Raw genomic sequence first — 57,023 nt, 5'->3', positions numbered from 1 at the left:
TAATGGGCATCTCGCTCGATATCGAGTTCGGTAAATCGTTCCCACTCGGCATTGCTGGCGGCTGCCAACATTGCTTCCGTGATATGGGCAAGCTTCATTACCGGAGAGCTCAATCCCACGTCCTCATCCATTCCGATCCCACTCCTTCATCAGAGTGATGCGCAGCATACGCTTGTCTTGATATCAGCCAACGGCAGAAACCGGAGCGCCCGAGTATTCCCGTTTATCCAGCTCAACCCATGCAGGCAGGAGGGTGTCAAGCAAGCTACGAACCTCCGCCAGGATGTCCTGGTCATTGCTTTTCCCTGCCAGAGCCAAGCGAGCCTTCATATAAAGATATAAATCATTCAAGTTTCGCGCAGCATCGCCCCCCTCTTCCAGATTTGTCATTTCGCGTAAACCATCAAGAATATCGATGGCTTTGGAAATAAGACGGGCTTTTGAAGCATAGTCCTGCATGTTGATGGCATTGCCAGCCTGAGCTATGGCGTTTGCTGCCCCTTTATACAAAAGGACAACAATACCGACGGGGCTTGCTCCGTAGACTGCGGCAACCAACGCATCTTTCTCATAAGCCTGGTTAAGCTGCCTGAGCGCATGTTTGTTAAGCATCTCTATCCATACCCTCAAGGTGATTATGATGACGAAAGCAGGTTTGCCAGGCTGCTGGTCGCAGACTGCATCTTGGCCAAAATCGCATTCAGATTTGTATATTGCTGGGTATACTGCGTTTTCAACCGATCGAGCTTCGATTGGAGACCTGTCTGGTAATTCGTCTCGTAATCTATGCGACTGTTGATCGAACTCTTGCTGGACTCAATGATGCCATCGGGCCCCAGTAATTGATTGATCACCGTATTGAAGCGATCGGCAAAACCGTCATTATTGCTATTGCCGAACAGATTTTTGACAGCAGCCGGATCCGCCGACAGGGCCGTATTGAACGCTGTCTTGTCCAATTTCAGCGTGCCGTCCTTCTGGATCGAGATTCCTGCCTGAGCCAGATAGGCATAAGAATTATAGGGGTTCGCCCCAGACACAGGCGTAGCAAGTATGGAGGTCATCTGCGACTCGATCGCCAGAACCGAAGCGTTTCCCTTCATGCTATCGGTCCGCGCCGACTCTGCGGCTGAATGTACCTGATTGTAGGCATCGACAAACGCTTGCAAGGCCGTAGTGATGCCATCTGAATCTTGCACCACGTTGATACTGGCCTCTCCAGTCTTGCTCAGATCGAGAGTCAGCCCAGCAATCGCATCGGTCAAGTGATTGCTGGCTGCAGACACGCTGACACCATTGATAGTCAACGCTGCATTCTGAGCTGCGTGGGACTCGCTGATCGCACTAGCGGTACCCGTACTCTGGGTCAAGCCCCCCAATGACGCCGGCGAACTGGCATCAGCTGGCTCGGCCCCTCCGGCCGAAATCAAAAAGGCATTATCGCTCCCACTGTTGGTCGACGTAATAACCAACTTGTAGTTGCCGTTGTTATTGACGATATTGGCCGTCACGCCGACGCCGGCCTGGTTGATCCGGTCCCGCATGCTGTTCAACGTGACGGAATCTCCGGGATTGTCCCTCAGACTGATTGGGGTGGTGGCTTTTCCCCCAACGGTAAAGGTCAGGCTGTCCGGAGCGGAAGCAATAGCCGCAGTGGGGTCGGTGATGGCAGTACCATCGGCATACTTATCGAACACCAACTGGCGAGGCTGCGCCAAGCTCGTGATATTCAGGGCATAGCTGCCCGCTACAGTGGCCGCAGAGGTCGCAACGCTGGCGATTGTCGAGTCACTTGAACTGGCCTTGTAAGACTGCAAAAACGAGCCCGAAGCCAAAGAGCGAATAGCTGTCTGTAAACTGGACAAGCCGGAACTGATCTTACCCACAGCACTGAGCTGCGTATTGAACTTTGAGACACGGCTCTGGCTCGCCGTCATCGGCTGCTGCTCGATCGTCATGAGTTGACTGACGATGCTCTGGACATCGAGAGCACCAACCGACGTCGTAATGGAAGCCATGATTCTTACCTTTCAAAGCCGTTAAGAACGGTAACGCACCCCCGCGCCGCCTTCATTGTCATCGCAATCGAGCAGGACAAGTACCAGGCATTATACTCAGCCCTATGCCTTATCCTTGATCAGCAAGCCTTTGAAGTCTTCAATAGCCTTTGAAATACTGATGGCCTCTTCGGAAGGAATCTGGCGAATGACTTTCTGGGTTTCCTTGTCCACCACCTTGACCACTGAAATATCGGTATCTTTGTCGACGGAAAACTCCAGTTCGCTATCGTAATGCTGGACAGCTTCATTCAGCTTGCGTAGTGCCGGCTGTAAGTCGGAGAGGGATACCGGCTTCTTGGTAGCGTCACGGCTATTCGACGTTTCCTTTTCTTTGTCTACGGCACTGACCGCCTGGCTCGAAACAGGCGAAACCGCCACCCCAGCCGTCTCGCCGGAAGAGGCCTGGGGAGGTGGCGCAACCGCCCGCGCCGAACTCCCATCGGAGCGAGAAAGAGGACTTACCAATGGTGTGGAAATTTGCATCTCTTCACCTCCTTTCAAGGAACAAGAAATGGCCTGGTGGTGGAACCGAGGCCATCTCTTAACTCATCTGCGGCGAGTTGCCTTACTGGAGCAGCGACAGAGCGGACTGCGTCGTCGAGTTGGCCGTCTTCAGGATGGAGGTACCGGCCTGCTGCAGAATCTGGTTCTTGGTCAAGTTGGCCGTTTCCGCGGCAAAGTCGACGTCGACGATACGGCTGTTGGCACTGGACAAGTTCTCAACGTAGTTGGACAGGTTGGCGACCACTGCATCGAAACGGTTCTGTACGGCACCGAAGTCCGAACGGCTGGACGACACGGAAGAAAGGTCGGCATCCAGGCCAGAGAGGGCGGCGGAAGCCGCACCCTGGGTGGTCACGTCGATCGTAACCGTAGCACTCAGCGCCGTATTATAGCTGTGCAACGACGTCAGGTCGGAAGCGCTGATCGTCAGCTGGTTGTCAGCCGAACCCGAGGAGCCGACCTGGAAGGTCAATGCGCTACCGCCCGACAGCAGGGAAGTGCCATTGAACTGGGTGGTCTGGGTGATGCGGGAAATTTCCTGGGTCAGCTGGTCCACTTCCTTCTGCAGCTGCGAACGGTTGGTGTCGCTGACCGAACCGTTGGAGGCCTGCACGGCGATTTCACGGATACGCTGCAGGTTGTTGGTGATCTGACCGAGAGCACCTTCCGCCGTCTGCCCCACCGACACGCCGTCGTTGGCGTTACGGATGGCCTGGTTGTTACCACGAATCGCCGAGGTCAGGGTCTGGGAGATCGCCAGACCGGCAGCATCGTCCTTGGCGCTGTTCACGCGCAGGCCGGAAGACAGGCGTTGCAGCGACTGGTTCAGCGAGCTGGTCGAGTTGTTCAGGTTGCGTTGGGCGTTCAACGAGGCGATGTTGGTATTTACGGTCAGGGCCATGACAATTCTCCTTGGGTCGGTTGGCTCGGCAGTGCATCCGGCTTGTTCAAGTTATCGACCCGCCTCTCATAAACTTTAGCGTCTTTTTGCATTTTTCCTGCATATGACTAGCACAAGGCCCGTTGCCAATCGTGCAGATGCTCTTCCAGCATATAATGCTGTCGCACCCAGTCGCGCAACTGGTCCCCTGCGCGGTAGGCAGCCGGCAAATCGTGCACCCGCTGACGGATCGCCTCGACCCATCCGGAAACCTCATTGGCGACCCGGCATACCGGGGCCCCGCCAGTCTGATAGGGGTAGATATCGGTGCACACCACCGGCCAGCCCAGCACCCCATACTCCAGCAAGCGGAGGTTACTCTTGGCCTCGTTGAACGGGCTCACTTCCAGCGGAGCGATGGCCAGGTCCAGGTTCAGGCTGGCCATCTTTTCTGGATACAGGTCGAAAGCGACAAAGGGATGTACCTCTGCCACGTACGGACGCAGTTCCGCCAGGCACATGCCCATGAACACCCAGTCCACTTCATCGGCAGTCTGCTTGACTACCTCGACGATCAGCTCGAGATCACCACGATGCTGAGCTGCCCCCACCCAGCCGACGCGGGGCTTCTTGCCCGTGCCACGGAGAGACGACAATCCGTCCCAACGGCTCTTCTGCAAGCGATTGGGGATAACGACGATATCGTCGATCATGCCACGGCAGTGTTCCGCCAGCGGGTCAGTCGACACAATCAGGGTGTCACTCAAGGCCAGGGCCTTGCGCAACCGAGAGCGGGCATCCGGAAATACCTTCTTCCAATGGCGCGAAAACGAGCTTTTCTCAGGAATGGCACCGACCAGGTCGTCCATGCCGAAGACAATGCGCATCTCGGGCAGGAACTGGCGATAGTTCTTCATCGCCTCGACCAGGCCGTCGCCGATGGCGGTATGGAGCAGCAGGGTATCGGGGGCCTGGCGGGCCATTTCCACCACTGACAGCACATGCAGGCCGCTGCTGCCGCTCGGCTGCAGGATGTCGCCATCCAGACGGCCCGCCGCCTGCAACGCGTTGAGCGGCATGCAGACACGGTATTCGCCGCTGCCGCCGCTGACGGGCAGACCGAGCACTCGCCGGCGGCCAGGGATGGCGGGGTCCCAAGATGCGGCACGGCTGGTTTCCAGCATCATCTTGCGGCTGTTCAGGGCCAAGTGGCGGTTGTAGGCAGGATCGCGCGCCAGTTGCGGCAGCCAGCGCGCCATCATGGTGTTCAGTTCGTCGTACTCGCGTACCGCCGCTTCCAGCGCCACGCGAGGGTCGGACGTGCGGCGCCCGATGCTGCGGGCGTGATGGTGCACCATCACGGCAAAGGGGTTGTAGACATTGCGCAGGCCAGCGGCCTGGAGCTTGAGACAGAGGTCGACATCATTGAACAGCACGGTGAGTGCGGTATCGTCCATGCCGCCCACCGCCAGGTAGTGTTCCTTGGCCACCATCAGGCAGGCTGCCGTCACCGCCGAGTAGTTCTGGCCGGTGAGCAGCCGGTTCATGTAGCCCGGGGAGAAGATGTCTTCGCCCTCGAACACGTGATCGGCGACCGAACGCAGACCGCCGGGCAGGCCGAGCACGATGCCGGCATGCTGGATCAGGCCGACCTCCGGATAGGTCAGGCGGGCGCCGACCGCCCCCACGCCCGGTTGCTGCGCCCAGGCCAGCAAGCGCTCCAGCCAGGTGTCCAACACCACTTCGGTGTCGTTGTTGAGCAGCAGCACATAGCTGCCGCGGGCTTCCGCCACGCCCAGGTTGCACTGGGCGGAGAAGTTGAACGGCGCGTCGTAGGCCACGATGCGCACCCGATCCGGCCAACGTGAGCAAATGTCCCGATAGTACTCCCGGGTTTCCGGCTCTTCCGAACGGTTGTCGACGATGATCAGCTCGAAATTCTGGTAGCGGCTCCCCTCGAACAGGCTTTCGACGCACGGTTCCAGCACCTCGAGCTTGTCGCGGTTGGGCACGATCACGGACACCAGCGGTTCGCCCTGCACACGCAGGTTGAAGTGGAACGTTCCCTCCAGATAGCCGTCGCCCAATTCCACATCCAGTCCCAGGCGCCGGGCATGGTTCTCCAGCGCGACGCGTTGCGCCGGCAGAGTCAGGGGATGCGGCTTGACCGGAGGCAACGACAGCAGCATGTCGTCGACATGGCCGATGGACTGTGGTCCATGCTGCTCGAACAGCCACAGCAACAGGTCGAACCAGTAGGCCCCCGGGTAGGCTTCAAAACCGCCGCGCTCCAGCAATGCCGATGTCGCCACCGCCACGGCGTCGCCGATGTAATCCATCGAGCGCAGATATTCCGGCGCAAAGTCGGGACGGAAGCGGGGTTTGAAACGCTCGCCCATAGGGGAAACGATATCGCTGTCGCAGTACAAGGCCGCCCATTCCGGATGCATGTGGATGGCCTCGCCGAAACGCACCAGGGCCTGCGGGACCAGGCGGAAGCCCACTGGCAACCACATCAGCCAATCGGCGGGCACTTCCGCCGCCACGCTGTTCACGGCCCGTGCCAAAAGATCCGGATCGTCCAGCGTATCGAGCTGCAGCCAGCCCAGCTGTTCGTGCTCCTGGAAGGCCGGATCCGGCGCCTCCCAGTCCGCGAGCACGATCAGTCGCCAGTGGGGGTAGAGCTGCTGCTGCAAGGCGTCAACCGTGTCGGCCAGGCGGTTCTGCTCCTGCCGGCTCACGACCGTGACCAGATTGAACACCGGCCGTGACGACCAAGCCAGGACCATGCGTTCGGCCAACTGTTCGGCGTGCACCTCGCGGAAATGGTGGTTTTGCAGCCATGTGCGGTACTGGCGCAATACCGCCAGATCGCCGCCGCCGACGCTGTCCAGAGGCGGCGTCCCCAACGACGGCGGCAGCACGATGCGCAACGCCTCCGGCAGCACCAGGTTCCAGGCCTGGACGAAACGGTCTATCTGCCCTTCCAGCAGGCGCCCGCGCAGCAGGTAATCGCGTGCGCGGGTTGCCAGTGCGCGCCGCTTGGCGGCATTTTCCACCAAGTCCGCCAGGGCCTCGTACCAGGCATCCTCGTCATCCGGCGGCAGCACCACGCCCAGATCGAGCTCCTTGATGTGGTGGTAGGCCGGCACATCGCTCAGGACGGACACCGCCCCCACGGAGGAGTATTCCAGCCACTTGATGTCGGACTTGCCCGCGTTGAACTCGGACTCTTCCAGCGCGGCGATGCCGATGTCGATCTTCAGGCTGCCCAGTTTCGGCAGATAGCCCTGGTATTCCACGCCCCCGTTCACGAAACGGACGTCGGGCACGCCTTCCATCTGCGGCGGTATGCTGCCCCAGAACACGAAGGACACCTTGCCGTCGTAATCGCGCGCAAGCCGCGCCAGGGCGCTGCCGATACGGGCAAGGTCGTGACGGTGGGTTGCGGTGCCGGCGAAACCGATGGTCACCGTGGCCGCCTGGTCGTCCAGCTGCGGCTCCACCAGACGCGCTGCGCTCAGGTAATTGGGCAAGACCGCGACGTTCGGATTGTAGGCCCTGACGATCTCGGCCAGTACCGGCGTACTCGCAGTCACCAGATGGAAGCGCGGCAGCATGTTCTTGATACGCGAGAAGCTGGGCTTGAACTCGGCGTATTGCGGGTGGCTCATAGGCAGCGACGGCAGCCAATCGTCCAGTTCGTACACCAGAGGCTTGCCGGATTGCAGCAGCCGTTGCACCAGTTCGTCGGTGGACGGATGCAGCGCCGAGCGCTGCACGATGAACATGTCCATGGCGTCGATGAAGTCCTGGTCGCTGGCGAACGGGAATTGCCCATCCACCATGACACTGGCCGTGTACCGCCAGTAGTGGACCTCGATCGCATCGGCCAGCACGGCCAGCGGGTCGCCCAGACGCAGTCGGAAGCACGCGCTGTCGGGAGGGTCCTGGCTCAGCACGCCGATGCGCGGCTTGCGCTTCTCCACCTGGTTGGCGGACGCCATGCTCTGGCTAGGCGTGTTCCCCGCCTCCCGCACGTGCCCCTGCGTGGTCTCGATAAACGCCACCAGTTCCTCGCCGAACTGGGCCTGCGTCGCCTTGTATTGTTCCTGCACGCGACGAACGGTCGCCTTGGCTCGGGCGATCTCTTCCTCTCCTGCGCCCCATGCCACGCCGTCAGAGCCCAGGTAATTGTGCATGGGTTTTTCCAGCATGATCGGGTTGGGCAGATAGACGACCGGGCAGCCACATAGCAAGGCTTCGAAGCAGGCGGTGGAGTGCTCGTAGGTGAACAGCAATTCGGCGCCGCGATAGAGCGCGGCCAGCTCCGCCGGCGAACGGTTGGGAACACGGAACGAAATCTCGGTGGCCTCCGCCGTCAACGGCCACGGTTCGCCCCCCTTGTTCAGATAGCGGTTCAGCCAGACCAGATGGCCATGCCGCTCCCCATCATCCACTCCGTCGGCATGGTAGACGCGCGTGTCGACCAGCGGCACTTGCAGCAAGCCGGCCTGCCAACCCTCCGGCAGGACGTCGTAGCCGTGCACATAGAGCAGATCGTCGGCGGACCAGCCCAGGTCGCCCAGCGAGGTATTGGTAAGCGCGCCGGGCACGTTGAGCAGGTAGCGCACCACATGCCTGGCCCGCATCGGGTTGCCTTGAATGATTTCGGGGTAGATCACGATGGGTTCGCGGCCAGCACCGAGATGGGCCTGATAGATCTCGGGCGTCAGCTCGGGGGTAAGTAGCGTCGCCGAGGTATCGCCTTGCATGACGTAGGCTTCCTGTCCGCGCAGGTTCAGCTCATGGCACAGGTAGTGGAGCGCCCTCACCCCCCCGGAAGTCTCGCGATATGGCGGGGCATAAACGTAGTAGGGAGCGGATTGGCTCGGAGAGGAAGCGCTGGCTTGAGACATGATGGCCCGGTCAGGTAAGTTCAGTAAGGGGATGGCGATGCCGCATCAGCCGTGAAGAAGGCGCCGATTTCCTGGCACACGCGGCGTACTTGTTCCACGGTCATTTCGGAGTACAGGGGCAAGCGCACCAGGCAGTGGGACACGCGCTCGGTCACCGGCAGGCCGCCCGCCGTCCGCCCGAAGCGCATGCCCGCAGGCGAATCATGCAGCGGCACGTAGTGGAATACCGCCGAAATGCCCTGGCTGCGCAGATGATCGATCAGGCCGTCGCGCTTCTCTTCGCTCCGGCAGACCAGATAGAAGATATGGCCGTTCTCGGGGTGCTCCCCCGGATTGATCGGCAGCGCGAAATGCTCTTCCCGCACCAGCGGCGTCAGCAGGTCCATGTACCGGTCATACAGCGAGCGCCGATGCGCGTTGATGCGCCTGGCCTGCTCCAGCTGAGCGTAGAGAAAGGCAGCCGTCAGCTCGCTGGGCAGGAAGGAGGAGCCGATGTCGACCCAGGTGTATTTGTCGACCTCGCCACGGAAGAAGGCCTTGCGGTTGGTGCCCTTCTGCCAGATGACCTCGGCGCGGTCGATCAGCTCGGGATCGTTGATCAGCAGGGCCCCGCCCTCGCCGCTGATGATGTTCTTGGTTTCGTGAAAACTCAGGCACCCCAGGTCGCCGATCGTCCCCAGCGCCTGGCCGTCGGATTGGGCCAGGATGGCTTGCGCCGCATCCTCGATCAGCCGCAAACCGTGCTTGCGGCACAGCGCCTTGAGCGCCTCCATGGCGCAGGGCTGGCCGGCGTAGTGCACCGCCACGATCGCCTTGGTCTTCTCGGTGATGGCGGCCTCGACCAGCCTCTCGTCGAGGTTGAGCGTGTCGGGGCGGATGTCGACGAAGACCGGCACGCCACCGCGCAGGACGAAGGCGTTGGCCGTCGACACGAAGGTGAACGAGGGCATGATCACCTCGTCACCGGGGCCGATACCGGCCAGGATCGCCGCCATCTCCAGGGCGCCTGTGCACGAGTGGGTCAGCAGGACCTTGCGTGCCTTGAGGTGCTCTTCCAGCCATTGCTGGCACTTGCGGGTATAGGCGCCGTCGCCGGCGATCGAACTGCTCATCACCGCCTGGGCGATGTAGAACAACTCCTTGCCGACGATGAACGGTTTGCCGAAGGGGATGCGGGAAAGATTCACGTCGCGACTTTCTGGAACAGGCCGAACAGTTTGTAGCCCAGCATCCGGGTGTGCAATTGCTCGACTTGAAGGTCTCGGGGTTCGGCCAAGGTCTGTCCCGTCAGTTGCTCCCAGGCCGCCGCGACCTGCTCGTCCGGGTATGCCAGCACCCGGTCGAGCTCGCTGATGTAGGTTTCGAACCAGCGCATTTCGAAGCCGGCGCGCACCAGCAGGGCCGGCAAGGTCGCCGGCTCGAAATAGCTCCAGTGACCGTGGCAGATATTGTTGTTATGCACGCCCTCGATGGTCAGCAGGAGGCTGCTGAAATTGGGCACCTGCACCACCAGCCAGCCCCCCGGTTTGAGGTCCTGGCTGACGCGATCGAGGAAGGCCAGCGGATCGGCGACATGCTCCAGCACGTCCAGCAGCGCGATTACATCGAACGGCCCCCACTCTTCAGGCAGGGCGCACGGGTATTCGCCGCAGACGGCGGAGAGCCCGGCCGACCGGCAGGCTTGCACAGCGGCTGGATTGATATCCATGCCGAAGGACTGCCACCCCGCCTCTTCCGCCGCGCGCAGCAAGGCGCCTGACGAGGAGCCGATATCCAGCAGACGACCAGGTCCCGCCAACTCACTCAGCCGGCCGGCCACATAGGCCGCCTTGTCGCGCTCGAGCGCGGCATAGAACGGGTCGTGTTTGAGCTCGAGATTGGCCTGGCTCGCCGAACTGTCCTGATAGCGCTGCCGTTCGAAGTCGCGATCGATGACCTCCCGGCTGTACACCAGCCGGCATTCGGGGCAGCGCACCAGTTGCATGCCGTGAGCCCGCAGCAGCACAGCTGCCCGCTCGTGCGCTGTGCCGCACTGCGGGCAATCACGCCGGAAACTGGCGCCGGGGAGAAAGTCACCCCGCTCATCGAGCAGGCGGCCGAAAGTTTCAGCCTCGGCCCGTCGCAGCGCCTGGTTCGCGCCGGCGAGGGAGGCACGCACGCCAGGCCGCAATGCCGCGTCGAAGGTATTTTTATCCAGCATCAAACCATGCCTCATTCGAAAGGGGCTCGCCTCTCATGCGGAGCGATATCCCCCACTCCAGGCTCACACCGGAGCTTGTTGCGCCTCGATCCGGCGGGCGATTTCCTCGACGGTCAGCGTGCCGAGCGACTCCACCGGCAGGGAGGCAAAGCTGCTGAAGCGCTCGTCGCACGCCAGCAGAAAGCCGACCACGCTGAACGAGTCGATCTGTTCGAACAGGGGCTTGTCGGCTTCGATATCGCCGACGCCTTCGGACTGCAGGTAATCGAGAATCCAGGCTTTGATGGTTTCCATATTCCCTCGACAAAGCGCCCTCATGGCAGGCGCACAGATTTGATACCCATGCTGACGTAGCGGCCGCCATCGGGCAGCGTATCGTGCACCACGCAGCCGATGCCGACCGAGCAGTGCTTGCCGACCACGCTCCCCGGCAGGATCACGCACTGCGCACCGAAGATCGTGAAATCGCCGATTACGACGTCGCCACAAACCTTGTCGCGCGGGCCGTCCGTCCTCTGCTGATAGTCGTCGCTCTTGGTAAAGACACTGACATGGGTGGAGAAGCCCACCCCGTCCCCCAGCCGTATCGTCCCGCCGGTGCCGCCCAGAAAGCAGAACGGCGATACGTGCACCTGCCGGCCGATTTCGATATGGCCCGTCAGGATGGCGAAATCGTCGATACGCGCGCCATCCCCGATCACGCCGGAGATATCGTAAAACGTGGCGCGGCGCGAAACACGCACCCCTTCACCGACGTGGCTGAAGCCCAGCGCCAGCACTTCTTCGCGGCTCAACGGTTCCATGGAGCTCCCGGTCAGATGAACAGGTCGAAGTCCGGTACGGTGTCGACCACCTCGCCCGCCGCCATGCGCTCCAGCAGCAGATTGGACTCGTGACGGATGCAGTGGAAGGTACAGTGCTTGGCCGGATCGACTCGGGTCATCACCTGGGCCCGGCGATCGCCCTTCCACAGCTCCTCCAGCGAGGTCTTGGCGACGTCGCCGATGCGCATGTTGAGGTTGCCGCGGTGGTACGGGCACACGTAGGCGCCGCTCGGCGTGATCACCGTGCGCAGCTCGGCGGTCAGGCAGCGGTTGTAGGGCTTGATCTGGGTGCCCACGCCTTTCAGCGCCTCTTCCAGGGTGAACGGCGCGATGATCTTGAAGTTGTCGTCGGCCAGCTCGTGAATGGCCTTCAGGTTGCGGTTGACCATCTCGACCACCGACAGGTCCTGCTGCTGCAGGAAGTGCATCATGTCGAAGGCCGGCTTGACCTCGAAATAGTCGCAGCCGATGTCCTTGGCCAGGCGGGCGGCTTTTTCGATATCCACGGCGTTGCTGCGCAGCAGGCTGCCGTCGCTATTGAACTTCGACAGCAGCAGGAAGGAATAGCCCAAGAGACCGGTCTTGCGTTCGGCCATCTGCCGCATATTGTCGATCACCAGGTTGAACTGAGACTTGCCACTGGCGTGCGGGCGGAAGTCGGCGAACACTTCTTCACTGCCTGCATCCACCGATACCCGCAGCCAGCTGGTCATGGTGATGCACTCGTCCATGTAGCGATGCATCAGCGTGCCGTTGGTAGTGACCCCGACCTTGACCCCGGACTGGTACAACGAGCTCACCAGCGCCCCGAACTTGGGGTGCGCCATCGGCTCGCCGCCGCCGATCAGCACTACAGCACGCACCCCGCTCTCCGCAAACTCTTCGGCCAGGCGCAGCAGACGCTCGTTGTCTATCCCCCCCTGGTTGAGCAGGTTGGCGCTGATGCAGTCATGGCACGCCAGGTTACAGGCGGTCGTTGGATCCAGTTCAACCACGAAAGGAGCGTTGTTGCTCTTGTTCCAGAGAAACCGGTTGATGAAATCCTGCACGGACTCCTGCTTCAGTTTTTCAACCAGAGAAAGCGGGCGGGAAATCTGGCCCATATGCACACTCCTAAGTGTTTGCCCGCACTGTCGTGGCGAGACCGGCCCGACAGGTGGAATTGCTCACGACCGAGGCCGTTCAATCAAAAAATGAGGACCGACTTGGGCAGGGAATACGTGTCCAGCGCCTTGACCCCGCCTTCCCGCCCGATACCCGAGGCGGCAAAACCGCCTACCGGCAGCTCCGGCAGCCAGAACTCGGGGTCCGCGTTGACCCAGATACGGCCGATCCGAACCTGCCTGATGGCGGCAAGGGCGGCCGACGTGGCGGCCGTCCACACATACACCGCCAAGCCATACTGGTTATCGGCCAGAATCGCCGGAAATTTATCGGCTTCGACGCGCATCACGGTGACGACCGGTCCAAAAATTTCCTGCTGCCGCAGCGGAGAGTGCAAGGGTACCCGGTCCAGCACCACCGGCCCCAGGAAGTTGCCCGGCCCGTCCAGCAGCGATCCCGGCAAGGGCACGAAGCCGGCCGGCCGCGCCTGTTCGATCAAGTCCAGCAGGCGCTGCTTGTGCGCGGCGGAAATCATGGGCTGGATCGTCGCGGCCGTCCCCGCCTCTCCTACCGGGAAACGTTCGCGCAGCGCCTGTTCCAGGTGCACCGCCCACTCGTCCGCAACACTCGGGTCCACCAGCACGTGCGTGCCGGCGATGCAGGCCTGTCCGCCGTTGCGAAAACCGCCGGCCACCACCGCCCGCGCCGCCCGCGGCAGGTCGGCGTCGGGGTAGATCAGCACGTGGTTGTTGCCGCCCAGCTCGGCCGACACCCGTTTGCCGGTGGCCGTGGCGGCCGACTCGATGGCCCGCCCCGCCGCCGTGGAGCCGACGAAGGCGATCATGTCGACGTCCGGATTGGCCACCAGCGCCCGGCCGACGGCATCGCCCTGGCCGAACAGCACCTGCACCACCCCAGGCGGGAACAAGGGGTTGTTCGCCATCGCCTCGACCAGCAACGCCAGGCTGCCGGCTGCCAGTTCGCTCGGCTTGAGCACCACGCAGCAGCCGGCCGCCAAGGCGAAGGGCATACGCTCCGCAGCCGTGATCAGCGGGTAATTCCACGGCACGATCAGCCCCACCACGCCCATCGGCTCGCGCAGGGTCAGGGCCAGCCCTTGGGTCGTGGCCGTGCTCAGGCACTCGCTGTGTTCGGTCCGGGCCAGCGCCGCCGCGTACTCCCACAGGCCCGCCGCACCGGCCACCTCGCCGCGCGCCACATCCAGGGGCTTGCCGGTATCGCGCGCTTCAGCGGCAGCAAACTCCTCAAGCCGGTCCCGCAGCAACGCCGCCACGCTGAGTAGCGCCGTCGCGCGCTCCATCGACGGCACGGCCCGCCATTGATTAAAAAAGGCATCACGCGCCCGCCGGCAAACCTGGGCGACCTGCTCCGGCGTGGCGCAGGGATACGATGCCGCCGGCAGTCCGGTGCGGGGGTCATGCGTGGTCAGCAATGCGCTCACTGGGCTACCTCGTAGCTGATGAGCCGCTTGATCGGCTTGCCCGACGAGGTGCGCGGCACCTCGCTCACGGCATGAATCTGGTCCGGCCGTTGCGACTGCGGCAACGATGCATTGAACAGGCGGCTCAGCTCGTCCTTGATCGCCTGCGCATTGCCACCGGCCGGTGGCACGAAGAACACGTCGTAGGTTTCGCCCCAGAACAGGTCGGGCTTGCCAACCGCATAGCACTCTTCGCACAGTTGGGTGGCGTGGACCATGTCCTCGATCTCGGCGAGGTTGATCATCTCGCCCCCCTTCTTGATGGAGTCCTTCTTGCGACCGGAAATATAAAGTTCGCCATCACTGACATGGCCCAGGTCGCCCGTCCGGAACGGTTGCCGGCGGTCGAAATAGTTGATGCCACCGCCTTCCGCGAGGTAGCCCAGGGCCATATATGGCGATTGCACCAGCAACTCGCCATCGGCCTGATCGTCGATCTGCACGCCCACGTCCGCCATGACCTTCCCGACCGAGAACGGGCCACTATCGGCGTCGCCGATGGTGAACGACCCGCCCAGCTCGGTGATGCCGAAGCACGGCAGCAAAGGCGCGCCCAGCACGCGCAGGAATTCTTCCTTGATGGCCGGATACAGGATCGAACTGGTGGAAATGATGCGCGCGCGCTGGAGGGGCTCGAGATCCGCCGAGAAAAACCGGTACGTCTTGGCGAGCGTGGCCGCCATAGTCGGCGACAGGTAGAGAGAATCCGGCCGGAATCGTGCCAGGTCGGCCCAGAAATCGCCCAGGTTTTTGGCCGCAAAGCGTTTCCCCACCGCAATGACACCGCCTGAGAGCAAGGGGCAAGCAAACAGGTTGAACAAGCCCGCGTTATAGAACATCGGCCAATTGTGCAGGGTCACCTGTCCGGGCTGCAGGCCGACCGCGCCGGCAAACACCTTGGCGGCGGCGAAGAAATTTTCCAGAGACTGAACGATGCCTTTCGGCGCCCCGGTCGTGCCGGAGGAAAAGACCACCAGGAACGGATCGGACATCCCGCCTTGGTGAACGCAGTCGGGAATGGAGGTGTCGAGCGCATAGGCGAGCTGGTCGTACGAGGTGATCACCATGGAGGCATTGGCGACACGCTTGGCCTTGTCCAACTGGGCCACGCTCACCGCCGGATCGACCGGGCAGGCCGTCATCCCGCCCAAGGCGAGGGCCAGGATCAGTTCGAGATATTCGGGGCGATTCTCCAGCCCGATGATGACCCGGTCGCCATGGCGCGCACCTTGGCGGACCAGATGGTTCAGCAGGCGGACGGCCCGCTCGAAAAACTCGCGGTAATGGATGGTTTTATCGCCATCGAGCAACAGGAACGGTGAATCCTCGCCATGCAGGAAAAGATTCGCAAAAAATTCATACCGTGTCGAAGGCATAGTGTTTTCTCCATGATGAGCCAGGGATGACGGGAGCCTGCACGCCACCGTGTCAGCACCTCTCCGGGCGATGGCACATCAGGGCTGGCGGGTATCGACGGCTATCGCCGCCCTCCGCCGCCAACCTCCCGATGAGGCTCCTGCCCCGCCCTCTCTTGAGCGGGGTACTAGCCACACCCTGTGCTTGCGCCGGCTAGCCGGTGCACCCCAGCAGCGTTTCCAACAAAACATCGATGCGGCTCTTGCACTGCTGCAGCACGCCGGGATCGAACACGATCTCATCGGCACCAGGCTGGAGCCCGGCCGCCTTGTTGACCACCATGCACACATGGGCGTAGGGAATGCCCATTTCCTTGGCCAGCGCCGCCTCCGGCATACCCGTCATGCCGACCATGGTGGCGCCGTCGCGCTCAAGGCGGCGGATCTCGGCCGGCGACTCCAGACGGGGGCCCTGGGCGACGGCATAGACGCCACCGTCCACGATCGGCACCCCTGCACCCAGGGCCGCGGCCAGCAGGCGGGCGCGCAAATGAGGGCAGTAGGGACGGGTGAAATCGACGTGCACCACCGGCTTGTCCGGCCCTTCGAAGAAGGTGTGCTTGCGTCCCCAGGTGTAATCGATGATGTCGTCCGGCACCACCAGCATGCCGGTTTCCAGGTTGACGGCGATGCCGCCCACCGAACCGATCGAGACGATGCCCCTGACACCCTGGTTGTGCAGGGCCCAGATATTGGCACGGGAATTGATCTCGTGGGGAGCGATGGAGTGGCCAAAACCGTGGCGCGCCAGGAAGACGACGTTTTCCTGTCCGATGCGGCCGAAGGTGAGTGCGCAAGAGGGGTCGCCAAAGGGTGTGCGCACCACTTGGCGATGGGTAATTTCGAGAATGGGCAGCGTGGCAAGCCCGCTGCCGCCGATGATGGCTAGCATGGCGGTTCCCCTTGGCAAGAGCGTGGCTGGCGAGCGCCGGCCACGCAAGGCTTATTGTGCCGCCATTATGGCTTAATAATGACGGCGGGAAAATGCGCCGGGGCTTACAGCTTGCTTATTTCAGCGCGTGGATGGCCGGCAGGTTGCGCCAGATGCCGCGCACGTCCATGCCGTAGCCGAACACGTAGCGGTCTGGTACGTCGAGGCCGACGAAATCGGCTGCGATCGGCTTTTCCTTGCTGATTAATTTGTTGGCGAATACCGCACTGTAGAAGCTCTTCGCGCCCATCTCCATCACCTTGTCGCGGATCGCCGCCATGGTCTGGCCTTCATCGAGGATGTCGTCGAGCACTAGCACCACGCGGTCGCGCACGTCTTCCTTCGGCGCCTGACGCCACACCAGTTCGCCGCCCTGGGTCTTGTCGCCGTAGCGCGAGACGTGCACGTAGTCGAAGTCGAGCGGGAAGATCAGGCGCGGCAGCAACTGGCCGGTGAACACCACGGCGCCCCCCATCACGGAGAGGATGAGCGGGTAGCTGTCGCCCAGTTTGGCGGTGATGTCGAGCGCCATGCGGTCGACGGCGGCGTCGACCTCTTCGGCGGTAAACAGGATGTCCGAGCTGTTCAGGATGCCACGGGCTTCGGCGACGTTGGGCATGGTTGTCTCCATTCAAAAGAAGAAGCCCCCGAACGGGGGCTGCGCTGGTTCCGTCGGGCGGAGCGCTCAGCGCGCGTTGAAGGTAGCGAGATAGTCCGCGAATTCACGGCCGACCTCGTGGTGTTTCAGACCGTAATTGATGGTGGCCTTGAGGTAACCCAGCTTGGAGCCGCAATCGTAGCGTACGCCGTTGAACGGCAGCGCCAGCACGGTTTCGTCCTTGAGCAGTTCGGCGATACCGTCGGTGAGTTGGATTTCGCCGCCGGCACCGGCCTGGGTCTTGGCCAGTTTGTCGAAGATGCGCGGGGTCAGGATGTAGCGTCCCACTACGGCGAGGTTGGACGGCGCCACGTCCGGATGCGGCTTCTCGACGATGCTGCTGATGCGTTGCAAGCCAGTGGCATCGCGCTGCACTTCGACGATGCCGTAGGAGCCGGTTTCTTCCGGCGCGACGGTTTCCACCCCCAGCACCGAGCACTGCTGCTCGTCGAAGGTCTCGACCATCTGCGCCATGGCGCCGGGCTCGCCGTCGATCAGGTCGTCGGCCAGGATCACCGCGAACGGCTCGTCGCCGACCACCGGCCGGGCGCACAGCACGGCGTGGCCGAGGCCGAGCGCCTCGGTCTGACGGATGTAGATGCAGGTGACCGACGGCGGCAGGATGCCCTGCACTAGGTCCAGCAGCTTCTGCTTGTTCTTGTATTCCAGCTCGGTTTCGAGCTCGTAGGCCTTGTCGAAATGGTCTTCGATGGAGCGCTTGTTACGCCCGGTGATGAAAATCAGCTCGGTGATGCCGGCAGCGATGGCCTCCTCGACCGCGTACTGGATCAGCGGCTTGTCGACCACCGGCAGCATTTCCTTGGGACTCGCCTTGGTGGCGGGCAGGAAGCGGGTGCCCATGCCGGCGACCGGGAACACGGCTTTGGTAATTTTCTTCATCTCTACGGCTCTCTGATGGAATCGGGGGGATTTTACCCCGTGGCGGCGTGCTTTGCCGAGCCGAGCGCGGCCAATTCTTGACCTGCACGCGCAATGACCTCACTCCAATCGCCAGGATGGCGCTGGCGCAGGATGCGCATGGAGGGATACCAGGGGCTGGATTCGCCACCGGCCATGAAGAAGGGCGCACTTTCGGCTCGCATCAGCACCCACACCGGCTTTCCCATGGCGCCGGCCAGATGCACCACCGAGGTGTCGACGCTGAGCACCAGGTCGAGCTGGTCGATAACCTCGGCGGTATCGGCAAAGTCGGTGATGGGCAGAGCCCGCACCCGCCCCTCCACCTCTGCGGGAAGTTCGCCCAGCTGCAGCGAGATGAAGTCGACACCCGGCATATCGAACAGGCGAGAGAACTGTTCGAGCGGCACCGATTTATTCTGCCGGCCGTGGTCGGCGATGCCGACGCCCCAGCTGCCGGTCTCCCACACCACGCCGACGCGCAGGCGCCCCGGCTCGGCAACGGGAAGACCCGTCTGCCGGGCCGGCAGCGCCTGCAGATAAGTCGCCGTGGGCAGCGTCTCCAGCTCGATGCCCAGCACGCCCGGCAGCGACATGAGCGGAACCTGCACATCGTGCGGGGGGGCGGCCGCGTCGAGGTCGATCAGCTCGACCCGGTCGAATTGCCCGAACAGCCGCAAGAAAGTGCGCGGAACCGCCAGCACCAGGCGAGCGTCGGGTTGCTGCTGACGCAGCACGGGCAGAAAGCGCGCCATCTGTAGGGTGTCACCCAGCCCTTGCTCGGCCCATAGCAGCAGCGTCCGTCCGCCCAGCGGCTCGCCTTGCCAGCGACGTTCGCGGTAGCGCGGCACCAATACCGACGACCAGCGCGCCTCGTACAAGGGCCAGGCGTCGAGGTAGCGTCCCTGCAACAGCAGGGCGATTGACAGGTTGAAACGCAAGTCGGCGTCGTCCGGCGCCAATTCCAGCCCGGCACGGTAGGCCGCCTCCGCGTCGTCCAGTCGCAGGGCGCAGCTGAGAGCGTTGGCCAGGTTGTTGTAGCGGCCAGGCGATGGCCCGCCCAGCTCGATCGCCCGTCGCTGGCAGGCGGCTGATTCGTCATAACGCAGGGCATATTGCAGCACCACGCCGAGGTTGCTCCAGGCATCGACATGATCGGGCTGTGCCGCCAGCAGCTCGCGCAGCAGGCTTTCGGCCAACGTCAGTTCGCCCAGCTCCTTGAGCAGCACCGCCAGATTACATTTGACGCTGCCCGAGGCCGGGTTGAGCGCGGCGGCACGCAGGTAATCGTCCAGCGCCAGGTGATAGCGCTTGAGCTTCACCCTGGCGTTGCCGCGGTTGGCCAGCGCCTGCCAGTCATCGGCATCGAGAGCAAGACAGCGGTCGAAGGCGGCAATGGCCTCCTCGAACTGCCCCGCCGCCGCCAGCCGGTTCCCCCTCTCGAACGCTTCCGCCACCGTCTCCGCCATGATGTTCTCCGTTTTCGGACTCACTCCGCCCGCTCCAGCAGCGCTAGCAGGCCGGCCTCGTCGAGCACCGGCACGCCGAGCTCCTCGGCCTTGGCGAGCTTGCTGCCCGCCGCCTCACCAGCCACCACGTAGTGGGTTTTCTTCGACACGCTGCCGGCCACCTTGCCGCCGGCCGCCTCGATCAGCTCCTTGGCCTGGTCGCGCGACAGCGTGGGCAGCGTGCCGGTCAGCACCAGGGTCTTGCCCTCCAGCACCAGGTTGGCCGAAGACGGCTGCGTGGGCAGGTCGGCCAGGATAGCGTCCACCAGCGAGGCGAGTTGGCTCAGCTCGGCACGCCGGCCCGGCTCGTCGAGCCAATCGGCCAGGGCGTTGAAGACGTCGGCTGGCAGATCGAGCTGCATCAGCTCGCGCCGCTCGCTGGCCGCCAGGGCGGCGAGGCCGGCGATCTGGCCGGCCAGCTGCTGGCTGCGCAGTTCGGTCAGGCGCGGGATGCCGAGCCGCGCCAGCAACGCCGCCGGCTGCAGTCGTTCGGCCAACTTGGGCGACGGCGCGTGCTCGTCGCCAGGTTCGACATGGCGCAGCAGGGCCTCGAGCACCGTCTCGTTGTTGTCCTCGGCGAAGAAGTCGGCGATGGCCTCGGCCACCACGCCGCCGATGTCGGGCAGCGCGGCCAAGAGCGGTGCCGGGGCCCGGCGAATCAGTGCGAGACGCCCGAGCCAGTCGGCCAGGGTCTTGGCGGTGGATTCGCCGACGTGGCGGATGCCGAGCGCGAACAGCAGCCGCGCCAGCGTCGGACGGCGGCTGGCGGCGATGGCGGCGAGCAGGTTCTCGGCCCACTTGGTGGCGATCTGGCCCTTCTGCACCGTTTCCGGCACCACCCCGTCGCGCTCGTCGGCGCGACGCTTCATTTCCAAGAGATCGGCAAGCTGAAGGGTGTAGAGGTCGGCGACGCTGTTGACGTAACCGAACTCGACCAGGTTGTCGATGTAGCGCTCGCCCAGGCCGTCGATGTCCATCATGCGGCGCCCGGCGAAATGCTGGATCGCCTGGCTGCGCTGGGCGCGGCAGATCAGGCCACCGGAGCAGCGCGCAATCGCCTCGCCCTCCTCGCGCACCACGTGGCTGCCGCATACGGGGCAGGTGGTCGGCAGACGGTAGGCCGGATATTGCGGCTCGTCGCCGCTGCTGAACAGGTCGCCGCCGGCCACCGGACGCATCGGCCGGCGCTCCAGCACCACGGCAACCACCTCGGGGATGACGTCGCCGGCTCGGCGCACGATCACGGTATCGCCGACGCGCACGTCCTTGCGCCGCACCTCGTCCTCGTTGTGCAGCGTGGCGTTGGTGACGGTGACGCCGCCGACGAAGACGGGCTTGAGACGCGCCACCGGCGTGATGGCGCCGGTGCGGCCGACCTGCTCCTCGATCGCCTCGACCAGGGTCAGCGCCTCCTCGGCAGGGAATTTGTGGGCGATGGCCCAGCGCGGCGCGCGCGAGACAAAGCCGAGCGCCTCCTGCTGGGCACGGTCGTTGACCTTGTACACCACGCCGTCGATGTCGTACGGCAGGCTGGCACGCTGGCGCAGGATGGCCTCGTAGTAGGCGGCGAGCCCTGCCACGCCACGCACCACCGGGCGCAGGTCGGCCGGCACCAGCGGGATGCCGAGCCGGTGCAGCCAGTCGAGCTCGGCCTGGTGCGAGGTCGGCCAGTCGGCGCCCTCGACCTGGGCGATGGCGTAGGCGAAGAACGACAGCCGGCGCCGCGCGGTGATGCGCGAATCGAGCTGGCGCAGGCTGCCGGCGGCGGCGTTGCGCGGGTTAGCGAAAGTCTTGTCGCCGCGCGCGGCCTGCTCGGCGTTGAGCTGCTCGAAATCACGCTTGAGCATCAGCACCTCGCCGCGCACTTCCAGCAGCGCCGGCGGGTGTTCGATGGCCAGACGCAGCGGGATGGCCCGCACGGTGCGCAGGTTCTCGGTGACGTTCTCGCCGGAGAAACCATCGCCACGGGTGGCACCCTGCACCAGCACGCCGTCGCGGTAGACCAGGCTGACCGCCAGTCCGTCGAACTTGGGCTGCACCGCGTACTCGACCTCCGCCGCCCCCAGCGCCTTGCGCACGCGCTCGTCGAACTGGATCAGCTCGGCGTGGCGCTGCTCGGAGTCGGCGGCATCGAGGTCGGAGAAGGCGTTGTTCAGCGACAGCATCGGCACGGCATGGGTCACGCTGGAAAACTCGGCCAGCGGCGCGCCGCCGACACGCAGGGTCGGCGAGTCGGCGCGGTGCAGCTCGGGATGAGCCGCCTCCAGCGCCTCCAGCTCGCGGTACAGGCGGTCGTACTCGGCGTCCGGCACCGTCGGCGCATCCCGTTCGTAGTATTCGCGGCTGTAGCGGTTCAAGAGCGGCACCAGTTCGGCGATGCGCTGCACCGCCTGTTCGCGCTCGTTCGATTGCGACATTGTCAAACCCATAGCAAAAAAGCCGGCATCAGAGCCGGCCGGTCATTCCTGAAGATCCTGGTTCAAGCAAACAGGCGCAGTGCAGCCACGCTGCCCGGCGCGATGCCACGATCGTCCATGCTGCCGTAGATATGCTGCAGCTGGTCGCGGATGCGGGTCAGCCCAACGTCGGACAGTACGCGATGGTTGTCGTCGACCAGCTGCGCGTCAAACTCGTGCGCCAGCTGCTGGGCGAACTCCAGCGCGCGGTCGAACACTTCGACGCCCCCGGCCACGCGCGGCACGTCGAACAGCAGCGTCAGTGCGGCGAAGGAGTGGTCGAGCAGGTTGTGGTAGCTGAACGGCGTCTGGTCGGCAGCGGCCAGCGAGTAGAGCGAGTTGCCGGAATCGGCCAGGTAGTGGAACGCGCCGTCCGGCTCCAGCTGCAGTCCGCCGGCTTCGCTGAAGCTGCGCAGCCGTGCGCCGTCGATCGGCTGGCGCGGCACGATGTTGATGCCGATCAGCATGTCGACCTCGGAGCAGAAACGGTCCAGTTCGCGTGCCGCCACCAGTTTCTGCTGTCGCTGCGGGAAGCTGACCGCGGCGTTGTGCTCGTCGGCGAAACGCGACACCTGCTGGCAGAAGCTCGCCAGCTCCTGTTCGGTCACGGCGCCGCCGCGATCGACCAGCTGCAGGCCGATATTGAGTTGCTTGTAACGGGTGCCGGGCAGAATCTCGGCCGGCTTCCACAGGCCTTTTTCGGTGCGGCCGATGATCTGCACACGCTTGGCGACGTTGAAGCGCGGCATCGCGGCCAGTTCATGCGACTGGTGGAACACCACTTCGGCGATGAAGTCGAGCGAGGGGTCGAGCATCGCCACCACCAGGGCCTGGTGGTCGGCCGAGTCGAAGGCGAAATCGGTCTCCTCTTCCAGGTCGATATCGTCGTCCAGCCGTGGCAGTTCGGGGATGTCGTGGGGGTCGAGCGGAGGCAGTTCCGGTTCGAAGCCCGGTGCTTCCGGCTCGTTGTCGGCGCCAGCCGCGTCGACCAGCACCGGCTCCAGCCGGGTCGCCTTGACGCCGTCGCGCACGTTGTTCTTGGGGACGTTCAACAGCACGTCGTCATGATGACGCGCAAAGGCCTGGCGCGTTTTCTTGCGAAAGCGCCACTCCTGCAACACGTTGAATCCGTAGACGAGGCCGACCACGGCCGCGCCCAACGCCAGTAAACCTATCTGCAATTCGCTCATTAGCCCGTCCGCGTTAAGGCGAATAATCCCGAAGCATTATATCGGAAGGGGATGCTTGACACAGCTATCACGTTGTCAATCGTTTCACCCGAACCTTACCACTTCACGCCTCGTCCCTTCCATAGCAAAACCGCCAAATCGATAGCGATTTGTCATCCGTCCCGGCCCTTTTCGCCTCTGGCGGCGCGTATTTGTCATGTTCATGGCGAACCATTCACGCCAACGTCGTGTCCCAGCAGCCTGCTGGCACCGGGGAAAGCGTGGCACTTGCCATTTAGTACTAGTTAGAACTAAACTAATACGAACCAAAACAGGACTGCCCGTGGATACCGTTTACAAGACCGACGTTCTCCCCGTCATTCGGGAGCTGGTGCGCGCTTTCCAGGCGTTCGAACAGTACTCGGCACGTCACGTGCGCGAACTCGGCCTGACCCCGCCGCAGTTCGACGTGATCGCCACGCTCGGCAACACGCCGGGCATGAGCTGCAAGGAGCTCTCGGAAAAAACCCTGATCACCAAGGGCACCCTGACCGGCGTGATCGACCGACTCGCCGAAAAAGGCGTGGTGACGCGCCAGGAGCGGCCCGAGGATCGCCGCAGCGTGTTCCTATCCCTGACCAGTGCCGGGGAGGAATTGTTCCGCCAGGTGTTTCCGGCACACTGCGACTACATGCACCAGGCCTTCAGCCAGTGCAGCCGCGACCAGCTCCAGCTCTGGTCGAACCAGCTGGCGGGGTTGAAGACGGTACTCAACCAGGCTTTGGAGAAACAAGAAAATGAATCGACCTGAACGTTACGCCACCCCGTCCATCCTGCTGCACTGGCTGGTGGCGCTGCTGATCGTGGTGGGGTTCGGCCTGGGCCTGACCCTGTCCGGCATGCCGCTGTCGCCGACCAAGTTCAAGCTGATCGGCTGGCACAAGTGGCTGGGCATCAGCGTGCTGGCGCTGCTGGCATTGCGTCTCGCAGGGCGACTGCTGTGGCCGGCACCGGCGCTGCCCGGGACGATGTCGCCGCTGGCGCAACTGGCCGCCAAGGGCGGGCATCTGGCGCTGTACGCGCTGATGCTGGCGGTGCCGCTGACCGGCTGGTTGATGAGCTCGGCCTACGGCATCCCGGTGGTCTATCTTGGCCTGCTCCCGCTGCCCGACCTGATCGCGGCCAACGAGACCTTGGCCCATCAGCTCAAGGAAGTGCATGAACTGCTCAACTGGACGCTGGCCTTGGCCGTGGCCGGCCACGTGCTGGTGGCGTTCAAGCACCACTTCATCGACCGCGACGGCCTGCTGTTCCGCATGAGCCTGAAACAGCCGCGCGCCTGACCTTCACAACTTTGCTACCGAGACCCGACATGAGAGTGCTGATTTCCGCCGCCCTGCTGCTGGCGACCCCGCTGGCCTTCGCCGCGCCGGCCGACCTGACCCAAAGCCGCATCGGCTTCGCCATGAAACAACTGGGCACGCCGGTCGACGGCGGTTTCAAGAGCTTTTCGGCCAACGTCGAGCTGAACCCGGCCAAGCCGGAGGCCGGCAAGGCCGACATCACCATCCAGACCGGCAGCATCAGCCTGCCGACGCGCGACGCGGAAGCCGAGGCCAAGAAGAAGGAGTGGTTCAACGCCGGCCAGTTCCCGACCGCGCGCTTCGTGTCGAGCAGCATCAAGAGCGCCGGCCCCAACCGCTACCAGGTGACCGGCAAACTCACGCTCAAGGGCATCACCCGCGACGTCAGCGCGCCGTTCACGCTGAAACAGCAAGGCGCCCTGAGCGTGGTGGAAGGCGTGATGCCGGTGTCCCGTCTGGCCTTCAAGATCGGTGAAGGCGACTGGACCGATACCGGCACCGTTGCCGACGAAGTGCAGATCAAATTCCGCGTGGCTTTCCCGGCCGCGACCAAGTAGGACCTGTTCACGATCCGTCGCGAGCGGCCCTCAGCGGGGTGAAGAGCAGCACAGAAATCGGAATGGACACGCCGTCCATGAGGATTTCTGATCGCTGAGCGAATCAATAGATTCGCACGCAGTGCACATGAACCCCGATCAGGGATCGCGCAGCAGGATCGTGAGCAGGTTCCAAGCAACCAGCAGGAGAAAGTAAGACATGATGAAGCAGACCCTGATCGCCGCCGCCCTGGCCGGCCTGAGCACCGCCGCCCTCGCCGCCCCGGTGACCTACAACGTCGACCCGACCCATACCTTCGCCCAGTACGAAGTGAACCACCTGGGCTTCTCGGTCCAGTCCGGCACCTTCACCAAGACCAGCGGCAAGGTCGAGCTCGACAGCGCCGCCAAGAAAGGCGCGGTCGACATCACCATCGACACCGACTCGCTGCAGACCTTCCTGCCGGACCGCGACAAGCACCTGAAGAGCAAGGACTTCTTCAACGTGGCGCAGTACCCGACCATCACCTTCAAGTCCAAGAACCTGGAGTTCGCCGGCGACAAGCTGACCGCACTGAAGGGCGACCTGACCATCCTCGGTGTGACCAAGCCGGTCACGCTGAAAGTCACCCAGTTCGGCGGCAAGCCGAACCCGATGACCGGCAAGCAGACCTACGGTGCCAACGCCGAGACCGTGATCAAGCGCAGCGACTTCGGCATGAAGACCTTCCTGCCGGCCATCGCCGACGACGTGGTGCTGAAAGTGGCGATCGAAGCCGTCAAGGCCGAGTAAGCCCCGCGCTCCGTAGCAATGACGACAGCCCGCCTGATTGGCGGGCTGTTTGTTTTTCTCAGGCGGTCTCGCGCATCTGTAGCGCCTCGACGATGTCCACCGCCACGATGCGGCTGACGCCCTGTTCCTGCATGGTGACGCCGACCAGCTGCTCGGCCATCTCCATGGTCAGGCGGTTGTGCGAGATGTAGAGGAACTGGGTACGCTCCGCCATGCGCTTGACCAGGTCGCAGAAGCGGCTGGTATTGGCGTCGTCGAGCGGGGCGTCGACCTCGTCGAGCAGGCAGAACGGCGCCGGGTTGAGGCTAAACAGTGAGAACACCAGGCTCATCGCGGTGAGCGCCTTCTCGCCGCCGGAGAGCAGGTGGATGGTGCTGTTCTTCTTGCCCGGCGGCTGGGCGATGATCTGCACCCCGGCGTCCAGGAGGTCCTCGCCGGTCAGCATCAGCTCGGCGCGGCCGCCGCCGAACAGCGTCGGGAAGAATTCGCTCATCTTGGCGTTGACCGCGTCGTAGGTGGACTGCAGCATGTCGCGCGTCTCGCCGTCGATCTTGGCGATCGCCTCCTCCAGCGTGGCCATCGCCTGCAGCAGGTCGTCGGACTGGCTGGCCAGGTAGTCGCCGCGTTCGCGTGCCTGCTGCAACTCGTCGAGCGCCGCCAGGTTGACCGCGCCGAGGTTTTCCAGCGCGCGCGCCAGGCGCGCGATCTCGGCCGCCAGCGTGTTGGGTTTGATGGCGTCAGTCAGGTCGGCCAGCAGCGCCGCCTCGTCGGCTCCGGCTTCCTTGAGCTCCTCGCTGAAGCGCTCGACGCCGAGCCGTGCTTCCTGGTGTTTCAGCAGCCAGTCGGCGCGGGCGTTGCGCAACGCCGGCAGCGCGGCGCTGACGTCGTGCTGGCGCTGGCCGAGCTGGCGCAGTTGCTCGGTCAGGCCGTTGAGCCGGTCACGCACCGCGGCCAGTTGCGTGTCGCGCTCATCGCGCTGTTCCAGCGCCAGTTGCAGCGCCTCCTCCGGCACCGCCTCGTCCACCGTCAAGGCCTCTTCGGCCAACGTTTCGAGCCGTTCAGCCAGCTGGTCGTCGCGTTCTTCCAGTTCCTTGGCGCGACGCGCCAGTTCGCCCACCTTCTGCTCGGCGGTGGTCAGCTCGAGGCGCGCCTCGTGCACCAGGCGCTCGGCGTCGCGCGTCTTGTTGCGTGCCAGTTGCAAGCCGGTCTCGGCGTTGAGCCGCGCCAGCCGCGCGTCTTCCAGCGCCTCCACCAGCTCCTCCAGCACCAGCGCCGCTTCCTCGCTGCCGATGCCGGCCTCGTCGATCTCCTCCGCGGCATGGGTGCGCTCGTCGGCGATGCGCTGGCGCTCGGCCTCGATCGCGGCGAGCCGCGCCGCCCCCTGGCGCGCCGCCTGGTCGAGCTTGACCTGCTCCAGCGTCACCGCGTTGAGCTCGGCTTCGAGGCGGGTCAGCGCTCCCTTCTGGGCGCGCACCGCTTCGGCCAACATGGCGCTCTGGCTTTGCAGCGTTTCACGCCTGCGCTGGCCGGCATCGAGCGCCGGCTGCAGCTCGGCGGCACGTTGCAGCGCGGCGTCGAGCGCGCCCTTGCGCGCCATCACCCCGTCGTCGCTGGCGGCGGCGTGGAAACTGACGCTGGCGGCGCCGACACGATGCCCTTGCGGCGTCACCCAGCATTCACCGGCGGCCAGTTCCGCGCGCCGTGCCAGCGCCTGCTCCAGGGTCTCGGCGCAGTACACGCCGGCGAGCCAATCGACGAGCACGGCCGCGAACGCGTCATCGGCCTTGACGCAATCGAGCAGTGCCGGCCAGGACCGGCCAGCACGCGACACGGCGTGCATTGCGCTGTCCACCAGACAGAGCGGGGCCGGCGGCAGGGTATCCGGCAACTGGCCGGCACGTGCGGTCAGCCGTTCAGCCAGCACCGCCTCCAGCGCCACGCGCCAGGCGGGATCGACGTCGAGCGACTGCCACAGCGCCGGCGCCTCGGCCAGGCCCTGCTGCGCCAGCCAGCCGGCCAGTTGCTCGCCGGCCGCCTCGCGCGCCAGCACCGCCTGCAACGCCGCCGCCTCGGCCTCGGCCCGCGCCAGCTGGGCGCGCTGCTCGGCCAGCGTCTCGTCGAGCTTTTCGCGCTCGGCGGCCAGGTCGGCCAGCTTGGCTTCGTCCGCCACCACGCGGGCGCGCACCGCGTCGAGCGCGGCACGGGCGCGCGCCACCTCGGCCTCGGCCGCCGCCAGCGCCGCCGGCTCGGGCAGGTTGAGGTCGGCCAGCTCGCGCGTCAGCGCCGCCTCGCGCGTCGCCAGCTGCTGCAGCGCCTGGTTCAAATGCTCGATGCGCTGGCGCCCCAGGTCGCGCTCGCGCGTCAGGTTGGCCTGCTGGCTGGTGAGCTGGGTCAGCGCCTGGTCGGCCTGGCGGAACGCCCCGTCGGCGCGCGGCAGCGCGTCGGCGCCATCCTCCAGCGCCAGCTGCGCCTCCTCCAGCTTGAGCTGCGCCTCCTCGTGGCGCGGCAACCAGTCGTCGAGCTGGGCCGCCACCAGGGCGCGGCTTTCGGCCAACGTTTGCCGCTCGCTGCTGGCGCTGGCCAGTTCGCGCGTGAGCCGGGCGCGACTTTGTTCGCGATGGCGTTGCGCCTCTTCCAGGCGCGCCAGCTGGGCGTTGGCCTCGAATAGCGCCTGCTGCGCCTCGTGCACCGCGTCGCTGGCGGCGAAGTGCTGCTCGCGCACCGTTTCCAGCTCGGTGTCCAGATGGGTCAGCGCCGCCTCCTGCGCCGCTTCCTCGGTTTCGATGCGCGCCAGCTCGGCACGCGCGGCGGCCTCGGTGCGCGCAGCCTCTTCGCGACGCGCCAGCGCCAGCAGGTTCTGCTTGTGGGTCAGCGCCCCTTTCAAGTCATGGAACTGCGCCGCCACCTCGGCCTGCTCGGTCAGCTTCTCGACCTGCCGCTCCAGCTCCTGGCGCAGATCACCGATACGATCCAGGTTGTCGCGGGTGTCGGCCAGGCGGTTCTCGGTTTCGCGCCGCCGGTCCTTGTACTTGGACACTCCGGCCGCTTCCTCCAGGTAGGCGCGCAGCTCCTCCGGGCGCGCCTCGATGATGCGCGAAATCATGCCCTGCTCGATCACCGCGTAGCCGCGCGCACCAACCCCGGTGCCGAGGAACAGGTCGGTGATGTCGCGGCGGCGCACCTGCTGGTTGTTGATGTAGTAGCTGGACTCGCCCTGGCGCGTCAGCACGCGCTTGATCGCCACCTCGGCGTACTGCCCCCACGGCCCGGTGAGCTGGCCGTCGCCGTTGTCGAACACCAGCTCGACCGAGGCGCGGCTCACCGGCTTGCGCGTGGAAGAACCGTTGAAGATCACGTCCTGCATCGATTCGCCGCGCAGCTGCTTGGCCGACGACTCGCCCAGCACCCAGCGCACCGCGTCGATCACGTTGGACTTGCCGCACCCGTTCGGGCCGATCACCGCCACCAGTTGGCCCGGCACAGGGATCGCGGTGGGATCGACAAAGGACTTGAAGCCCGACAGTTTGATATGGGTGAGACGCAAGACGTCCTCGCAGCAAAGGGAGCGGAAGCGCGCATTTTACGACAGGCGGGCGGCGGCGTCGCCCGCTGGTGCCCGTCACGAGTTGTGCCATAATGGCTTCATGGAAGCCCTCTCCCTGTCCAATCAGTTCCTGATCGCCATGCCCGGCATGACCGACCCGCTGTTTGCGCGCTCGCTGGTGTATCTTTGCGAGCACGGCGAACACGGCGCCATGGGCATCATCGTCAACAAGCCCTCCGGCATCGCCATGGCCCAGCTGTTCGACCAGATCGACCTGCCGCTGACCGAAGAAGCGCTGCAGGGCGAGCCGGTCTACTTCGGCGGACCGGTGCAGCCGGAGCGCGGCTTCGTGCTGCATATGCCGGTCGGCAACTGGCAGACCAGCCTGCTGGTCACCGACGAGCTGGCACTCACCACCTCCAAGGACGTACTGGTGGCGGTGTCCGAGAACAAGGGCCCGGACACCATGATGGTGAGCCTGGGCTACTCCGGCTGGTCGAGCGGCCAGCTGGAAGAGGAAATCCGCAACAACGGCTGGCTGACGGTCAACGCCGATCCGCACATCATCTTTGCGCTGCCCGCCGAAGAACGCTACGACGCCGCCATGGCGCTGCTGGGATTCGACCCCACCTTGCTCTCCACCGATTGCGGCCATGCCTGACGGAACCACGCTGGCCTTCGATTTCGGCGAACGCCGCATCGGCGTCGCCATGGGGGAGACGCTGCTCGGCATCGCCCATCCACTCACCACCATCGACACCGAAATCACCGAGCAGCGCTTCGCCGCCATCGGCAAGCTGATCGAGGAATGGCGGCCGGCGCAGTTGGTGGTCGGCCTGCCGGTGCACGCCGACGGCACCGAGCACGACCTGACCCGGCTCTCGCGCCGCTTCGCCAACCGCCTCAAGGGCCGCTTCGGGCTGCCGGTGTGGCTGGTCGACGAGCGCCACACCTCGCTGATCGCGGAAAGCCTGCTCAACGAAGCCGGGGTGCGTGGCCGCAAGCAGAAGCCGGCGCTCGACCAGGTCGCGGCGCAGGCCATCCTGCAGACCTGGTTCGAACAACCGGGCGAAGCGGTGTGATGCGCCTGATCGCGCTCGCGCTGCTGCTGATCGGCGGTGCGGCTTTCCTCTACCTGTGGAAACTGGGCGAGAAGGGGCAGAGCGCCACGCACTGGCCGTCGGCCAGCGGCACCATCGTGGAGAGCCGTCTCGACATCCGCTCCCACAACGGCGGCGACGGCAATCGCGACGACTATCTGCCGCAGTTGCGCTACCGCTACAGCGTCGGCGGCGTCACCCTCGAATCCACCATCCGCCGCTACCCCAACCCCGGCGCGATGCAAAGCCGCGATCAGGCCGAAGCGGTCCTGAAGCAGTACCCGAACGGCGCGGTGGTACGCGTCTACTACAACCCGGAACGGCCGCAGGAAGCCTGCCTGGAGCCTGGGGAGCACTGGACCGCCTGGGCCGGCAAGGCGCTGACGCTGCTCGTCGCGGCGGCTGGCCTGGTGCTGCTGCTGAAGGGTGAGGATTAGGCAGGGAGCCAAGCGGACCAAAACGAAACGGGTGCCTCTGGCACCCGTTGTTCATGGCATTTGTATCAACACCCCGAAAGGCTCAGCGCGAACCCTTGGCGCGCTGCTCCCGCTCCAGCCGCTGCACTTCGCGCAAAGCCTGGCGCTCCGCCTCGCGCTCGCGCGCCGCCTTTTCCCAGGCTTTCCATTCGTCCGGGCGCTCCAGCGTGATCGGGCCGATGCTGCCGGCGCGGAAATCGGTCAGCACGATCTCGGCGGCCTTCTGGATATTCACCCGCCCGCCGCCCAGCATGGCACCGCGGCGCCTGCCAATCTGCTCCAGCACCTCGAAATCCTGCCAGCCCTCGATATCGCCGACGTTATAGCGCTCCTGCAGCAGCGTGGTGTAGTGCTTCATCAGGTAGCGCAGCAGCTCCAGCACCACCTCTTCCTCGTCCAGCGCGTTGCGGCCGACCGCGCCGCTGGCGGCCAGGTTGTAGCCGCCCTCTTCCACCTCGATCTTGGGCCACAGCATGCCCGGGGTGTCGACCAGTTCGAAGTCGTCGGCCAGCAGGATGCGCTGCTGACCCTTGGTGATACCCGGCTCGTTGCCGGTTTTGGCGATGCGCCGCCCGGCCAGGCTATTGATCAGCGTCGACTTGCCGACGTTGGGAATGCCGCAGATCAGCACGCGCAACGGCTTTTCCAGCCCACCACGGTTGGGTGCCAGCGCACGGCAGGCCGACACCAGCTTGGTGACCGGCGCCCGCTCGCCGGCATCCAGCGCGATGGCGCGGGTACCCGGCTTGGAACAGTAGTAATCCAGCCAGACCTGGGTGATGGCCGGGTCGGCCAAGTCCTGCTTGTTGAGAATCTTCAACGCCGGCTTGCCGCGCGTCATGCGCGCGATCATCGGGTTGGCACTGGAGGCCGGCAGACGGGCGTCCAGCATTTCGATGACCACATCGATATCCTTGACGCGCTCGGCCAGATCCTTGCGCGCCTTGTTCATGTGGCCGGGAAACCATTGAATCGCCATGCTGTTACCGTTTCCGTAAGGGGTCCAAAAGGGACGACAGTCCGTTGTGATCGAGTTCGAAGGCCAGCTGCAGCAAGCGGCCGATTTCCCCCTTGGGGAAGCCTTCGCGGGCGAACCAGGCCAGGTAATGCCCGGGCAGATCGGCGATCAGCCGGCCCTGGTACTTGCCGAACGGCATCTGGCGCGTCACCAGCAGGAGAAGGTCGTCGGCATTCATGGCGGCACTCGAACTCGGGGAAGCGCATTGTGCCAAAGAGTGCAGGCACTGACCATGCGCAACATAGAAAACCTGTCTTCAGGGCCTATTCCAGTAGGCAAGTGAGCCAAAGCAGGTTGAGTGCCGCCAGCGCACAGGAACCGGAATGGACACGTAGTCCATGAGGATTCCGAGCACTGCCGGCGCTCAAGATGCGAAGGCGCAACTGCCTAATGGGATAGGCTCTTACAAGGGCATCGGCTTGCCGTCATTGAGATTGAGAAAGCCCTTCACCACACGATAGATCAGCCAGACATAGACCGCGAACAGGATCACGAAGCCGACCAGCAGGAACACCGTCAGGTAGCCCAGCACCAGCCCCAGCAATCCCCACCAGAAGGTGCGCATCTGCCACAGGAAATGGCTCTCGTACAGCGTGCCACGGGTGTCGTCACGCTTGAGGTAATTGATGATGATGGCGACGATCGCCGTCACGCCGACGAACAGGCTCAGCGCCTGCAGGATGTAGACGGCCAGCGTCAGATTGTTGAGCTTGCGTTCAAATTCGTGGTCGATCAGTTCCATGCGCTTTCCTTATTTTATCGGGTGGCCACCGGCACGCCGGCAAAGCCGTCCCGTCCTGGCCCACGGCCACAGACAGTAGCGCAAGATAACGCAGCGACGCCAGCCAGAGCGGTTCGGGGCTAGACGCCGGCCGCGCTCCAGCGCGCCAGGACCTTGGCCGTCTCGTCGCGGCAGAAACGGATAACCTCCTCGACCGGGCAGCGCTCCAGCCACAGCGGCAGGCTCGGCCCGGCCACCTCGGTCTGCGCCGCTCCCGTCATCAGCACCGGCACCGCCGGGCGAGACGGCAGCCCCAGCCGTTGCGCCAGCACCGTCAAGCGGCGGTTGGCTTCGTCCAGTTGCGGCAGCGTATCGGCGCTCACCGCGACATGGCTCAAGCCCAGGAGCAGGATGCGCGCCGCCAGCCAGTCGGCCGCATCGCTGAAACGCGCCGGGGCATGGCTGCCGTCGTGTCGGCGCCGAGAGGCAGCCAGCAGCATGGCGACGGTGCGGATGCCGGGCAGGCGCGATTCCGCCAGCAGCAAGGTGCCGGGCATGGGCTGGGTGGCGCGCAGTTCGGCCACGCCGTTGGCACCCTCGGACAGCAATTCCACATCCCTTAACAGGGTGATAGCACAGCCCGGCAGGCTCGGCAGGGCCGCGTCGGCGCTGAGCAAGGCATCGTGGCGGGGGTTCATGATCTCGTTCTCCAGTGAAGTCGGGTGACTGCGGTTCGGGAGATCATTTGCCGGGAGCTGAAAAGACAAATGCCGCCTGAACCGCGGCGGCATTTGTCGGGAATCTGGTGTGTTGGTTTGCTTTGTCAGAGCACACACGCCCCTTGGCGCCGCCATGAGCTGCGGTACCAATAAAAATAGACGTAGGAGGTGACAAAGGATTTAAGCATGGCCCCATCATGCCGATGGCTCCCCTCCCCTGTCAAGGAGCAAGGGGATAAAAAAACCCGGCATGACGCCAGGTTTGCTGGATCACATGTTCGGGTAGTTGGGCCCGCCGCCGCCTTCCGGCGTCACCCAGTTGATGTTCTGGGTCGGGTCCTTGATGTCACAGGTCTTGCAGTGCACGCAGTTCTGCGCGTTGATTTGCAGGCGCGGCGCGCCCTCTTCGCGGCCGACGATCTCGTACACCCCGGCCGGGCAGTAGCGCGTCTCCGGCGCGTCGTACTGCGCCAGATTGATCTTGATCGGCACGCGCGGGTCCTTCAGCTTGAGGTGTGCCGGCTGGTCTTCGCTGTGGTTGGTGTTGGAGATGAACACCGACGACAGCCGGTCGAAGGTCAGCACGCCGTCCGGCTTGGGGTAGGCGATCGGCGTGCACTCGTCCTTGGGCTTGAGGCACTCGTGGTCGGCGTGCTTGTGGTGCAGCGTCCACGGCGCCTTGCCGCGGAACAGGTAGGTGTCCAGCGCCGAGTAGAGCATCGCCGGCCACAGCCCCCAGCGGAACGCCGGGCGGATGTTGCGCACGCGGTAGAGTTCGTCGTAGAGCCAGCTCTGCTTGAACTTGGCGGTGTACGCAGTGGCCTCGAGCGGCTGGCCTTCCTGGGCCGTGGCCAGCGCCTCGACGATCGCCTCGGCCGCCAGCATGGCGGACTTCATCGCGGTGTGGGTGCCCTTGATCTTGGGCACGTTGAGGAAGCCGGCGGTGTCGCCGATCAGCACCCCGCCCGGGAAGGTGAGCCTGGGAATGCTCTGCAGGCCGCCTTCGGAGATGGCGCGCGCGCCGTAGGACAGGCGCCGCCCGCCTTCGAACACGTCCTTGATGGCCGGGTGGGTCTTGAAGCGCTGGAATTCCTCGTACGGCGACAGGTAGGGATTCTGGTAGTCCAGGCCCACCACGAAGCCGACCACCACCTGGTTGTTTTCCAGGTGGTAGAGGAAGGAGCCGCCGTAGGTGGCGGTGTCCATCGGCCAGCCGGCGGTGTGGGTGATCTTGCCCGGCTGGTGCAGCTCGGGTTTCACCTCCCACAGTTCCTTGATGCCGATGCCGTAGGTTTGCGGGTCGGATCCCTTTCTCAAGTCAAAACGCTCGAACAGGGTCTTGGTGAGCGAGCCGCGACAGCCTTCGGCGAACACGGTCTGCCGGGCCCACAGCTCGATGCCGGGCTCGCCTTCCTGGTCGCCGTTCTTGCCGGTGCCGACGTTGCCGGTGGCCACGCCCTTGACCGAGCCGTCCGGGTGGTAGAGCACTTCGGCGGCGGCGAAGCCGGGGTAGATCTCGACGCCGAGTTCTTCGGCCTGCTGGCCGAGCCAGCGGCAGAAGTTGCCGAGGCTGATGATGTAGTTGCCCTCGTTGTGCATCTGCGGCGGGGTGGGCAGCTGGATCGACTCGGTCTCGGTGAGCAGCAGGAACTGGTCCTTCTGGGCCGGGGTGTTGAGCGGCGCGCCCTTGTCTTTCCAGTCGGGGATCAGTTCGTTCAGCGTGCGCGGTTCGAGCACCGCGCCGGAGAGGATGTGGGCGCCGATCTCGGAGCCCTTCTCCAGCAGACAGACGCTGATCTCCTGGCCCTTCTCGGCCGCCAGCTGCTTGAGGCGAATCGCCGCGGACAGCCCCGAAGGGCCGCCGCCGACGATCACCACGTCGTATTCCATGTATTCGCGTTCCACCGCTACTCCTCGCTCATCCGCATGACGTTATTCCAACTCGCCTTAGAAGCGATAACGTTGCCGGCTACGCTCACTTGCCTTCGCCTTAGCTTCGCAGAAACTCGCCCTGACGGGCTTCGTTTTCTCGCTCCTGATGCTGTTTGGAATTCAATGGCGATCATGATGCAATGAATCCAGCCATCCGTCAAAAATCAAACAATCGTTTAAATTATTCCTGATTGGTGCAGTTGCACAATTGCCTCACCATCATACCCCAGCGCGCCCAGCACCTCGTCGGTGTCGGCACCGAGCTTGGGGGGGGCCCGATGATACTCCACCGGCGTGCCGGACAGCTTGATCGGGCAGCCCACCAGCGGCACGTCCTGGCCGACGCTGTCTTCCAGATGGATTTCCATGCCGCGATGGCGGATCTGCGGATCGGCGAAGGCCTCGGCCACGTTGTTGATCGGCCCGCACGGCACGCCGGCCTCGTCGAGCGCCTTGAGCCACTCGTCGCGGCTGCGGGCGCGGAAGGCTTCGGCCAACATCGGCACCAGCTGCTCGCGGTATTGTACCCGCGCCGGGTTGCTTGCGAAGCGTTCGTCATCGGCCAGTTGCGGCTGACCGATCAACTGGCACACCGCGCGGAACTGCTTGTCGTTGCCACAGGCGAGGATGAAGTGGCCGTCGCCGGCGGTCTTGAACACCTGGTAGGGCACGATGTTGGGATGGGCGTTGCCCAGGCGCGGCGGCACTGTGCGGCCGACCAGCCAGTTCATGTTGACGTTGGCCAGCATGGCAAGCGAGCAATCGAACAGCGCCATGTCGATGTACTGGCCCTGCCCGGTGCGGCTCCTGGCCAGCAGCGCCGCCTGCACCGCGTTGGCGGCGTAGAGGCCGGTGAAGAGGTCGGTCACCGCGACGCCGACCTTGTGCGGTTCGCCGTCGGCCGGGCCGGTGATGCTCATCAGCCCGCTCATGCCCTGCACGATGTAGTCGTAGCCGGGCAGTTCGGCGTAGGGACCGTCCTGGCCGAAACCGGTAATCGAGCAGTACACCAGGCGCGGGTTGAGGCTCTTGAGGCTGTCGTAGTCGAGCCCGTATTTCTTCAGCCCACCGACCTTGTAGTTCTCCAGCAGCACGTCGGCCTCTTCGGCCAACCTGCGCACGATGGCCTGGCCCTCGGGACGGGTGATGTCGACGGTGACCGAGCGCTTGCCGCGGTTGGCGCACAGGAAATAGGCGGCGGTACCGTCCGGCAGGCTGGGTGGCGCCCACTGCCGGGTGTCGTCGCCCTGGCCGGGACGTTCCACCTTGATCACCTCGGCGCCGAGGTCGGCCAGCAGCTGGCCGGTCCACGGCCCTGCCAATACGCGCGTCAGATCGAGAACCTTGAAACCGGAAAGGGCGCCAGACATTGTCATCTCCTCAGTAAGACCCTGCTCCATTAGGCAGCTACGCCTACTGGGACAGGCTCTGCAAACTTGTCATAAAGGTTGGCCGAAACAGGCCGCAACGGACGGTCGGCCATCCACTCTGGGCTGTCACGGCAGAAAAAAGGGCCCGGACAAGCCGGGCCTCAAGAACAGACAGGAACGACCATGGCCGCCGGGTGGAGCCTCGGCGGCCGCTCCCTATCAGGCAAACGCCTGAATCCCGGTCTGGGCCCGGCCCAGAATCAGGGCGTGCACGTCGTGCGTGCCCTCGTAAGTGTTGACCGCCTCCAGGTTCATCACGTGGCGGATGACGTGGAATTCGTCGGCGATGCCGTTGCCGCCGTGCATGTCGCGCGCGACACGGGCGATGTCGAGCGCCTTGCCGCAGTTGTTGCGCTTGATCAGCGAGATCATCTCCGGCGCGGCACGGCCCTGGTCCATCAACCGCCCCACCTGCAACGCGGCCGACAGGCCCAGCGCGATCTCGGTCTGCATGTTGGCGAGCTTGAGCTGGATCAGCTGGTTGGCGGCGAGCGGGCGGCCGAACTGCTTGCGGTCCAGCGTGTACTGGCGCGCCGCGTGCCAGCAGAACTCGGCGGCGCCCATGGCGCCCCAGGCGATGCCGAAGCGCGCCTTGTTGAGGCAGCCGAACGGCCCCTTCAGGCCCTTCACGCCCGGCAGCAGGTTCTCTTCCGGCACGAACACGTCGTCCATCACGATCTCGCCGGTAATCGAGGCGCGCAGCGAGAACTTGCCGTGAATCTTCGGCGCCGACAGACCCTGCATGCCCTTTTCGAGCACGAAGCCGCGGATTTCGCCGTCGTCGTCCTTGGCCCAGACCACGAACACGTCGGCGATCGGGCTGTTGGTGATCCACATCTTGCTGCCCTTGAGCTGATAGCCGCCGTCGACCTTGCGCGCACGGGTCTTCATGCCTGCCGGATCGGAACCGGCATCCGGCTCGGTCAGGCCGAAACAGCCGACCCACTCGCCGGTTGCCAGCTTGGACAGGTACTTGTCCTTCTGCGCTTCCGTGCCGTAGGCCCAGATCGGGTGCATCACCAGCGACGACTGCACGCTCATCGCCGAGCGGTAGCCGGAATCGACGCGCTCGACTTCACGGGCGATCAGGCCGTAGGCGACGTGGGAGAGGCCGGCGCAGCCGTGAGTGTCGATGGTGCAGCCCAGCAGGCCCAGCTCGCCCATCTCGCTCATGATCTCGCGGTCGAAGCGCTCCTCGCGGTTGGCGGTCAGGATGCGCGGCATCAGGCGTTCCTGGCAGTAGGCGTGGGCGGTATCGCGCACCATGCGCTCTTCTTCTGTCAGCAGGGTTTCCAGCAGAAGCGGATCTTCCCAGGAAAACGGGGCACGGCTGGTCGGGGCGGCCATTGGCGACTCTCCTTTGCGGTTTCGTTGTTCCGCTATGCGGAATTTGGTTTTACTATGTGAAATAGACTAGCAAGCACCGAGCTGGCTTGTAAAGCGTTTTCTTGGCCGCAACGAGCAGGCAGGCTATGCTTGCCGCGCCAAAACCCACAGGAAGAAGAACACCATGACGGAAGAGCACGACAAGGACAGGCTGTTCGTCACCGCGCTGGCACGCGGCCTGACGGTGCTGTCCGCCTTCCGCTCCGGCGAGAGCGGGCTGTCCAACCAGGAGCTGGCGCGCCGCACCGGGCTGCCCAAATCCACGGTGTCGCGGCTGACCCACACCCTGACCCAGCTGGGCTACCTGAGCCACGAAGCGGACAGCGGCTTTTATCGACTTGGGCTGGCGGTGCTGGAACTGGGCTCGGTGGTGCTGGCGAGCTACGACGTGCGCCGTGCCGCCGCGCCGCTGATGCGCGAGTTCGCGCTGGCGCACAATGTCTCGGTCAGCCTGGCGATGCGCGACGGCAGCGACATGGTGTACCTGGAGACCTGCCGCAGTGCGGCGCGGGTGTCGGTGCAGTTGACGGTCGGTTCGCGCGTGCCGGTCGCCACCACCGCCATCGGCCGCGCCTGCTATGCAGGGCTTGGCGCCAGCGAGCGGGCACGGCTGGACGAAGAACTGGCCAGCCGCTACGGCGGCAACTGGCCGCCGATCAAGAACCGCCTCGACGCCGCACTGCAACAATGCCGCGAGCTGGGCTACACCAGTTCGTTCGGGGAGTTCGTACCGGAGGTGATGGCGGTCGGCGTGCCGCTGCCGTCGCCGATTCCGGGTCAGCCGCCGATGAGCCTGAACGCGAGCGGCCCGGCGGCGCTGTTCACCGCGGAGCGCTTCGAGCGCGACATCGCGCCGGCACTGCAGCAGATGGCGCGGCGCATCGCGCCGGGGGCGGCCTGACGCCGCCGGCAGCCACAACACCAGACAAAGAAAAAGCGGGCGAACGCATTGCGTTCGCCCGCTTGGTTTATGGCGGAACGATCAGGCCGACTTGAGCGTGCCGTGCGGGTCGATGACGAATTTGCGCGGCGCGCCGCCGTCGAACTGACGGTAGCCGTTCGGCGCCTCGTCGAGCGAGATCACGCTGACGTTGACGATCTGGGCGATCGGCAGACGGTCCCACAGGATGGCCTGCATCAGGTTGCGGTTGTACTTCATCACCGGGGTCTGGCCGGTATGGAAGGAGTGCGACTTGGCCCAGCCGAGACCGAAACGGATCGACAGGCTGCCGCGCTTGGCGGCGGCGTCGGTCGCGCCCGGGTCGTCGGTCACGTACAGACCGGGGATGCCGATGGCACCGGCCACGCGGGTGACTTCCATCAGCGAGTTGAGCACCGTGGCCGGCGCCTCTTCGTGGGCGTGCGTGCCGTGGCCGCGCGCTTCGAAGCCGACGCAATCGACCGCGCAATCCACCTCGGGGGTGCCGAGGATGGCCGCGATCTGCTCGCCCAGCGTGGCGTCGAGCGACAGGTCCACGGTCTCGAAGCCCACTGCACGGGCGTGCGCCAGACGTTCGGGGTTCATGTCTCCGACGATGGTCACCGCCGCGCCCAGCAGACGCGCCGAAGCGGCAGCGGCCATACCGACCGGACCGGCGCCGGCGATGTAGACGGTCGAGCCCGGTTTCACCCCGGCCGTCACCGCGCCGTGGTAGCCGGTGGGCAGGATGTCGGACAGGCAGGTCAGGTCGCGGATCTTCTCCATCGCCTTGTCCTTGTCCGGGAACTTGAGCAGGTTGAAGTCGGCGTACGGCACCATGACGTACTCCGACTGGCCGCCGATCCAGCCGCCCATGTCGACGTAGCCGTAGGCGCCGCCGGCGCGCGACGGGTTGACGTTCAGGCACACCCCGGTGTGCTGTTCCTTACACGTGGTGCAGCGACCGCACGCCACGTTGAACGGCACCGACACCAGGTCGCCGATCTTCAGCGTCTCGACGTCGCGGCCGATCTCGATCACCTCGCCGGTGATCTCGTGGCCCAACACCAGCCCGACCTCGGCCGTGGTGCGGCCGCGCACCATGTGCTGGTCCGAGCCGCAGATATTGGTCGTCACCACCTTGAGGATGACGCCGTGGCCGATCGGCCGGCCGCTCGGATCGACCATTTTCGGGTAGCCGATGGATTGCACCTCGACATGACCTTGCCCCAGATACACCACACCGCGATTGTCGCTCATTGTCTGCCTCCGAATTTTTCGATGGGTTACACGCACGGCGACGGCAAAGCGTCGGCCGGCGCGCTTCGCGACAATAGGCGCGATCGCCCCCCGGCAACGAGACAGAAAACGCCCCACAACGGCCAAAAACCGACATGCGGAAAAATCGGACACCCCCGTCTTGCACCGGCCACCACGCCGTCGCCGAGCCAGAACGGCGCTTCATGGCAATACGACAGCAGCCGGCCGCCGCCGCAAACAACCAGGCGCGACAGCGCCTAGCGAGAGTGGCACGGCAGAAAAGCGTTGGGGGGATACAACAGGAAAGGGAGTCAGGCCGGCAGCAGGGCGTCCAGCACGGTGCTAGGCGTCCTGCTTGCCATGCGCTTACATCCGGGGAGGGCTGGCCGGTTCACCCTGAATGTAGTGCACCAGTTGGTCGATGGTGAGCTGTTGCGCTTCGAGAGTGGCGTGCACCAGGTCGCCGATCGAGACCACACCCAGCACTTCACAGCCCTCCATCACCGGGAGGTGGCGGATGCGCTTCTCGGTCATCAGCGCCATGCACTCGTCCACGGTCTGCTCGGGGGTCACGTACACCACGCGGCTGGTCATGATCTCGCGCACGTGGGTGCCGGCCGAAGTCCGCCCCTGCAACACCACGCGGCGCGCGTAGTCGCGCTCGGAAAAGATGCCGTGCACGTCGCAGGCGTGCATCACCAGTACCGCCCCGACGTTCTGTTCGGCCATGACCTGCAGGGCCTGGAACACCGTGGCGTCGGGACTGACGAAGATCAGTTGCCGGTTGGGCTTGCTGTCGAGCAATTGTCGTACGGTTTGCATGCGATCCCCCTTTGCAGACGTTTGGACCTGTTGTTCCAATTCGCCTTAAACACGATAACTTTGTCGGCGGCGCTACGCAGACAGCGTGCGAATCTTCAAGATTCGCTCAGCGAGCACTTGCCGTACTTGCTGTACTGTCTGCGGCCCCGCTCACTTGCCTTCGCGTTCTCGCGTCTAATGCTTTTTGGAACTATGCCTCCACTATAGATGATCCGGAACGAATAGCTGCCCAGCCGCGCTTACTTGGCGCGGATCATGGTGCCGACGCCGGCGTCGGTGAGGATTTCCAGCAGCAGCGCGTGCGGGACGCGGCCGTCGATGATGTGCACCGAGTTGACGCCGTTTTTGGCGGCGTCGAGAGCGGAGCTGATCTTGGGCAGCATGCCGCCGTGGATGGTGCCGTCGGCGAACAGGGCCTCGACACTCTCGGCAGTCAGCCCGGTCAGCAGCTTGCCGTTCTTGTCCAGCACGCCCGGGGTGTTGGTCATCAGCACCAGCTTCTCGGCATGGAGGGTTTCGGCCAACTTGCCAGCCACCAGGTCGGCGTTGATGTTGTAGGCCTCGCCGTCGCTGCCGACACCGATCGGCGCGATTACCGGGATGAAGTCCTGCGAGTCGAGCAGAGACACCAGCGCCGGATCGATCACGTCGATTTCGCCGACGCGGCCGATGTCGATCTGCTCGCCCTCGCCCTCGCCCTTGAGGAACAGCTTGTGGGCGCGGATGAAGTGGCCATCCTTGCCGGTCAGGCCCACGGCCTTGCCGCCGTGCTGGTTGATCAGCGAGACGATCTCCTTGTTGACCTGGCCGCCCAGCACCATTTCCACCACGTCCATGGTTTCCTGGTCGGTGACGCGCATGCCCTGGATGAACTCGCCGTGCTTGCCGACGCGTTCCAGCATGTCGTTGATCTGCGGGCCGCCGCCATGCACCACAACCGGGTTCAGGCCAACCAGCTTCAGCAGCACCACGTCCTTGGCGAAGTCCTCCTTCAGCTTGTCGTCGGTCATCGCGTTGCCGCCGTACTTGATCACGATGGTCTTGTCGTTGAAGCGGCGGATGTAGGGCAGCGCCTCGGCGAGGATGAGCGCCTTCTCGGTGGCGGATACGGTCACGTGCGGTCTCCTGGGTAAGGGGATACGGGAAGTGTTGCATTGTAATCAATCACGTTGCTGAACTGTTATTTATTAATTGCCAACCGCCTCCGCGCTTAGTACATTTGCATTCCACTACTGAACAAGCATTCAGCAACCACCATGAGCGAACCCACCCTGCCGCGCTGGCAGCGCAAGAAAGACGCCCGGCCGTCGGAAATCCTCGACGCCGCCCTCAGCCTGTTCGTCGAAAAAGGCTTTCGCGCCACCAAGATGGAAGACATTGCGCACGCCGCCAACGTCACCAAGGGCACGCCCTACCTGTACTTCCAGAACAAGGAAGAAATCTTCAAGGCGGTGATCCAGGTCAACCTGTCGTCGCGCTTCGCCGAGTTCGCCGAGATTGAACGACAGCACAGCGGCAGCGCCGCCGAGCTGTTGCAGCAGCTGATGTTCAAGTGGTGGGACGAGGTGGGCTGCACCGAGCTGGCGGGTATCTGCAAGCTGGTGATCGCCGAGGCCACCAACTTCCCCGAACTCGCGCAGTTCTACGCCGCCGAGGTGATCCAGCCCAGCCTCTGCATGGTCGGCCGCATCCTGCAGCGCGGCATCGCCAACGGGGAATTCCGCGCGGTGCCGATCGAGAGCGCCACCGACGCCCTGCTGGCACCGCTGGTGCTGGCGATGACCTGGGCGCACTCATTCGGCAAGGTGGTGCCGGAGGGGGCCGGTTATTCCTACAAGAATTCGCGCCATCATCTGGCCGAGGCCCTCGACCTGGTCCTCAACGGCCTGTGCGCCCCCAGTCATAACAACAACTAAGCAAGGCCCAACACGATGAAGACACCTCACTCTCGCTGGCTCCTCTCCGCCCTGGCGGTGCTCGGGCTCGCCGCCTGCGCCAAGGAGGCGGCGGTACAGGAAGACATCCGCCCGGTGCGTTATGTCACCGCCGGCGACAACGCGTCCCAGCCCGGCGCCCGCTTTGCCGGCGACATCCGCTCCCGGCAGGAAACGCCGCTGGCCTTCCGCGTCGGCGGCAAGATCGCCCAGCGCCTGGTGAATGCCGGCGAGCGGGTGAAGAAGGGGCAGCTCCTGGCCCGGCTCGACGCCAGCGACTACGAACTCGACCTCACCGCCAAACAGGCCCAGCTCGCCGCCGCCCGCTCCGACCTGATGCAGCAGGAGGCCGACCTCAGGCGCTCCCAGGAACTGCTGGGCAAGCAGTTCATCAGCCCGGCCCAGGTCGAGCGCCAGCAGAACGCCGTCAACGCCGCGCGCGCCAAGCTGCAGCAGGCACAGGCCCAGTTGGCCGGCAGCCGCAACCAGAACGCCTACACCACGCTCGTCGCCGACGCCGACGGCGTGATCGGCAGCGTCAGCGCCGAGGTCGGCCAGGTGGTCGCCGCCGGCCAGCCGGTACTGAAATTGGCCATGGACGGTCCGCGCGAAGTCGCGATCCAGGTGCCGGAGAACGCCCTGGCGGCGCTGCGGGCAGCCAAGGCGCTGCAGGTGAAGCTGTGGGCCGACGGCCAGACCTTCAACGGCACCTTGCGCGAGCTGTCGGCCGACGCCGACCCCGCCACCCGCACCTACGCCGCGCGCATCAGCCTCGACGGCGCCAACGCCGGGCTGGCGCTAGGCATGAGCGCGACCGTGACGCTGCCGGCGCCGGACAGCAACCGTAACCTGCAGCTGCCGCTCTCCGCCCTGCTCGACCAGGACGGCCGGCACTACGTCTGGGTGATCGATCCCAAGAGCCACAAGGTTGGCCGAAGAGAGGTCAGCGTGCAGGGCATCGACGACAGCGTTGCCCGCGTCAGCGGCGCGCTGAAAACAGGGGAACAGGTGGTGAGCGCCGGCGTGCACCTGCTGCGCGACGGCCAGCCGGTCCGCCTGCTCCAGCCTTGAGGTGCCCGCCATGAAACAACAACTCAACCTGTCCGAGTGGGCGCTCAAGCACCAAGCGCTGGTGCTGTACCTGATGATCACCCTGATGCTGGCCGGCGCCTGGGCCTATACCCAGCTGGGGCAGAAGGAAGACCCGTCGTTCACCTTCAAGGCGATGATGGTCAAGGTGGTGTGGCCCGGCGCCAGCGCCAGCGAGATGGAACAGCAGGTCACCGACAAACTGGAGCAGAAGCTGCAGGAGCTGGACGGGCTGGAATACGTCAAGAGCTTCACCAAACCCGGTGAGGCGCAGCTGCTGCTCAACCTGCGCGAAGGCATCGCGCCGGACAAGGTGCCGGAGCAGTGGTACCAGGTGCGCAAGAAGCTCGGCGACATCCGCCAGAACCTGCCCGCCGACCTGAAAGGCCCGTTCTTCAACGACGAATTCGGCGACACCTTCGGCAACATCCTCGCCTTCACCGGCGACGGCTTCAGCGCCGAGGAGCTGCGCCGCTACGCCGACCGCACGCGCCAGGAAGTACTGCGCCTGCCCGACGTCGGCAAGGTCGACATCGTCGGCGAGCAGCCGGAGCGCCTCTACGTCGACCTCTCCACCAGCCGCCTCGCCACGCTGGGGCTCGACACCCGCACCGTCTGGAACGCGCTGGCCGAACAGAACGCGGTGACGCCGGCCGGGGTGTTCGAGACCGCTGGCGAGCGTATATGGGTGCGCCCGAGCGGCGCCTACGGCACGCTGGAGGCGGTGCGCAATACCCCGATCACGGTCAACGGCCAGAGCTTCCGCCTCGCCGACATCGCCACCGTGCACCGCGCCTTCGTCACCCCACCCGGCTTCAGCATGCGCTTCAACGGCAAACCGGCGCTGGGGCTCGCCATCAGCATGAAGGACGGTGGCGACGTGCTGCGCCTGGGACGCGACCTCGACCAGTTGCTGACACGCGTGAAGGCGGCGCTGCCGCTAGGCGTCGAGATTTCACCGGTGTCGGACCAGCCCAAGGTGGTGCAGCACTCGATCAGCGAGTTCATGCATTCGCTGATCGAGGCGGTGGTGATCGTGCTGGCGGTGAGCTTCTTCAGCCTGGGCTGGCGCTCGGGCGTGGTGGTGGCGCTGTCGATCCCGCTGGTGCTGGCGATGACCTTCCTCGCCATGTACTTTTTCAACATCGACCTGCAGCGCATCTCTCTGGGGTCGCTGATCATCGCGCTGGGCCTGCTGGTGGACGACGCCATCATCGCGGTGGAGATGATGGCGCTGAAACTGGAACAGGGCTGGAACCGCTACCAGGCGGCCACCTTCGCCTACACCAGCACCGCCTTCCCGATGCTCACCGGCACGCTGATCACCGCCGCCACCTTCCTGCCGGTGGGGCTCGCCAAGTCCAACGCCGGCGAATACGTGTTCAGCCTGTTCGCCGTGGTCGGGCTGGCGCTGGTGCTGTCGTGGGTGGTGGCGGTGATCTTCACCCCCTACCTCGGCTTCAAGTTGCTGCCGACGTTCAAGGCCGAGGGCGAGCACGCCGACGTCTACCACAAGCCGTTCTACCGGCGCTTTCGCAGCGTGCTGGAATGGTGTCTGGACCACCGCAAGAGCGTGATCGCCGCCACGCTGGCGCTGTTCCTGCTGTCGCTGGGGACGTTCAGGCTGTTCGTGCCGCAGCAGTTCTTCCCCTCCTCCAACCGCGTGGAACTGCTGGTCGACCTGTGGCTGCCGCATGGCGCCAGCTACCAGGCCACCGAGCGCGAGACGAAGAAGCTGGAGACGATGTTCGCCCATCACCCCGGCGTCGACAGCATCACCAGCTACGTCGGCGGCGGCTCGCCGCGCTTCTACCTGCCGCTCGACCAGCAGATGCCGCACCTCAACTACGCCCAGCTGATGGTGATGACCCGGGACGAGAAGGTGCGCGAAACGGTCAAGCGCGACCTGGAGCGCGCCTTCGACAGCGACTTCCCCGCGCTGCGCGGACGCGTGATCCGGCTGGAAAACGGGCCGCCGGTAGGCTATCCGGTACAGTATCGGGTGATGGGCGAACGCCACGAGGAAGTGAAACGCATCGCCGCGCGGCTGGAAGCGCTGCTGCGCAGCCAGCCTGGCACGCGCCAGGTCAACAACGACTGGGGCGAGCAGATCAAGTCGCTGCGCCTGGTGATCGACCAGGACCGTGCCCGCGCCCTCGGCGTGTCGACCCAGAGCCTGGGCCGGCAACTGCAGCTGTTGATTTCCGGCGCCGCCGTGACCGAGTTGCGCGAGGGCGACCGCACCATCACCGTCGAGGCGCGCCTCAACCCGGCCGAGAAGACCGACGTCGCCGGCCTGGGCAACCTGATGGTGCAGGCCGCGAACGGGCGCTTCGTCCCGGTATCGCAGCTGGCACGCATCGAGTACCAGCCGGAGGAGAGCATCATCTGGCGTCGCAACCGGCTGCCGACGGTGACGGTACGCGCCGACACCGCCGACGGCGTGCAGGCGGCGGACGTGGTGCAGGCGCTGGCTCCCCGTCTCAAGCAGCTGGAAGCCACGCTGCCGCTGGGCTATCACATCGAGATGGGGGGCTCGGTCGAATCCAGCGTGAAATCGCAGCAGGCCATCGCCAAGGTGGCGCCGCTGATGATCGTGGTGGTGCTGACCCTGCTGATGTTGCAGCTGCAGAGTTTCCAGCGCACGCTGATGGTGGTGCTCACCGCGCCGCTCGGCATGATCGGCGTGACGCTGACGCTGATCGCCTTCCGTGCCCCGTTCGGCTTCGTGGCGATGCTGGGAGTGATCGCGCTGTCGGGCATGATCATGCGCAACTCGGTTATTCTGGTGGACCAGATCGAGCATGACATCGGCGAGGGCATCGAGCGCTGGGAGGCCGTGGTCGGTTCCACCCTGCGCCGCTTCCGCCCCATCATGCTGACCGCGCTGGCGGCGATCCTGGCGATGATTCCGCTGACGCGCAGCACCTTCTGGGGGCCGATGGCGGTGGCGATCATGGGTGGGCTGCTGGTGGCCACGGTGCTGACCCTGCTGTTCCTGCCCGCGCTGTACGCGCAGTGGTTCAAGGTGCGGCGTTCCGCTCCGCGTGCACAGGACCACGTCGCGCGCGCCACGGCGGAGGCGCCCGGCACCGCACCGCAGCCGGCAGGCGCCGAAGCATGACGAACATGACACGCCTCGCCCGGGAAGCCGCCCGCCACGCCGTTACCGGCGCGGCGGCCCCGAAGCAGAACGACATCATCCGGAACAGGCTCCGGCAACAGCCTTTGACGAGAACAGCAATGACATCACGTATCCGTACCCTGACCGCTCTGCTGATCGCCGCCGCGGCGCTGCCGGCCCAGGCCTTCGACCTGATGGAGGCCTGGCAGCAGGCCCGCGGCTACGACGCGTCCTTCGCCGCCGCCGGCTACGACCGCGACGCCGGCCACGAAAAAGCGCCACAGGGCCGTGCCGGGCTGCTGCCGCAGGTGGCGCTGAGCGCCGACTACAGCCGCACCAACCTGATCCAGCCCTCCGTCGCCGGCGGCAATTTCACCACGCACGGCGTCGGCGTGCAGCTGACGCAGCCCGTGTTCGACGTCAGCAAGTACACCGGCTACCAGAAGGGCAAGACCAGCAGCGCCCTGGCCGACACCCGTTTCGCCGCCAGCGAGCAACAGCTGATCGTCGACGTGGCGCAGGCTTACTTCAACGTGCTGCTGGCGCAGGACACGCTGGCCTCCACCCAGGCCACCAAGAAGGCCTTCGCCAGCCAGCTGGAGCAGGCCAAGACCGCGTTCGAGGTCGGCACCGCCACCATCACCGACACCCACGAGGCGCAGGCCGGCTACGACGGCGCGGTGGCGCAGGAAATCCTCGCCGAGAGCGATCTCGAGATCAAGCGCAACGCCCTGCGCCGTCTCACCGGGCTCGATCCGCTCGCCGTGCAGGCCGTCACGCCGGCGCTGCCGCTGGATCAGCCGACCAACGTCGATCTCGACGGCTGGATCGCCCAGGCGCTGGCCAATAACCTCGACATCAAGGCACAGGAGCAGAACCTGGCGCTGGCCAGCCAGGATCTGACCGAGAAGCGCGGGCAGCGCCTGCCGGTGGTGTCGCTCACCGCCGGCTACAAGGACAACACCGACAACAGCACCCTCCCCGCGCACACCCGAGCGTCCTCGGTCGGGCTGCAGCTGACGCTGCCGCTGTACGCCGGCGGCGGCATCAACTCGCGGGTGCGCGAGGCGGCGGCCAACGAGAACAGCGCCAAGGACAAGCTGGAAGCGGCGCGCCGCCAGGTGCGCGAGCAGGTGCGCCAGGCCTATCTGGGCGTCACCAGCGGGGCGGCCCTGGTCAAGGCGCAGCAGCAGTTGCTGGTCTCGGCCAAGAGCAAGCTCGACTCCACCCGGCTCGGCAAGGAGGTCGGCGTGCGCACCAACCTCGATCTGCTGCAGGCCGAGCAGGAGTACTACAACGACCAGACCCAGCTGGCCAAGGCACGCTACAACTACCTGCTCGCCAAGCTGCAGCTGGCGCAGGCCGCCGGCCAGCTGGGGCCGCAGCAACTGGCCGAGGTCAACGCCTACATCGTGCGCTGAGCCTCACAGTCCCTGGCGCAGCGTGCCGCGGGGTGAGCGGGCGGTGCGCCGGCGCCGGTACAGCGCGATGCCCCGCTTTGTTTAGCACCGCCAGGCACGGTGGCCGGTCCTGCCTTTCGCCACAGCCTGCGTGCCTGCACCGTGGCACGATTCGAGCACCGCCCGACCGGCTTGGCTCAGGCCCCGACTTCTTCCTGTCGAAACAAACGCTTACGCTCCCCAGCACACCCTCCGGCCGGCTCCCTCCGGCCGGTTTTCTTTGGCGGCAGCGCAACACTCGCGCCGTCCTGCCGTTTAATTTATTAAGTACAACGTAGCTTTTTAATAAACACCCGTCTAGAATTTGCTCAACCCGTGCTGCTCGCCGGGCCCAGACCGATTCAGCAGAGCGGCCCACGACGACGGCGCACGCCGCTGTCGCCGCAGGGCCCCCGGCATGGACCCGTAGAGACCACCCCACTCAGCCCGACACACAGGCACAGAACACAGGAGAGACCTCATGAGCAACCAACAACTGCAGCAACGCAAAGCCGCCGCCACTCCGCGCGGTGTCGGCGTGATGTGCGGCTTCTACGCCGAACGCGCCAAGAACGCCGAGCTGTGGGACGTGGAAGGCAACCGCTACATCGATTTCGCCGGCGGCATCGGCGTCCTGAATACCGGTCACCTTCACGACAAGGTGCAGGCTGCCGTGGCCGAACAGTTGAACAAGTTCAGCCACACCTGCTACCAGGTTGTCCCCTATGAGCTCTACGTCGAGGTGGCCGAGCAGCTCAACGCCCTGACCCCGGGCGACTACGCCAAGAAGACCGCGTTCTTCTCCACCGGCGCCGAAGCCGTGGAAAATGCCATCAAGGTGGCGCGCGCCGCCACCGGACGCTCCGGCGTGATCGCCTTCGGCGGCGGCTTCCACGGCCGCACCATGATGGGCATGGCGCTGACCGGCAAGGTCGCCCCGTACAAGATCGGCTTCGGCCCGTTCCCGGCCGACATCTACCACGGCCTCTACCCGAATGCACTGCACGGCGTGTCGATCGCCGATTCGCTGACCAGCCTCGAGCGTCTGTTCAAGTACGACATCGAGCCGTCGCGCGTCGCCGCCATTATCTTCGAACCGGTTCAGGGCGAAGGCGGCTTCGTGCCGGCCCCGGCCGAGTGGGTGAAAGCCCTGCGCGCGCTGTGCGACCAGCACGGTATCCTGCTGATCGCCGACGAGGTGCAGGCCGGCTTCGCCCGTACCGGCAAGCTGTTCGCGATGGAACACTTCGGCGTGGCGCCGGACCTGATGACGCTGGCCAAGTCGCTGGCCGGCGGTTTCCCGCTGGCCGCGCTGGTGGGCAAGGCCGAACTGATGGATGCCCCGGCACCGGGCGGCCTGGGTGGCACCTACGCCGGCAGCCCGCTGGCGCTAGCCGCGGCCAAGGCGGTGATTTCCGTGATCCAGGAAGAGAAGCTGCTGGAGCGCGCCAACCGCCTGGGCGAGGAACTGAAAGAAAAACTGCACGGTCTGAAACAGGCCGTGCCGCAGATCGCCGAAGTGCGTGGTCTGGGTGCGATGATCGCGGTCGAATTCAACAAGCCGGGCAGCCACGAGCCGGATGCCGAGTTCACCAAGAAGGTGCAGCAGAAGGCGCTGGAATCCGGCCTGATCCTGCTGACCTGCGGCACCTACGCCAACGTGGTACGTTTCCTGTTCCCGCTGACCATCGAGGACAGCGTATTCCAGGAAGCGCTGGCCAAGCTCGACACCGCCCTGCGCGCCTGAGCCGCCCTGCCCTTCGGCCAACCTGTCCAGGTTGGCCGAAGCGCCCTGCACACGGAGAACATGATGCTGAACCTGAAAGACCCGTCGCTGCTCAAGCAGCAGTGCTACCTCAACGGTGAGTGGCTGGACGCCGACAACGGCGAGACTATCCCGGTCACCAACCCCGCCACCGGCGAGATCATCGCCCACGTGCCGAAAATGGGCCGCGCCGAAGCCGAGCGCGCCGTGGCCGGCGCTGCCGAAGCGTTCAAGAGCTGGAAGAAGAAGTCGGCCAAGGAGCGCGCCAACCTGCTGCGCAAGTGGTTCGACCTGATGATGGCCAACCAGGAAGACCTCGGCGTCATCCTGACCGCCGAACAGGGCAAGCCGCTGGCCGAGGCCAAGGGCGAAATCGCCTACGGCGCCAGCTACATCGAGTGGTACGCCGAAGAAGCCAAGCGCATCTACGGCGACACCATCCCGTCCACCGGCGCCGACAAGCGCATCCTGGTGACCAAAGAGCCGATCGGCGTCACCGCCGCGATCACGCCGTGGAACTTCCCCAACGCCATGATCACGCGCAAGGCCGCTCCGGCCATGGCCGCCGGCTGCCCGATGGTGGTGCGCCCGGCCAGCCAGACGCCGCTGTCGGCGCTGGCCATCGCCGAGCTGGCGCACCGCGCCGGCATCCCGGCAGGCGTGTTCTCGGTGATCACCGGCGGCTCCAGCGAAATCGGCGCCGTGCTGACCGGCTCCGACACGGTGAAGAAATTCTCCTTCACCGGCTCCACCGAAGTGGGCCGCAAGCTGATCGCGCAATGTGCCGACACCGTGAAGAAAGTGTCGATGGAACTGGGCGGCAACGCGCCGTTCATCGTGTTCGACGACGCCGACCTCGACGCCGCGGTCGAAGGCGCGATGATTTCCAAGTACCGCAACGCCGGCCAGACCTGCGTCTGCGCCAACCGCATCCTGGTGCAGGACGGCGTGTACGACGCCTTCGCCGAGAAATTCGCCGCCGCCGTCGCCAAGCTGCAGGTGGGTAACGGCCTGGAAGCCGGCGTGACGCAAGGCCCGATGATCGACCTGAACGCGGTGGCCAAGGTGGAAGAGCACATCGCCGACGCGCTGGCCAAGGGCGGCAAGCTGGTCACCGGCGGCAAGCGCCACGCCCTGGGCCACAGCTTCTTCGAGCCGACCGTGATCACCGGCGTGACGCCGCAGATGAAGGTCGCCAAGGAAGAAACCTTCGGCCCGCTGGCGCCGCTGTTCCGCTTCAAGACCGAAGAAGAAGCGATCCAGATGGCCAACGACACCGAGTTCGGCCTGGCCTCGTACTTCTACGCGCGCGACATCGGCCGCATCTTCCGCGTCTCCGAAGGCCTGGAGTACGGCATGGTCGCGGTCAACAGCGGCATCCTCTCCAACGAGGCCGCGCCGTTCGGTGGCGTGAAGCAATCCGGCCTGGGCCGCGAAGGCTCCAAGTACGGCATCGAAGACTATCTGGAAATCAAGTACGTGCTGCTGGGCGGTATCGACCGCTGATGAATTTGTAAGACCCTGTCAGGTGTGAAGCGAATTAGGGCCGGCTGAGACCGGCCCCTTTTTTTTGCCGCTGGCCGAACGACAGGCTTCGGCCAACCTTGGCGGCAACGCCCGGTCTCAGTGCAGCCGCGCCACCCGCTCCGACAGCGGAATCCCTGCTTCCTTGAGGCAGGAAGCCAGATCGTGGAACGACAACTCGCGGTCCGGCGCCACATCCGGCACCAGCATCCACGGCGTATGGGCCAGGACCTCCTCGCTGCCTTTCAGCTTGAGGCCGACGTCGTAGCCCTGCAGCTCGGGCTGATACTCCGCCACGGCTTCCAGCTCCTGCAGACCGCCCTGGCCCGCCGCCACCAGCGCCACCGTCATGCCCAGCCGCTTGCGGTTCCAGGCCTGCACCCCGGCGGACAGCGCCTCCCACCATGGCAACGGCGTGAACAGCTCGGCCTCGCCGTACTCCATCTCGCTGGCGATGGCCTGTTGCACCACCGGCATGGTCAGCTCCAGCGCCTTGCGGCCGAGCTGACGCACGCGCTCCACGGTCAGCACGCCGCGCTCGACGATGAACGGAATCCACGCCAGCACCAGCTGCGGCTGCTGGGTCTTGCGCGCCGCCTCGAAGGTGGCGCGCGCCGGCTCCGGCTCGACCGGGGCGAAATCGCAGCCGCTGTCCATCACCGGCGCCAGGTGCACCAGGTTCTGGCAGGAGCGCTCGTTGAGCATGTCGAGCGTGAAGAGGGTCGGCGACACCCACAGGATGGCCTGCGACGGCACGTCCAGCGCATCCGCCAACACCCCCTCGATGCGCTCCAGCAGCGGGAAGTGCCACCACACCCCGCCCTGCGCACGTGAGAACGCCAGCGGCAGCGCCCACAGTTCGAACGACACGCTGCTGCCGTCCTGGCGCACCACCTCGGGGAAGGCGATGCAGTCGCGCGCGGTATCGACCAGCAGCTGGCGCGCCGGCACCTCGCCCTGCAATGCCAGCTGGGCCTCGGTGAACACCGCTTGGTCGCCACCCGCCAACGCCATCTGCACGTCGGCGGAGAGCTGCACCCGGCGCACCGGGTCGACCACCGCGGCCTGGGCGGTTTCGGCCAGCGAACGGATCGCGCGCGCGCGCTCGGCCGGCGGCAGCGGCTCGCTCGGCCCGACCCGCATCTCGCGCGCCTTCGGCCCCATGTCGCGCTCGTTGTAGACCTGCTGCAGGCGCTGATAGACCGTCATCGCCTCGTCGCAGATGGACTGCAGGCGGGCGGCGCTGGGCACTTCGTCGCGGAAGGAAAAATCGAACAGCCTGAAGCCGCTGTTGCAGACGTAATGGGTCAGCTGCTCCTCGTCGTCGAACAGCACGGCACTGGCGAACTCGGTGCTGTCGCGGCCGGCGAACGGCGTCACGTCGTTGCCGACCAGGCGGCAGACGAAGGCGGGCGATCCGGTGTGGACCACGTACTCCCACGGCTCCAGTCCGGCCTCGTCCACGGCGTCGCCGAAAATGAAACGGCTGGGCGGCTGCGGCTCGCCCTTGATGCGGGCATTGCGGGGATGGGGTTTCATCGGTCTCTACATCGATCAGCGGAATAAACATTGTATTTTACTCCGAGCCGAGCCAGCGGTGAAACCTATCGACCTCTCCAGCCCGCTCGCTCAGCGCGCCGTTCCCGCCTCCACCAGCGCCGCCATCCGTGCCGCTCCGGCGTCGCCGCTCGCCGCCAGCCCGGCGGCCACGCCCGCCCGGTTGGCCGCGGCTTGGTTCTGGCTCGCCTTCCATTTGCCTTCCAGCCGACTGACGACGATCTCGATGCCGACCACCGCCGCCAACAGCTTGTCGATGTAGTCGGCCGGGGCATCGCTCAACTGCCAGGGCGACGCCATGCCGGCTTCGTGCTCGGCCGTCAGCAGCGTCAGCTTTTCGCGCAGCCAGTCCCGGTCGTCGATCACGCGCAGCCGACCGTAGGCGTGCACCGCGACGTAGTTCCAGGTCGGCACCGCCTTGCCGTCCGTGCGCTTGCTCGGATACCAGCCCGGCGACACATAGGCGTCGGGGCCGTGGAAGACCACCAGTGCCTCGCACTCCCCCGTGACGTTGCGCCACAAGGGGTTGGCGCGCGCGACATGGCCGCGCAGGCAGCCCGACGGGGCCGGATCGGGCGACCACAGCAGCGGGATGTGGTTAGCCTCGAGCCCCGCCGCCGTCGATGCAACCAGCGTGGCCAACGGAGCCATGCGCATCAGCTCGTGCATGGCCTCCGTGCTCGGGGCCTCGAAATGTTTGGGCAGGTACATCTCACGCCTCCCGGCTATCCAGCTTGAAACGCAGGTGCTGCCGCACCGCCGGCCACTCCTGGTCGATGATCGAGAACACCACGGTGTCGCGGTAAACGCCGTCGCCCAGCAGCTGGTGATTGCGCAGGATGCCATCCTGCTTGGCCCCGAGCCGGGCGATCGCCGCACGCGACGCCTGGTTCATCCAGCTGGTACGAAACTCCACGGCGATGCAGCCCAGCGCATCGAAGGCATGCGCCAGCAGCATCAACTTGCACTCGGTATTGATCGCCGTGCGCTGCGCGCTGTGCGCGTACCAGGTCGAACCGATCTCGACGCGCCGACGTTCCTGTTCGATGTTCATGAAGGTGGTCATGCCGCACAGCTCGCCGCTGTCGAGTCGGCGTACCGCGAACGGCAGCATGCTGCCCTGCTCCCACAGCGTCAGACGGCGCTCGATCTCGGCGCGCATGCCGTCCGGGGTCGGGATCGCGGTATACCACAAACGCCACAACTCCCCGTCGCGGACCGCTGCCGCCAGACCATCATGGTGCTCCAGCGTCAGCGGCTCCAGCCGGGCGTACCGTCCATTCAAGGTGATCGGCTCACAGAACCTCATTGCATGCTCCCTTCAACCACGTATCAAAGCGCTTCATGGCTCCAGCCTCAGCATGAGCAGGCCGCCGGACCGCTCGGCCCGGCTTGCCGGGCCAGCTCGCCGGTCACGGTCGCATAGCCGTCGCGCTTCCACCAATCGACACCGCCGATCAGTTCGCGCACCGGGAACCCCAGCTCCGCCAGCTTCAGCGCCCCCTTGGTCGACGCGTTGCAGCCGATGCCGTCGCAGAACGTCACCAGCAGGCGGTCGCGCGGCAGATCCGCGGTGCTCTCCGCCGTCATCAGACGATGCGGCCGACTGAGCGCGCCGGGCAGGGTCTCGCGGGCATAGGCATCGGCCGAGCGGGCATCGATCAGCAACAGCGGTTCGCCACGCTCCAGCATGGCGTAGACATCGGCCGAATCGATTTCGTAGGCCAGCTTGGCCGCATAAAACGCACACGGATCCATCAGCATCTCGGACTCCTCTTCCCAGAGTGGACATGGAGTCAGGCTACAGGCAAAGTCATCCCGTCAAAAGAGCCACTTTGCTATCGATGAAGGAACCACCTTGAGCAGTGATTGGATCGTCGACGCCCTGCAGCAAGTCCTCCAACGCGAGGGCAGCGAAGCGCTGCACCGCCAGCTCTATCATCAGCTGCGCGACTGGATCCGCCAGGGACGTCTATCCGGCGGCAGCACCCTGCCCGCCTCGCGCCAGCTGGCACGCGAGCTGCGACTGGGGCGCAACACCGTGCTCGCGGCCTACGACCAGCTGCAGGCCGAAGGCTACCTGGAGAGCCGGCACGGCTCGGGCACCTACGTCTCGGATGTCTTCACCGGGCGCGACGCACCGTCACCCGCGGCAGGGGCCCGCCTGCCCGGCCTCAGCCAGCGCGGCGAGCAACTGAGTCGCCACAGCAATCTGCCGCAAGGCGTGCTCGGCGCCTTCGCACCGGGCGTCCCGGCGCTGGATGCCTTCCCGCAGCAGCAGTGGCAACGTCTGTTGTCGCGCCACAACAAGCAGCCCAGCCTCGACTGGCTCGGCTACTGCCACGATGGCGGGCTGCCGGCGCTGCGCGAGGTGCTGTGCGATTACCTGCGCCAGTCACGCTCGGTACTGTGCCGTCCGGAACAGATTGTGATCACTCAGGGCGCCCAGCAGGCATTGGAACTGTGCGCCCGCCTGCTGGCCGATCCGGGTGACACGGTCTGGCTGGAAGAGCCCGGCTACGCCGGGGCGCAGGCGGCGATGACCGCCGCCGGCCTCGACATCGTGCCGGTTCCGGTCGATGCAGAAGGATTGAACCCGGCCCTGGCCCCTCCCGCGCGCGCTCCCCGGCTGATCTATGTCACCCCGTCGCACCAATACCCCAGTGGCGTGGTGATGACGCTGGGACGGCGCCTGGAGTTGCTGAAGTTGGCCGAAGCCCACCGCAGCTGGATCGTCGAGGACGACTACGACAGCGAATTCCGCTACCACTCGCAGCCACTCGCCTCGCTGCAGGGGCTGGCCAACGGTGGCGCCGTAATCTATCTTGGCACCTTCAGCAAGGTCATGTATCCCGGCCTGCGCCTGGGGTATCTGGTTCTGCCGGAAGCCCTGATCGATCCGTTCCGCGCCAGCTACGCCCGCTTATACCGCGAAGGGCATTACGCCATACAGGCGGCACTGGCCGACTTCATCGCCGAAGGCCACTTTGCGCGCCACATCCGGCGCATGCGCGAGCTCTACCAGATCCGCCAGACGCTGCTGCGTGAAACACTGCACCAGTGCCTGGGTGAACAGCTGCCGCTCTCCCCCGGCGAGGCCGGCATGCACCTGGTCGCCAGCCTGCCGGATACAGTGAATGAGCAGCAGCTGAGCGCCGTCGCCGCGCGCGAAGGACTATGGCTGCGTCCGCTCGCCCGGCATTTCTGGGGACCGGCCACACGGCGGGGACTGGTACTGGGATACGCCGGGGTGCCGGAAGCCGAGTTGTGCCGTGCAGCACGACGGATGGCGGAATTGTTCGAACAGGAAATGCAGCACCAAGGCCGGTAATCCGGCCTTTTTTCTTGCCGTCTGCAGAGGGGGGAAGGTGGACGCGGTGGAGGATGCATTCCGCCAGCACAAAGCACAAAGCAAAAAGCCCAGCTCGTATGAGCTGGGCTTTCTTGAGGGGAGTCTGGCGGTGTCCTACTTTCACACGGCAATGCCGCACTATCATCGGCGCTAAGGCGTTTCACGGTCCTGT

At 65.2% G+C, this 57,023-nt stretch carries 49 protein-coding genes (1 of these 49 running past the window's edge); 15 read left to right on the top strand and 34 right to left on the bottom strand.

Translation table 11 applies throughout. The annotated features are described in order from the left end of the window. The 19 genes from AC3WG5_RS09160 to AC3WG5_RS09070 form a co-directional block, all read right to left on the bottom strand. Positions 1 to 131, bottom strand: partial view of a flagellar protein FliT gene (locus tag AC3WG5_RS09160; protein ID WP_492568472.1) — the 5' portion only. Its footprint begins 187 nt before the window's first position; only the first 131 of its 318 coding nucleotides appear in the window; it begins with the start codon at positions 129 to 131; its stop codon lies off the left edge, out of view. A 52-nt stretch (positions 132 to 183) separates the two neighbouring features. After that, complete coding sequence (gene fliS / locus AC3WG5_RS09155) at positions 184 to 612, bottom strand: flagellar export chaperone FliS (protein ID WP_014085848.1); 429 nt, start codon at positions 610 to 612, stop codon at positions 184 to 186. A gap of 23 nt (positions 613 to 635) precedes the next feature. After that, positions 636 to 2,018 carry a flagellar filament capping protein FliD gene (fliD, locus tag AC3WG5_RS09150; protein ID WP_492568471.1) on the bottom strand — a complete coding sequence of 461 codons (1,383 nt, stop codon included), beginning with the start codon at positions 2,016 to 2,018 and terminating at the stop codon, positions 636 to 638. Between the two features lie 102 nt (positions 2,019 to 2,120). Then, positions 2,121 to 2,543, bottom strand: a complete 423-nt coding sequence (locus AC3WG5_RS09145; protein ID WP_008955589.1) for a flagellar protein FlaG — start codon at positions 2,541 to 2,543, stop codon at positions 2,121 to 2,123. A gap of 82 nt (positions 2,544 to 2,625) precedes the next feature. Next, positions 2,626 to 3,465 carry a flagellin N-terminal helical domain-containing protein gene (locus AC3WG5_RS09140; RefSeq protein ID WP_008955590.1) on the bottom strand — a complete coding sequence of 280 codons (840 nt, stop codon included), beginning with the start codon at positions 3,463 to 3,465 and terminating at the stop codon, positions 2,626 to 2,628. Positions 3,466 to 3,572: 107 nt separating this feature from the next. Next, positions 3,573 to 8,363: a glycosyltransferase gene (locus tag AC3WG5_RS09135; RefSeq protein ID WP_492568470.1), complete on the bottom strand. Its 4,791-nt coding sequence runs from the start codon at positions 8,361 to 8,363 to the stop codon at positions 3,573 to 3,575. A 20-nt stretch (positions 8,364 to 8,383) separates the two neighbouring features. Continuing rightward, positions 8,384 to 9,550, bottom strand: coding sequence for a dTDP-4-amino-4,6-dideoxygalactose transaminase (gene rffA / locus AC3WG5_RS09130; RefSeq protein ID WP_492568469.1), 1,167 nt, complete (start codon positions 9,548 to 9,550; stop codon positions 8,384 to 8,386). Further along, the gene (locus AC3WG5_RS09125) at positions 9,547 to 10,563 is read right to left on the bottom strand and encodes a methyltransferase domain-containing protein (RefSeq protein WP_492568468.1); all 1,017 of its coding nucleotides are present in this window, start codon (positions 10,561 to 10,563) and stop codon (positions 9,547 to 9,549) included. Before AC3WG5_RS09125 ends, rffA begins: the two co-directional genes overlap by 4 nt. 63 nt (positions 10,564 to 10,626) lie before the next feature. After that, positions 10,627 to 10,857, bottom strand: a complete 231-nt coding sequence (locus tag AC3WG5_RS09120) for a hypothetical protein (protein WP_014085842.1) — start codon at positions 10,855 to 10,857, stop codon at positions 10,627 to 10,629. 20 nt (positions 10,858 to 10,877) lie between these two features. Beyond that, the gene (locus AC3WG5_RS09115) at positions 10,878 to 11,366 is read right to left on the bottom strand and encodes an acyltransferase (protein WP_014085841.1); all 489 of its coding nucleotides are present in this window, start codon (positions 11,364 to 11,366) and stop codon (positions 10,878 to 10,880) included. 11 nt (positions 11,367 to 11,377) lie between these two features. Further along, positions 11,378 to 12,490, bottom strand: coding sequence for a radical SAM protein (locus tag AC3WG5_RS09110; RefSeq protein WP_492568467.1), 1,113 nt, complete (start codon positions 12,488 to 12,490; stop codon positions 11,378 to 11,380). An 83-nt stretch (positions 12,491 to 12,573) separates the two neighbouring features. Further along, the gene (locus AC3WG5_RS09105) at positions 12,574 to 13,953 is read right to left on the bottom strand and encodes an aldehyde dehydrogenase family protein (RefSeq protein ID WP_482583303.1); all 1,380 of its coding nucleotides are present in this window, start codon (positions 13,951 to 13,953) and stop codon (positions 12,574 to 12,576) included. Next, positions 13,950 to 15,368: a class I adenylate-forming enzyme family protein gene (locus tag AC3WG5_RS09100; RefSeq protein WP_492568466.1), complete on the bottom strand. Its 1,419-nt coding sequence runs from the start codon at positions 15,366 to 15,368 to the stop codon at positions 13,950 to 13,952. Before AC3WG5_RS09100 ends, AC3WG5_RS09105 begins: the two co-directional genes overlap by 4 nt. 193 nt (positions 15,369 to 15,561) lie before the next feature. Then, positions 15,562 to 16,299 (bottom strand): S-methyl-5'-thioinosine phosphorylase, encoded by a 738-nt coding sequence (locus AC3WG5_RS09095; RefSeq protein ID WP_492568465.1) that lies wholly within the window; start codon positions 16,297 to 16,299, stop codon positions 15,562 to 15,564. Between the two features lie 115 nt (positions 16,300 to 16,414). Next, complete coding sequence (locus AC3WG5_RS09090) at positions 16,415 to 16,957, bottom strand: hypoxanthine-guanine phosphoribosyltransferase (protein WP_008955600.1); 543 nt, start codon at positions 16,955 to 16,957, stop codon at positions 16,415 to 16,417. Between the two features lie 66 nt (positions 16,958 to 17,023). Continuing rightward, on the bottom strand, positions 17,024 to 17,896 hold the full coding sequence (gene galU, locus AC3WG5_RS09085; protein WP_492568464.1) for a UTP--glucose-1-phosphate uridylyltransferase GalU: 873 nt from the start codon (positions 17,894 to 17,896) through the stop codon (positions 17,024 to 17,026). A 32-nt stretch (positions 17,897 to 17,928) separates the two neighbouring features. Next, positions 17,929 to 19,407, bottom strand: a complete 1,479-nt coding sequence (locus AC3WG5_RS09080) for a tetratricopeptide repeat protein (RefSeq protein ID WP_492568463.1) — start codon at positions 19,405 to 19,407, stop codon at positions 17,929 to 17,931. Further along, positions 19,404 to 21,839, bottom strand: a complete 2,436-nt coding sequence (gene ligA / locus AC3WG5_RS09075; RefSeq protein ID WP_492568462.1) for an NAD-dependent DNA ligase LigA — start codon at positions 21,837 to 21,839, stop codon at positions 19,404 to 19,406. The genes AC3WG5_RS09080 and ligA overlap by 4 nt, the downstream gene beginning before the upstream one ends. A gap of 62 nt (positions 21,840 to 21,901) precedes the next feature. Then, positions 21,902 to 23,068: a cell division protein ZipA C-terminal FtsZ-binding domain-containing protein gene (locus AC3WG5_RS09070; RefSeq protein ID WP_014085833.1), complete on the bottom strand. Its 1,167-nt coding sequence runs from the start codon at positions 23,066 to 23,068 to the stop codon at positions 21,902 to 21,904. Positions 23,069 to 23,390: 322 nt separating this feature from the next. On the opposite strand from AC3WG5_RS09070, the gene AC3WG5_RS09065 reads away from it, so the two are divergent. The 4 genes from AC3WG5_RS09065 (at position 23,391) to AC3WG5_RS09050 (ending at position 25,740) form a co-directional block, all read left to right on the top strand. After that, positions 23,391 to 23,858 (top strand): MarR family winged helix-turn-helix transcriptional regulator, encoded by a 468-nt coding sequence (locus tag AC3WG5_RS09065; protein WP_492568461.1) that lies wholly within the window; start codon positions 23,391 to 23,393, stop codon positions 23,856 to 23,858. Continuing rightward, entirely contained in the window at positions 23,845 to 24,390 is a 546-nt protein-coding gene (locus AC3WG5_RS09060) for a cytochrome b (protein WP_492568460.1), read from the top strand. Before AC3WG5_RS09065 ends, AC3WG5_RS09060 begins: the two co-directional genes overlap by 14 nt. A 29-nt stretch (positions 24,391 to 24,419) precedes the next feature. Beyond that, on the top strand, positions 24,420 to 24,968 hold the full coding sequence (locus tag AC3WG5_RS09055; RefSeq protein ID WP_492568459.1) for a YceI family protein: 549 nt from the start codon (positions 24,420 to 24,422) through the stop codon (positions 24,966 to 24,968). 199 nt (positions 24,969 to 25,167) lie between these two features. Continuing rightward, a complete protein-coding gene (locus tag AC3WG5_RS09050) occupies positions 25,168 to 25,740 on the top strand; it encodes a YceI family protein (RefSeq protein WP_492568458.1) in 573 nt (190 codons plus the stop codon). A gap of 58 nt (positions 25,741 to 25,798) precedes the next feature. Here AC3WG5_RS09050 and smc read toward each other — a convergent pair whose 3' ends face one another. Further along, the gene (gene smc / locus AC3WG5_RS09045) at positions 25,799 to 29,284 is read right to left on the bottom strand and encodes a chromosome segregation protein SMC (RefSeq protein WP_492568457.1); all 3,486 of its coding nucleotides are present in this window, start codon (positions 29,282 to 29,284) and stop codon (positions 25,799 to 25,801) included. Between the two features lie 100 nt (positions 29,285 to 29,384). Between smc and AC3WG5_RS09040 the strand changes: the two genes are divergently transcribed. The 3 genes from AC3WG5_RS09040 to AC3WG5_RS09030 are packed head-to-tail and all read left to right on the top strand — an operon-like array spanning position 29,385 to position 30,821. After that, positions 29,385 to 29,945, top strand: a complete 561-nt coding sequence (locus AC3WG5_RS09040; RefSeq protein WP_482583312.1) for a YqgE/AlgH family protein — start codon at positions 29,385 to 29,387, stop codon at positions 29,943 to 29,945. Next, positions 29,938 to 30,366 (top strand): Holliday junction resolvase RuvX, encoded by a 429-nt coding sequence (ruvX, locus tag AC3WG5_RS09035; protein WP_008955611.1) that lies wholly within the window; start codon positions 29,938 to 29,940, stop codon positions 30,364 to 30,366. Before AC3WG5_RS09040 ends, ruvX begins: the two co-directional genes overlap by 8 nt. Beyond that, positions 30,366 to 30,821, top strand: a complete 456-nt coding sequence (locus tag AC3WG5_RS09030) for a DUF3592 domain-containing protein (protein ID WP_492568456.1) — start codon at positions 30,366 to 30,368, stop codon at positions 30,819 to 30,821. The genes ruvX and AC3WG5_RS09030 overlap by 1 nt, the downstream gene beginning before the upstream one ends. A gap of 82 nt (positions 30,822 to 30,903) precedes the next feature. Here AC3WG5_RS09030 and ylqF read toward each other — a convergent pair whose 3' ends face one another. From ylqF to AC3WG5_RS08995, 7 genes are all read right to left on the bottom strand, one after another. Further along, the gene (gene ylqF / locus AC3WG5_RS09025) at positions 30,904 to 31,839 is read right to left on the bottom strand and encodes a ribosome biogenesis GTPase YlqF (protein ID WP_014085826.1); all 936 of its coding nucleotides are present in this window, start codon (positions 31,837 to 31,839) and stop codon (positions 30,904 to 30,906) included. A gap of 4 nt (positions 31,840 to 31,843) precedes the next feature. Beyond that, positions 31,844 to 32,056, bottom strand: coding sequence for a DUF3820 family protein (locus tag AC3WG5_RS09020; RefSeq protein WP_008955614.1), 213 nt, complete (start codon positions 32,054 to 32,056; stop codon positions 31,844 to 31,846). A 225-nt stretch (positions 32,057 to 32,281) separates the two neighbouring features. Then, positions 32,282 to 32,620, bottom strand: coding sequence for a DUF4870 family protein (locus tag AC3WG5_RS09015; RefSeq protein ID WP_008955615.1), 339 nt, complete (start codon positions 32,618 to 32,620; stop codon positions 32,282 to 32,284). A 119-nt stretch (positions 32,621 to 32,739) separates the two neighbouring features. Continuing rightward, positions 32,740 to 33,297 (bottom strand): hypothetical protein, encoded by a 558-nt coding sequence (locus tag AC3WG5_RS09010; protein ID WP_492568455.1) that lies wholly within the window; start codon positions 33,295 to 33,297, stop codon positions 32,740 to 32,742. 291 nt (positions 33,298 to 33,588) lie between these two features. Beyond that, entirely contained in the window at positions 33,589 to 35,208 is a 1,620-nt protein-coding gene (locus tag AC3WG5_RS09005; protein WP_492568513.1) for an electron transfer flavoprotein-ubiquinone oxidoreductase, read from the bottom strand. Between the two features lie 218 nt (positions 35,209 to 35,426). Continuing rightward, a complete protein-coding gene (locus AC3WG5_RS09000) occupies positions 35,427 to 36,620 on the bottom strand; it encodes a CaiB/BaiF CoA transferase family protein (RefSeq protein ID WP_008955618.1) in 1,194 nt (397 codons plus the stop codon). A gap of 219 nt (positions 36,621 to 36,839) precedes the next feature. Then, complete coding sequence (locus AC3WG5_RS08995) at positions 36,840 to 38,027, bottom strand: acyl-CoA dehydrogenase (protein WP_492568454.1); 1,188 nt, start codon at positions 38,025 to 38,027, stop codon at positions 36,840 to 36,842. Between the two features lie 163 nt (positions 38,028 to 38,190). On the opposite strand from AC3WG5_RS08995, the gene AC3WG5_RS08990 reads away from it, so the two are divergent. Further along, positions 38,191 to 38,967, top strand: coding sequence for an IclR family transcriptional regulator (locus AC3WG5_RS08990; RefSeq protein WP_014085820.1), 777 nt, complete (start codon positions 38,191 to 38,193; stop codon positions 38,965 to 38,967). Positions 38,968 to 39,048: 81 nt separating this feature from the next. Here the strand turns inward: AC3WG5_RS08990 and fdhA are convergent, their stop codons facing one another. The 3 genes from fdhA to argB form a co-directional block, all read right to left on the bottom strand. Beyond that, on the bottom strand, positions 39,049 to 40,245 hold the full coding sequence (gene fdhA, locus AC3WG5_RS08985) for a formaldehyde dehydrogenase, glutathione-independent (RefSeq protein WP_008955621.1): 1,197 nt from the start codon (positions 40,243 to 40,245) through the stop codon (positions 39,049 to 39,051). Positions 40,246 to 40,611: 366 nt separating this feature from the next. After that, entirely contained in the window at positions 40,612 to 41,067 is a 456-nt protein-coding gene (locus AC3WG5_RS08980; RefSeq protein ID WP_008955622.1) for a CBS domain-containing protein, read from the bottom strand. Positions 41,068 to 41,306: 239 nt separating this feature from the next. Beyond that, complete coding sequence (gene argB, locus AC3WG5_RS08975; RefSeq protein WP_014085818.1) at positions 41,307 to 42,182, bottom strand: acetylglutamate kinase; 876 nt, start codon at positions 42,180 to 42,182, stop codon at positions 41,307 to 41,309. Positions 42,183 to 42,323: 141 nt separating this feature from the next. Between argB and AC3WG5_RS08970 the strand changes: the two genes are divergently transcribed. The 6 genes from AC3WG5_RS08970 (at position 42,324) to gabD (ending at position 51,924) form a co-directional block, all read left to right on the top strand. Further along, complete coding sequence (locus tag AC3WG5_RS08970) at positions 42,324 to 42,983, top strand: TetR/AcrR family transcriptional regulator (protein ID WP_014085817.1); 660 nt, start codon at positions 42,324 to 42,326, stop codon at positions 42,981 to 42,983. Positions 42,984 to 42,998: 15 nt separating this feature from the next. Beyond that, on the top strand, positions 42,999 to 44,072 hold the full coding sequence (locus AC3WG5_RS08965; protein WP_492568453.1) for an efflux RND transporter periplasmic adaptor subunit: 1,074 nt from the start codon (positions 42,999 to 43,001) through the stop codon (positions 44,070 to 44,072). A 10-nt stretch (positions 44,073 to 44,082) separates the two neighbouring features. After that, positions 44,083 to 47,214, top strand: coding sequence for an efflux RND transporter permease subunit (locus tag AC3WG5_RS08960; protein WP_492568452.1), 3,132 nt, complete (start codon positions 44,083 to 44,085; stop codon positions 47,212 to 47,214). 119 nt (positions 47,215 to 47,333) lie between these two features. After that, positions 47,334 to 48,635, top strand: coding sequence for a TolC family outer membrane protein (locus AC3WG5_RS08955; RefSeq protein ID WP_492568451.1), 1,302 nt, complete (start codon positions 47,334 to 47,336; stop codon positions 48,633 to 48,635). Between the two features lie 499 nt (positions 48,636 to 49,134). After that, positions 49,135 to 50,400, top strand: coding sequence for a 4-aminobutyrate--2-oxoglutarate transaminase (gene gabT, locus AC3WG5_RS08950; protein WP_492568450.1), 1,266 nt, complete (start codon positions 49,135 to 49,137; stop codon positions 50,398 to 50,400). Between the two features lie 63 nt (positions 50,401 to 50,463). Next, positions 50,464 to 51,924 carry an NADP-dependent succinate-semialdehyde dehydrogenase gene (gene gabD / locus AC3WG5_RS08945; RefSeq protein WP_008955629.1) on the top strand — a complete coding sequence of 487 codons (1,461 nt, stop codon included), beginning with the start codon at positions 50,464 to 50,466 and terminating at the stop codon, positions 51,922 to 51,924. A gap of 117 nt (positions 51,925 to 52,041) precedes the next feature. On the opposite strand, the gene AC3WG5_RS08940 is transcribed toward gabD, so the two are convergent. The 4 genes from AC3WG5_RS08940 to AC3WG5_RS08925 form a co-directional block, all read right to left on the bottom strand. Then, entirely contained in the window at positions 52,042 to 53,481 is a 1,440-nt protein-coding gene (locus AC3WG5_RS08940) for a hypothetical protein (RefSeq protein WP_008955630.1), read from the bottom strand. A gap of 90 nt (positions 53,482 to 53,571) precedes the next feature. Next, a complete protein-coding gene (locus tag AC3WG5_RS08935; RefSeq protein ID WP_492568449.1) occupies positions 53,572 to 54,210 on the bottom strand; it encodes an FMN-binding negative transcriptional regulator in 639 nt (212 codons plus the stop codon). Position 54,211: 1 nt separating this feature from the next. After that, entirely contained in the window at positions 54,212 to 54,808 is a 597-nt protein-coding gene (locus tag AC3WG5_RS08930) for a GNAT family N-acetyltransferase (RefSeq protein ID WP_492568448.1), read from the bottom strand. Between the two features lie 47 nt (positions 54,809 to 54,855). Beyond that, entirely contained in the window at positions 54,856 to 55,263 is a 408-nt protein-coding gene (locus AC3WG5_RS08925) for a rhodanese-like domain-containing protein (RefSeq protein WP_008955633.1), read from the bottom strand. A 94-nt stretch (positions 55,264 to 55,357) separates the two neighbouring features. Between AC3WG5_RS08925 and pdxR the strand changes: the two genes are divergently transcribed. Beyond that, the gene (gene pdxR, locus AC3WG5_RS08920) at positions 55,358 to 56,830 is read left to right on the top strand and encodes a MocR-like pyridoxine biosynthesis transcription factor PdxR (protein ID WP_492568447.1); all 1,473 of its coding nucleotides are present in this window, start codon (positions 55,358 to 55,360) and stop codon (positions 56,828 to 56,830) included. The last annotated feature ends 193 nt before the right edge of the window (positions 56,831 to 57,023 follow it).

The organism is Pseudogulbenkiania sp. FW507-F1, assembly GCF_058781125.1.
The sequence above is the reverse complement of the archived record's forward strand: the minus strand, read 5'-3'. Positions and strand labels throughout refer to the sequence as shown.

What these genes read in the sequence shown, in the direction of transcription:
- AC3WG5_RS09110 (WP_492568467.1), bottom strand. Translation starts at nt 12,490, where the DNA reads ATGGGCCAGATTTCCCGCCCGCTTTCTCTGGTTGAAAAACTGAAGCAG.
- AC3WG5_RS08990 (WP_014085820.1), top strand. Translation starts at nt 38,191, where the DNA reads ATGACGGAAGAGCACGACAAGGACAGGCTGTTCGTCACCGCGCTGGCA.
- AC3WG5_RS09005 (WP_492568513.1), bottom strand. Translation starts at nt 35,208, where the DNA reads ATGGAATACGACGTGGTGATCGTCGGCGGCGGCCCTTCGGGGCTGTCC.
- fliS (WP_014085848.1), bottom strand. Translation starts at nt 612, where the DNA reads ATGCTTAACAAACATGCGCTCAGGCAGCTTAACCAGGCTTATGAGAAA.
- AC3WG5_RS08965 (WP_492568453.1), top strand. Translation starts at nt 42,999, where the DNA reads ATGAAGACACCTCACTCTCGCTGGCTCCTCTCCGCCCTGGCGGTGCTC.
- AC3WG5_RS09135 (WP_492568470.1), bottom strand. Translation starts at nt 8,363, where the DNA reads ATGTCTCAAGCCAGCGCTTCCTCTCCGAGCCAATCCGCTCCCTACTAC.
- AC3WG5_RS08955 (WP_492568451.1), top strand. Translation starts at nt 47,334, where the DNA reads ATGACATCACGTATCCGTACCCTGACCGCTCTGCTGATCGCCGCCGCG.
- AC3WG5_RS09020 (WP_008955614.1), bottom strand. Translation starts at nt 32,056, where the DNA reads ATGAATGCCGACGACCTTCTCCTGCTGGTGACGCGCCAGATGCCGTTC.
- AC3WG5_RS09010 (WP_492568455.1), bottom strand. Translation starts at nt 33,297, where the DNA reads ATGAACCCCCGCCACGATGCCTTGCTCAGCGCCGACGCGGCCCTGCCG.
- AC3WG5_RS08970 (WP_014085817.1), top strand. Translation starts at nt 42,324, where the DNA reads ATGAGCGAACCCACCCTGCCGCGCTGGCAGCGCAAGAAAGACGCCCGG.
- ligA (WP_492568462.1), bottom strand. Translation starts at nt 21,839, where the DNA reads ATGTCGCAATCGAACGAGCGCGAACAGGCGGTGCAGCGCATCGCCGAA.
- AC3WG5_RS09000 (WP_008955618.1), bottom strand. Translation starts at nt 36,620, where the DNA reads ATGTCTGGCGCCCTTTCCGGTTTCAAGGTTCTCGATCTGACGCGCGTA.
- gabT (WP_492568450.1), top strand. Translation starts at nt 49,135, where the DNA reads ATGAGCAACCAACAACTGCAGCAACGCAAAGCCGCCGCCACTCCGCGC.
- AC3WG5_RS09100 (WP_492568466.1), bottom strand. Translation starts at nt 15,368, where the DNA reads ATGCCTTCGACACGGTATGAATTTTTTGCGAATCTTTTCCTGCATGGC.
- ylqF (WP_014085826.1), bottom strand. Translation starts at nt 31,839, where the DNA reads ATGGCGATTCAATGGTTTCCCGGCCACATGAACAAGGCGCGCAAGGAT.
- AC3WG5_RS09030 (WP_492568456.1), top strand. Translation starts at nt 30,366, where the DNA reads ATGCGCCTGATCGCGCTCGCGCTGCTGCTGATCGGCGGTGCGGCTTTC.
- AC3WG5_RS08980 (WP_008955622.1), bottom strand. Translation starts at nt 41,067, where the DNA reads ATGCAAACCGTACGACAATTGCTCGACAGCAAGCCCAACCGGCAACTG.
- AC3WG5_RS09090 (WP_008955600.1), bottom strand. Translation starts at nt 16,957, where the DNA reads ATGCCCAACGTCGCCGAAGCCCGTGGCATCCTGAACAGCTCGGACATC.
- AC3WG5_RS08925 (WP_008955633.1), bottom strand. Translation starts at nt 55,263, where the DNA reads ATGCTGATGGATCCGTGTGCGTTTTATGCGGCCAAGCTGGCCTACGAA.
- AC3WG5_RS08940 (WP_008955630.1), bottom strand. Translation starts at nt 53,481, where the DNA reads ATGAAACCCCATCCCCGCAATGCCCGCATCAAGGGCGAGCCGCAGCCG.
- fdhA (WP_008955621.1), bottom strand. Translation starts at nt 40,245, where the DNA reads ATGAGCGACAATCGCGGTGTGGTGTATCTGGGGCAAGGTCATGTCGAG.
- AC3WG5_RS09115 (WP_014085841.1), bottom strand. Translation starts at nt 11,366, where the DNA reads ATGGAACCGTTGAGCCGCGAAGAAGTGCTGGCGCTGGGCTTCAGCCAC.
- AC3WG5_RS09120 (WP_014085842.1), bottom strand. Translation starts at nt 10,857, where the DNA reads ATGGAAACCATCAAAGCCTGGATTCTCGATTACCTGCAGTCCGAAGGC.
- AC3WG5_RS09040 (WP_482583312.1), top strand. Translation starts at nt 29,385, where the DNA reads ATGGAAGCCCTCTCCCTGTCCAATCAGTTCCTGATCGCCATGCCCGGC.
- AC3WG5_RS09015 (WP_008955615.1), bottom strand. Translation starts at nt 32,620, where the DNA reads ATGGAACTGATCGACCACGAATTTGAACGCAAGCTCAACAATCTGACG.
- AC3WG5_RS09055 (WP_492568459.1), top strand. Translation starts at nt 24,420, where the DNA reads ATGAGAGTGCTGATTTCCGCCGCCCTGCTGCTGGCGACCCCGCTGGCC.
- AC3WG5_RS08930 (WP_492568448.1), bottom strand. Translation starts at nt 54,808, where the DNA reads ATGAGGTTCTGTGAGCCGATCACCTTGAATGGACGGTACGCCCGGCTG.
- AC3WG5_RS09070 (WP_014085833.1), bottom strand. Translation starts at nt 23,068, where the DNA reads ATGAGCGAATTGCAGATAGGTTTACTGGCGTTGGGCGCGGCCGTGGTC.
- AC3WG5_RS09125 (WP_492568468.1), bottom strand. Translation starts at nt 10,563, where the DNA reads ATGCTGGATAAAAATACCTTCGACGCGGCATTGCGGCCTGGCGTGCGT.
- fliD (WP_492568471.1), bottom strand. Translation starts at nt 2,018, where the DNA reads ATGGCTTCCATTACGACGTCGGTTGGTGCTCTCGATGTCCAGAGCATC.
- gabD (WP_008955629.1), top strand. Translation starts at nt 50,464, where the DNA reads ATGCTGAACCTGAAAGACCCGTCGCTGCTCAAGCAGCAGTGCTACCTC.
- galU (WP_492568464.1), bottom strand. Translation starts at nt 17,896, where the DNA reads ATGAAGAAAATTACCAAAGCCGTGTTCCCGGTCGCCGGCATGGGCACC.
- AC3WG5_RS09060 (WP_492568460.1), top strand. Translation starts at nt 23,845, where the DNA reads ATGAATCGACCTGAACGTTACGCCACCCCGTCCATCCTGCTGCACTGG.
- ruvX (WP_008955611.1), top strand. Translation starts at nt 29,938, where the DNA reads ATGCCTGACGGAACCACGCTGGCCTTCGATTTCGGCGAACGCCGCATC.
- AC3WG5_RS09145 (WP_008955589.1), bottom strand. Translation starts at nt 2,543, where the DNA reads ATGCAAATTTCCACACCATTGGTAAGTCCTCTTTCTCGCTCCGATGGG.
- AC3WG5_RS09050 (WP_492568458.1), top strand. Translation starts at nt 25,168, where the DNA reads ATGATGAAGCAGACCCTGATCGCCGCCGCCCTGGCCGGCCTGAGCACC.
- AC3WG5_RS09140 (WP_008955590.1), bottom strand. Translation starts at nt 3,465, where the DNA reads ATGGCCCTGACCGTAAATACCAACATCGCCTCGTTGAACGCCCAACGC.
- AC3WG5_RS09095 (WP_492568465.1), bottom strand. Translation starts at nt 16,299, where the DNA reads ATGCTAGCCATCATCGGCGGCAGCGGGCTTGCCACGCTGCCCATTCTC.
- AC3WG5_RS08960 (WP_492568452.1), top strand. Translation starts at nt 44,083, where the DNA reads ATGAAACAACAACTCAACCTGTCCGAGTGGGCGCTCAAGCACCAAGCG.
- AC3WG5_RS08995 (WP_492568454.1), bottom strand. Translation starts at nt 38,027, where the DNA reads ATGGCCGCCCCGACCAGCCGTGCCCCGTTTTCCTGGGAAGATCCGCTT.
- AC3WG5_RS08935 (WP_492568449.1), bottom strand. Translation starts at nt 54,210, where the DNA reads ATGTACCTGCCCAAACATTTCGAGGCCCCGAGCACGGAGGCCATGCAC.